This is a genomic window from uncultured Ruegeria sp. (assembly GCF_947500045.1).
Lineage (GTDB): Bacteria > Pseudomonadota > Alphaproteobacteria > Rhodobacterales > Rhodobacteraceae > Ruegeria.
In genome coordinates this window covers 1-56224 of record NZ_CANMQQ010000017.1, presented here as the reverse complement: position 1 = coordinate 56224, position 56224 = coordinate 1, and the positions used below count along the sequence as shown (strand labels likewise).

56 protein-coding genes and 3 pseudogenes (1 of these 59 cut by a window edge) are annotated in these 56224 nt (G+C 54.7%); 38 read left to right on the top strand and 21 right to left on the bottom strand.

Annotated features, from left to right (window positions below; all coding sequences use genetic code 11):
- From Q1B46_RS20660 to Q1B46_RS20650, 3 genes are all read right to left on the bottom strand, one after another.
- A protein-coding gene (locus Q1B46_RS20660) for an SDR family oxidoreductase (RefSeq protein WP_299951532.1) crosses the window boundary here: on the bottom strand, window positions 1–624 show its 5' portion. Its footprint begins 153 nt before the window's first position; only the first 624 of its 777 coding nucleotides appear in the window; it begins with the start codon at window positions 622–624; the stop codon falls past the left edge of the window.
- A gap of 70 nt (window positions 625–694) precedes the next feature.
- Entirely contained in the window at window positions 695–1273 is a 579-nt protein-coding gene (locus Q1B46_RS20655) for a VOC family protein (protein WP_299951529.1), read from the bottom strand.
- Between the two features lie 24 nt (window positions 1274–1297).
- On the bottom strand, window positions 1298–1759 hold the full coding sequence (locus Q1B46_RS20650) for an ester cyclase (protein ID WP_299951526.1): 462 nt from the start codon (window positions 1757–1759) through the stop codon (window positions 1298–1300).
- Window positions 1760–2007: 248 nt separating this feature from the next.
- On the opposite strand from Q1B46_RS20650, the gene Q1B46_RS20645 reads away from it, so the two are divergent.
- From Q1B46_RS20645 to Q1B46_RS20540, 22 genes are all read left to right on the top strand, one after another.
- The gene (locus tag Q1B46_RS20645) at window positions 2008–2691 is read left to right on the top strand and encodes an urea carboxylase-associated family protein (protein WP_299951522.1); all 684 of its coding nucleotides are present in this window, start codon (window positions 2008–2010) and stop codon (window positions 2689–2691) included.
- Window positions 2692–2701: 10 nt separating this feature from the next.
- On the top strand, window positions 2702–4258 hold the full coding sequence (locus Q1B46_RS20640) for an amidohydrolase family protein (RefSeq protein WP_299951519.1): 1557 nt from the start codon (window positions 2702–2704) through the stop codon (window positions 4256–4258).
- A gap of 11 nt (window positions 4259–4269) precedes the next feature.
- Window positions 4270–5157: a polysaccharide deacetylase gene (locus Q1B46_RS20635; protein ID WP_299951516.1), complete on the top strand. Its 888-nt coding sequence runs from the start codon at window positions 4270–4272 to the stop codon at window positions 5155–5157.
- Window positions 5157–6449, top strand: coding sequence for an amidase family protein (locus Q1B46_RS20630; RefSeq protein ID WP_299951513.1), 1293 nt, complete (start codon window positions 5157–5159; stop codon window positions 6447–6449). Before Q1B46_RS20635 ends, Q1B46_RS20630 begins: the two co-directional genes overlap by 1 nt.
- A complete protein-coding gene (locus Q1B46_RS20625) occupies window positions 6442–6909 on the top strand; it encodes a hypothetical protein (RefSeq protein ID WP_299951510.1) in 468 nt (155 codons plus the stop codon). The genes Q1B46_RS20630 and Q1B46_RS20625 overlap by 8 nt, the downstream gene beginning before the upstream one ends.
- 26 nt (window positions 6910–6935) lie before the next feature.
- Window positions 6936–7583, top strand: a complete 648-nt coding sequence (locus Q1B46_RS20620; RefSeq protein WP_299951507.1) for an NAD(P)H-dependent oxidoreductase — start codon at window positions 6936–6938, stop codon at window positions 7581–7583.
- Window positions 7584–7772: 189 nt separating this feature from the next.
- The gene (locus Q1B46_RS20615) at window positions 7773–8870 is read left to right on the top strand and encodes a PotD/PotF family extracellular solute-binding protein (RefSeq protein ID WP_299951504.1); all 1098 of its coding nucleotides are present in this window, start codon (window positions 7773–7775) and stop codon (window positions 8868–8870) included.
- 19 nt (window positions 8871–8889) lie between these two features.
- Window positions 8890–9942 carry an ABC transporter ATP-binding protein gene (locus Q1B46_RS20610; protein WP_299951501.1) on the top strand — a complete coding sequence of 351 codons (1053 nt, stop codon included), beginning with the start codon at window positions 8890–8892 and terminating at the stop codon, window positions 9940–9942.
- Window positions 9943–9946: 4 nt separating this feature from the next.
- Window positions 9947–10834: an ABC transporter permease gene (locus Q1B46_RS20605; RefSeq protein WP_299951498.1), complete on the top strand. Its 888-nt coding sequence runs from the start codon at window positions 9947–9949 to the stop codon at window positions 10832–10834.
- A 4-nt stretch (window positions 10835–10838) separates the two neighbouring features.
- Entirely contained in the window at window positions 10839–11636 is a 798-nt protein-coding gene (locus Q1B46_RS20600; protein ID WP_299951495.1) for an ABC transporter permease, read from the top strand.
- Window positions 11637–11676: 40 nt separating this feature from the next.
- A complete protein-coding gene (locus Q1B46_RS20595) occupies window positions 11677–12255 on the top strand; it encodes a peroxiredoxin (protein ID WP_299951492.1) in 579 nt (192 codons plus the stop codon).
- A 172-nt stretch (window positions 12256–12427) separates the two neighbouring features.
- On the top strand, window positions 12428–13357 hold the full coding sequence (gene gcvA, locus Q1B46_RS20590; protein ID WP_299951489.1) for a transcriptional regulator GcvA: 930 nt from the start codon (window positions 12428–12430) through the stop codon (window positions 13355–13357).
- A gap of 82 nt (window positions 13358–13439) precedes the next feature.
- Window positions 13440–14297 (top strand): glycine betaine ABC transporter substrate-binding protein, encoded by an 858-nt coding sequence (locus Q1B46_RS20585; protein ID WP_299951486.1) that lies wholly within the window; start codon window positions 13440–13442, stop codon window positions 14295–14297.
- 31 nt (window positions 14298–14328) lie between these two features.
- Window positions 14329–15426, top strand: coding sequence for an ABC transporter ATP-binding protein (locus Q1B46_RS20580; protein ID WP_299951483.1), 1098 nt, complete (start codon window positions 14329–14331; stop codon window positions 15424–15426).
- Between the two features lie 59 nt (window positions 15427–15485).
- Window positions 15486–16577, top strand: coding sequence for an ABC transporter substrate-binding protein (locus tag Q1B46_RS20575; protein ID WP_299951480.1), 1092 nt, complete (start codon window positions 15486–15488; stop codon window positions 16575–16577).
- A gap of 89 nt (window positions 16578–16666) precedes the next feature.
- A complete protein-coding gene (locus tag Q1B46_RS20570) occupies window positions 16667–17932 on the top strand; it encodes an ABC transporter permease (protein WP_299951477.1) in 1266 nt (421 codons plus the stop codon).
- A 6-nt stretch (window positions 17933–17938) separates the two neighbouring features.
- Window positions 17939–18847 carry an ABC transporter permease gene (locus Q1B46_RS20565; protein WP_299951474.1) on the top strand — a complete coding sequence of 303 codons (909 nt, stop codon included), beginning with the start codon at window positions 17939–17941 and terminating at the stop codon, window positions 18845–18847.
- A gap of 27 nt (window positions 18848–18874) precedes the next feature.
- Complete coding sequence (locus Q1B46_RS20560) at window positions 18875–19690, top strand: glycine betaine ABC transporter substrate-binding protein (protein WP_299951471.1); 816 nt, start codon at window positions 18875–18877, stop codon at window positions 19688–19690.
- A gap of 223 nt (window positions 19691–19913) precedes the next feature.
- The gene (locus Q1B46_RS20555) at window positions 19914–21434 is read left to right on the top strand and encodes an ABC transporter ATP-binding protein (RefSeq protein ID WP_299951467.1); all 1521 of its coding nucleotides are present in this window, start codon (window positions 19914–19916) and stop codon (window positions 21432–21434) included.
- A 1-nt stretch (window position 21435) separates the two neighbouring features.
- A complete protein-coding gene (locus tag Q1B46_RS20550) occupies window positions 21436–22506 on the top strand; it encodes an ABC transporter permease (RefSeq protein ID WP_299951464.1) in 1071 nt (356 codons plus the stop codon).
- A complete protein-coding gene (locus tag Q1B46_RS20545; protein WP_299951461.1) occupies window positions 22507–23445 on the top strand; it encodes an ABC transporter permease in 939 nt (312 codons plus the stop codon).
- Between the two features lie 261 nt (window positions 23446–23706).
- Complete coding sequence (locus Q1B46_RS20540) at window positions 23707–24120, top strand: heme-binding protein (RefSeq protein WP_299951458.1); 414 nt, start codon at window positions 23707–23709, stop codon at window positions 24118–24120.
- Between the two features lie 57 nt (window positions 24121–24177).
- Here the strand turns inward: Q1B46_RS20540 and Q1B46_RS20535 are convergent, their stop codons facing one another.
- The 3 genes from Q1B46_RS20535 to Q1B46_RS20525 are packed head-to-tail and all read right to left on the bottom strand — an operon-like array spanning window position 24178 to window position 25135.
- Window positions 24178–24393 (bottom strand): hypothetical protein, encoded by a 216-nt coding sequence (locus Q1B46_RS20535; protein ID WP_299951455.1) that lies wholly within the window; start codon window positions 24391–24393, stop codon window positions 24178–24180.
- A 13-nt stretch (window positions 24394–24406) separates the two neighbouring features.
- Window positions 24407–24616 (bottom strand): helix-turn-helix transcriptional regulator, encoded by a 210-nt coding sequence (locus Q1B46_RS20530; protein ID WP_299951452.1) that lies wholly within the window; start codon window positions 24614–24616, stop codon window positions 24407–24409.
- 9 nt (window positions 24617–24625) lie between these two features.
- The gene (locus Q1B46_RS20525) at window positions 24626–25135 is read right to left on the bottom strand and encodes a hypothetical protein (RefSeq protein WP_299951449.1); all 510 of its coding nucleotides are present in this window, start codon (window positions 25133–25135) and stop codon (window positions 24626–24628) included.
- A gap of 140 nt (window positions 25136–25275) precedes the next feature.
- Between Q1B46_RS20525 and Q1B46_RS20520 the strand changes: the two genes are divergently transcribed.
- The 3 genes from Q1B46_RS20520 to Q1B46_RS20510 are packed head-to-tail and all read left to right on the top strand — an operon-like array spanning window position 25276 to window position 26651.
- Window positions 25276–25638 (top strand): YMGG-like glycine zipper-containing protein, encoded by a 363-nt coding sequence (locus Q1B46_RS20520; protein WP_299951446.1) that lies wholly within the window; start codon window positions 25276–25278, stop codon window positions 25636–25638.
- A 33-nt stretch (window positions 25639–25671) separates the two neighbouring features.
- On the top strand, window positions 25672–26019 hold the full coding sequence (locus Q1B46_RS20515; protein ID WP_299951443.1) for a hypothetical protein: 348 nt from the start codon (window positions 25672–25674) through the stop codon (window positions 26017–26019).
- Window positions 26013–26651 (top strand): alpha/beta hydrolase, encoded by a 639-nt coding sequence (locus Q1B46_RS20510; RefSeq protein WP_299951440.1) that lies wholly within the window; start codon window positions 26013–26015, stop codon window positions 26649–26651. Before Q1B46_RS20515 ends, Q1B46_RS20510 begins: the two co-directional genes overlap by 7 nt.
- 213 nt (window positions 26652–26864) lie before the next feature.
- On the opposite strand, the gene Q1B46_RS20505 is transcribed toward Q1B46_RS20510, so the two are convergent.
- From Q1B46_RS20505 to Q1B46_RS20475, 7 genes are all read right to left on the bottom strand, one after another.
- Window positions 26865–27839 carry an agmatinase gene (locus Q1B46_RS20505; RefSeq protein ID WP_299951437.1) on the bottom strand — a complete coding sequence of 325 codons (975 nt, stop codon included), beginning with the start codon at window positions 27837–27839 and terminating at the stop codon, window positions 26865–26867.
- Entirely contained in the window at window positions 27836–28825 is a 990-nt protein-coding gene (locus Q1B46_RS20500; RefSeq protein WP_299951434.1) for an arginase family protein, read from the bottom strand. Before Q1B46_RS20500 ends, Q1B46_RS20505 begins: the two co-directional genes overlap by 4 nt.
- 64 nt (window positions 28826–28889) lie before the next feature.
- Entirely contained in the window at window positions 28890–30449 is a 1560-nt protein-coding gene (locus Q1B46_RS20495; protein WP_299951431.1) for a proline/glycine betaine ABC transporter permease, read from the bottom strand.
- Entirely contained in the window at window positions 30446–31495 is a 1050-nt protein-coding gene (locus Q1B46_RS20490) for a glycine betaine/L-proline ABC transporter ATP-binding protein (RefSeq protein ID WP_299951428.1), read from the bottom strand. Before Q1B46_RS20490 ends, Q1B46_RS20495 begins: the two co-directional genes overlap by 4 nt.
- Window positions 31496–31563: 68 nt before the next feature.
- Complete coding sequence (locus Q1B46_RS20485) at window positions 31564–32514, bottom strand: glycine betaine ABC transporter substrate-binding protein (RefSeq protein ID WP_299951425.1); 951 nt, start codon at window positions 32512–32514, stop codon at window positions 31564–31566.
- Window positions 32511–33818, bottom strand: a complete 1308-nt coding sequence (locus Q1B46_RS20480) for a Zn-dependent hydrolase (protein WP_299951422.1) — start codon at window positions 33816–33818, stop codon at window positions 32511–32513. Before Q1B46_RS20480 ends, Q1B46_RS20485 begins: the two co-directional genes overlap by 4 nt.
- On the bottom strand, window positions 33815–34708 hold the full coding sequence (locus tag Q1B46_RS20475; RefSeq protein ID WP_299951419.1) for an arginine deiminase family protein: 894 nt from the start codon (window positions 34706–34708) through the stop codon (window positions 33815–33817). The genes Q1B46_RS20480 and Q1B46_RS20475 overlap by 4 nt, the downstream gene beginning before the upstream one ends.
- A 146-nt stretch (window positions 34709–34854) precedes the next feature.
- On the opposite strand from Q1B46_RS20475, the gene Q1B46_RS20470 reads away from it, so the two are divergent.
- The 9 genes from Q1B46_RS20470 (at window position 34855) to Q1B46_RS20430 (ending at window position 43236) form a co-directional block, all read left to right on the top strand.
- The gene (locus Q1B46_RS20470; RefSeq protein ID WP_299951416.1) at window positions 34855–35757 is read left to right on the top strand and encodes a LysR family transcriptional regulator; all 903 of its coding nucleotides are present in this window, start codon (window positions 34855–34857) and stop codon (window positions 35755–35757) included.
- Between the two features lie 109 nt (window positions 35758–35866).
- Window positions 35867–36823, top strand: coding sequence for a BMP family protein (locus Q1B46_RS20465; RefSeq protein WP_299951413.1), 957 nt, complete (start codon window positions 35867–35869; stop codon window positions 36821–36823).
- A 202-nt stretch (window positions 36824–37025) separates the two neighbouring features.
- Window positions 37026–38039, top strand: coding sequence for a hypothetical protein (locus Q1B46_RS20460; RefSeq protein ID WP_299951410.1), 1014 nt, complete (start codon window positions 37026–37028; stop codon window positions 38037–38039).
- A gap of 122 nt (window positions 38040–38161) precedes the next feature.
- The gene (locus Q1B46_RS20455) at window positions 38162–38560 is read left to right on the top strand and encodes a hypothetical protein (RefSeq protein WP_299951407.1); all 399 of its coding nucleotides are present in this window, start codon (window positions 38162–38164) and stop codon (window positions 38558–38560) included.
- Window positions 38561–38661: 101 nt separating this feature from the next.
- Complete coding sequence (locus Q1B46_RS20450; protein WP_299951404.1) at window positions 38662–39567, top strand: ADP-ribosylglycohydrolase family protein; 906 nt, start codon at window positions 38662–38664, stop codon at window positions 39565–39567.
- A 110-nt stretch (window positions 39568–39677) separates the two neighbouring features.
- The gene (locus Q1B46_RS20445; RefSeq protein ID WP_299951401.1) at window positions 39678–39941 is read left to right on the top strand and encodes a hypothetical protein; all 264 of its coding nucleotides are present in this window, start codon (window positions 39678–39680) and stop codon (window positions 39939–39941) included.
- 181 nt (window positions 39942–40122) lie between these two features.
- Window positions 40123–40965, top strand: a complete 843-nt coding sequence (locus Q1B46_RS20440) for a helix-turn-helix domain-containing protein (RefSeq protein WP_299951398.1) — start codon at window positions 40123–40125, stop codon at window positions 40963–40965.
- Window positions 40966–41032: 67 nt separating this feature from the next.
- The gene (locus Q1B46_RS20435; RefSeq protein ID WP_299951395.1) at window positions 41033–42034 is read left to right on the top strand and encodes a nitronate monooxygenase; all 1002 of its coding nucleotides are present in this window, start codon (window positions 41033–41035) and stop codon (window positions 42032–42034) included.
- The gene (locus tag Q1B46_RS20430) at window positions 42031–43236 is read left to right on the top strand and encodes an amidase family protein (protein ID WP_299951392.1); all 1206 of its coding nucleotides are present in this window, start codon (window positions 42031–42033) and stop codon (window positions 43234–43236) included. Before Q1B46_RS20435 ends, Q1B46_RS20430 begins: the two co-directional genes overlap by 4 nt.
- A gap of 295 nt (window positions 43237–43531) precedes the next feature.
- Here Q1B46_RS20430 and Q1B46_RS20425 read toward each other — a convergent pair whose 3' ends face one another.
- Window positions 43532–44161 carry an XRE family transcriptional regulator gene (locus tag Q1B46_RS20425; RefSeq protein WP_299951591.1) on the bottom strand — a complete coding sequence of 210 codons (630 nt, stop codon included), beginning with the start codon at window positions 44159–44161 and terminating at the stop codon, window positions 43532–43534.
- 140 nt (window positions 44162–44301) lie between these two features.
- On the opposite strand from Q1B46_RS20425, the gene Q1B46_RS20420 reads away from it, so the two are divergent.
- Window positions 44302–45306, top strand: a complete 1005-nt coding sequence (locus Q1B46_RS20420; protein ID WP_299951389.1) for a helix-turn-helix domain-containing protein — start codon at window positions 44302–44304, stop codon at window positions 45304–45306.
- Between the two features lie 8 nt (window positions 45307–45314).
- Here Q1B46_RS20420 and Q1B46_RS20415 read toward each other — a convergent pair whose 3' ends face one another.
- From Q1B46_RS20415 to Q1B46_RS20400, 4 genes are read right to left on the bottom strand one after another with little or no spacing between them, the layout of a single operon-like run.
- Window positions 45315–45875, bottom strand: coding sequence for a sarcosine oxidase subunit gamma (locus tag Q1B46_RS20415; RefSeq protein ID WP_299951386.1), 561 nt, complete (start codon window positions 45873–45875; stop codon window positions 45315–45317).
- A complete protein-coding gene (locus tag Q1B46_RS20410; RefSeq protein ID WP_299951384.1) occupies window positions 45868–48813 on the bottom strand; it encodes a sarcosine oxidase subunit alpha family protein in 2946 nt (981 codons plus the stop codon). Before Q1B46_RS20410 ends, Q1B46_RS20415 begins: the two co-directional genes overlap by 8 nt.
- On the bottom strand, window positions 48810–49097 hold the full coding sequence (locus Q1B46_RS20405) for a sarcosine oxidase subunit delta (protein WP_299951381.1): 288 nt from the start codon (window positions 49095–49097) through the stop codon (window positions 48810–48812). Before Q1B46_RS20405 ends, Q1B46_RS20410 begins: the two co-directional genes overlap by 4 nt.
- A 13-nt stretch (window positions 49098–49110) precedes the next feature.
- Window positions 49111–50361: a sarcosine oxidase subunit beta family protein gene (locus Q1B46_RS20400; protein ID WP_299951378.1), complete on the bottom strand. Its 1251-nt coding sequence runs from the start codon at window positions 50359–50361 to the stop codon at window positions 49111–49113.
- Window positions 50362–50631: 270 nt separating this feature from the next.
- Here Q1B46_RS20400 and hpaR point away from each other — a divergent pair, with 270 nt between their 5' ends.
- Window positions 50632–51072, top strand: coding sequence for a homoprotocatechuate degradation operon regulator HpaR (gene hpaR, locus Q1B46_RS20395; protein ID WP_299951375.1), 441 nt, complete (start codon window positions 50632–50634; stop codon window positions 51070–51072).
- A gap of 186 nt (window positions 51073–51258) precedes the next feature.
- Here the strand turns inward: hpaR and ugpC are convergent.
- The 3 pseudogenes from ugpC to Q1B46_RS20380 all read right to left on the bottom strand — a co-directional run.
- A pseudogene (gene ugpC / locus Q1B46_RS20390) lies at window positions 51259–52295 on the bottom strand (sn-glycerol-3-phosphate ABC transporter ATP-binding protein UgpC).
- Between the two features lie 6 nt (window positions 52296–52301).
- Window positions 52302–52517, bottom strand: a pseudogene (locus tag Q1B46_RS20385) (glycerol-3-phosphate transporter permease); the annotation flags it as partial.
- Window positions 52517–52929 (bottom strand): annotated as a pseudogene (locus Q1B46_RS20380) (sn-glycerol-3-phosphate ABC transporter substrate-binding protein); the annotation flags it as partial. The pseudogenes Q1B46_RS20380 and Q1B46_RS20385, both read right to left, overlap by 1 nt.
- Window positions 52930–53003: 74 nt before the next feature.
- On the opposite strand from Q1B46_RS20380, the gene Q1B46_RS20375 reads away from it, so the two are divergent.
- Together Q1B46_RS20375 and Q1B46_RS20370 are read left to right on the top strand one after the other, a co-directional pair.
- On the top strand, window positions 53004–53879 hold the full coding sequence (locus Q1B46_RS20375) for a LysR substrate-binding domain-containing protein (protein WP_299951369.1): 876 nt from the start codon (window positions 53004–53006) through the stop codon (window positions 53877–53879).
- 261 nt (window positions 53880–54140) lie between these two features.
- Window positions 54141–56117, top strand: coding sequence for a bifunctional 2',3'-cyclic-nucleotide 2'-phosphodiesterase/3'-nucleotidase (locus Q1B46_RS20370; RefSeq protein ID WP_299951366.1), 1977 nt, complete (start codon window positions 54141–54143; stop codon window positions 56115–56117).
- The last annotated feature ends 107 nt before the right edge of the window (window positions 56118–56224 follow it).

The window sequence follows — 56224 nt, the reverse complement described above, 5'->3', positions numbered from 1 at the left end:
ATCTTCAGAGACGTCACGCTCTTGCGCCATTTGCCGGAGCGTTTCGCGGGCTGGATCTGTCAGAACCCAACCAGGGCACACGGCGTTTACGCGAATGTCACGAGGGCCCAGTTCTTTTGCCAGCACACGCATAAACCCAAGGTTTGCGTGTTTGGAGGCAATGTAGGCGCCTAACTCTGCCTCGGCCGTTGTGCCCCAAATGGAAGACGTGATGATGATATTCCCGCCGCCTTTTATTAGTGGCACTGCGGCGCGGGTGCTGAGATAGGTGCCGATGACGTTGACGTCGATGACGCGACGAAAGCGCGCTTCAGCTTCGGACGTCGTATCGGTAATCGGAGTCACAAGTTCCAATCCCGCGTTGGCGACAAACGTATCCAGCTTTGGTAGCTGGGAAAAAACACTATCAACGCTTTGGCTGTTTGTTATGTCACATACCCAACCTGTCACCTGTCGGTTTGTCTTGTCCGACAGCGTTGATGCGGCTTCCAGCGTATCCTGCCCACGGGCCATGATGTGTACGTCCGCGCCACATTCCGCAAACAACTGGGCAACACCGTAGCCAATGCCCCTGCTTGCGCCGGTGATAAGGACGGTTTGGTCTGAGAAATCGAGGGCTTGCACGTTTCTTTCCTTTGATTAAAAAAGCGCGGCACCAGATTAACTGGTGCCGCGTCAGTTCAGGAAGGTTGACTTACCAAGTCACCTCACCTGGGGGAGATGCGGGAAACCAGCTTTCTGGCTCAGGGTAGTCCCAGTCTTCCGGGAAATGGTAGGTTTCGAAAGTGGTTCCCGTGGCATCTTCGGTTTCGAAGAACGCAAAGGAGTTTTTCCCTTTCCACTTTCCAGATTGCACAACCTTGAAGCCGCGCGCCTCGAGTTCCGCAAGACGTTCTTCCCAAGGGGCGTCATTGCAGTCGTAGGCGACATGGTGGAATGCAGTCCCGTTTTTCTCAAGAAAGTCCTTGAAAATTGATGGTCCCCAAAGCGGCTCCATCAATTCCCAGATCATGTTTCCGGACTTTGCAAAACAAACCTTCAACGCGAATTCGCAGGGTTCGCCCCGATAGGTCTGATCCGTCACGTTGTCGGGTGAAAAGGTGTAAACCGCCCATGGGCCAATGCCCAGGCGACATAGACCTTCCATGGTTTTGACGTGATCGTCCGTGACGATCGCCAGTTCAACGACATTACCAAGATAAGTGTTGGACAGGGTTTCGTCGCTGGTGACTTGGGGCAGTTTGGCCAACAGATCTTCTGGTAGAGCGGTCATATCAATCTCCAATATCGGCGAGAGTTACTTTTCGGTGCCGTCGACACCGGCGATCGCCAGATGAGGAAGGGGCATAACGCCAAGCTGGAAGAACAGGCCAAGGGTATCTTCATGGTAGAGATAGTCCGTCACCATGCCGCTCTCATCAAACTTGAACCACTCGGCACCATAGATGTCGACTTTGCGCCCGGTGCCGGGGACACCGTAAAAGTCGCCCTTGTGGGTGCCGCGCAAACGAAAGCGGGACATAACGGTGTTGCCGTCTGCAACTAGGTCGATGGCGTCTTCATGAATGTCAGGGAACGCCGTGCGCCAGAAGTTTACCAACGTCTTGAAGCCTTCGCGTCCAGTCGGCCAGCCTTCTAGAAACTGTGCATGACTGACGTTTTCGGTGAAGATCTCGTCAATCTTGTTCATGTCTCCCTTGTTCCAGCAAATGCCATAAATATCGGCAACAGTCTGTTTGTTGCGTTCCTGATCGCTCATTGGTTTCCTCCTGAAAACTTTGGCAAAGCTAAGCCGAAGGGGCCGCGCCTTGTCACACGATGAATCATCAGCCCGAAGTTGAGAGAAATTCATCTACGCATGTCGTTGTTTTCACGCGTCGCCTTTGTGAGGCCGTCGATATCCTTCAGTGCAATTAAACTTCAGCATGACCTGAGATTTCCTCATTTTTCTGAAGGCGCAGTTGATGTGAGCATGCAGGGGCAAAACTTGATGCAGAGGTATTGATCATGACCGCATTTGACCCCGGTAAACCTGACGGCGCCAACCAAAGTCTTGAGATTGGGCTACCGAATGGCGGTTCACCAGAGTTGGGCCGCCGGTACGAGATTCCGGCGCGCTGCGGTCGCGCGGTCAAAGTGCAAAGGGGTCAATCACTAAAGGTCATCAATCCGGTTGGGTTTCAGGTTTGTGATTTCTGGATATTCAATACTGAGGATCTAAACGAATACAGCTCGATGGAGCATCTGCACACCAGTTTGCTTTCCGTTATGCCAAAAGTGGGTGACGGGATTGTCTCGAACCTGCGGCGACCACTGATGACGATCACCGAGGACACATCGCCCGGTGTTCATGATACAGTGATTGCAGCCTGCGATCATGCGCGTTACCGGCAGCTCGGGGTCGAGGAATACCACGACAATTGCGTGGACAACCTGCGCCAAGCCCTGCTTGCAATCGGGCACCGCGCGCCGGCCATTCCAGCCCCTTTCAATCTTTGGATGAACGTCCCGATTCAGCCTGATGGGCGTACGGCTTTTGCACCACCCGTATCCAAACCGGGCGATTACATGACCTTCAAGGCAGATATGGATGTCATCGCGGTAATGTCTGCCTGCCCACAAGACGTCACTCCAGTTAACGGAGAGGGCACAACCCCGGACCGTCTGGAGTTTCAGGTTGACGCGGCCTGAGGAGTAGATCATGGCCGATATGCTCCTGACTGGTCGATGGGTTGTCCTCTCTCCAACTGATGTACTGGAACATCATGCGGTCGTTCTTTCAAACGGGCGGGTTCTTGAGGTCGGGCCAACTGATGCGCTGCGCGCCCGTTATCACGGTGTGCCGGAATATGGCGACGACAATTGTGCGGTGCTTCCCGGTCTGATCAACGCCCATCATCATTGTTATGGGGTCGAGCTCGCCAATCAGAATTTTCAGGATGATTTTCTCGAGCCATGGATGTTCTGCGGCCCATCGATGGTCGGGTTGTCACCTTATGTGTCAAGCGCACACGCGGGTTTGCGACTGATCAGAACCGGTGTCACTTCGGTCGTTGATATGTGCTCGGCTGGGGTAAGCTTGAATGAAGGCGTGGCCAGGTTAGAGGAAAAGGCCCAGGCCTATCGGGACGTGGGGCTTCGCGCGGCTATTGCCCCCGGTGAGCGCTGGCAAAATCGAATGGTGCATGGGGCAGGGGAAGAAAAGGGCTTTTTGGAAAGCTTGCCCCAAGACTTACGTGACGCCCTGCGGACCTGTGAGACGCAACGCAAGCGTCTTCCTGAACAAGATTACCTGAGCTTGATGCAGGCGCTTGTTCCTTCGGGCGATGGGATGCAGCAGTTTTGGTTCGGTCCGACCGGTCCCCAATGGACCCCCGAACCAGTGTTGGAGCAGATTGCACGAGACGCCGAGCGTTTGGACACACGCATTCAGACACATGCACTAGAAAGCTTTTACGAGGGGCTTGAAAGCCAGCGGATTCACGGCAAGCGCCTGATGCGGCGGTTTTCAGATATGGGGCTGCTGAATGAACGGCTCTCGATGGCGCATGTGGTTTGGGCCGGGTTGGACGATATGGTCGATATCGCCGCAAGCGGCGCGCAGGTGAGCCATAATCCGGGATCAAACTTGCGGCTGCGATCAGGCGTCTCACCTGCCGCTGAAATGCATGCGCATGGTGTCAGTTTGGCGCTGGGGATGGATGGAACCACCCTGGGCGGTGACGAAGATATGTTTGCCGAAATGCGGCTGGCGCGTGCGTTGAATACCCCCCCTCATGCGACGGCGGTGCAGTTGGCCTCTCGCGATGTGTTTTCGATGGCAACGATTGGTGGAGCCCGGTTGATGGGTCGCCCGCACGAACTGGGTCAGTTGAAACCGGGATTTTGTGCAGACGCTGTCGTTGTTGATCTCAGCCGCGCGATGGCACCCTGGTGTGCACCCGAGGTTGATCCGATTGATCTGATCGTCGGGCGGGCGAAAGCCGATGATATACGGCACGTTGTTGTTCAGGGTGAGGTCGTTCTCGACAGCGGACAGGCCGTGAAGGTCGATGCACCAAACCTGATCGACCGCCTACAGCGAGAGATTGAGGCCAATCCCCCCGATCCCAGTTCACGCGAACTTGCACAGGATCTGCGCCCATATCTTTTGGCCTGGTACGCCCGCTGGGAACACCCATCCCTTAATGGTTCCCAGTCAATTTCTGGGCTGCCAGTGCCCGAACCCGTGCTGCGCTACGGCAACAGCAGTATTTGAAAGGACATCACATGATCCGTAATCCAATCAAATGGCCGAATGGTGCGCGCTGCGCCTGTGCGATCAGCTTTGATATCGACGCTGACAGCCTGATCCACATCTCGCGTCCCAAGGACGGGCATGACCGTCTTTATCCGATCTCGATGGGGCGGTATGGCCCCACCGTGGCAATCCCGCGTATTCTTGAGACCTATCGCAAATTCGGCCTGAAGCAGTCCTTTTTTGTACCGGGCTGGGTAGTCGAGCAATACCCGGACACGATGGAGATGATCCTGAAGGATGGTCATGAGATTGGCCATCACGGCTATTTGCACGAAGACCCGACCGCCCATGGCCCGGCCGAGCAACGCGAATGGTTCGAACGCACTTTGGACAGCCACAAACGGGTCATCGGCAATACACCCAAGGGTTATCGCGCGCCGGTTTATAATGTGAACCAGTCAGTGATCGACCTGATGATCGAACACGGGTTCGAATACGAAAGCTCGCTGATGGCTGACGATATTCCCTATTTGATGAAAACGGCCAAGGGCTCTTTGGTGGAACTGCCGGTTCATTGGGGCACTGATGACTGGCCGCCCTTCGCCCATTACGACGAAATCGGATACATGATGCCTGTCGCGGGCCCCAGCCAGGGTCTGGAAGGGTTCTGGGAAGAGTTTGAGGCACAATACGAAGCCGGTGGTTTCTGGCTGGCAATCTGGCATCCGTTCCTGACTGGGCGTCTGGCCCGCTGGCGTCAGGTCGAACGTTGGTTGGAGGCCATTCTGGAACGCGGCGATGTTTGGTTTGCCCCGATGCACGAAATTGCCGCCCATGTCCGCGCCGAGGCTGCCAAAGACCCGTCGGCCGTTCGCGTTGAACATCTGCCTTACTACACAAAGCCCGTCCTGTTCTGATGTCTTCTGTCGAAGCTCTGGCGCAGGCTCTTGGCCGGGCAGCGCTTCCCACTGCAAAACATGTGTTCTTGCAGCGGGATGATGTCGGGCTGCTGAATTTGGCGCGTCGTTTTGATGCGCAGGCTGCGCAGGGGCAGAAAATAGGGCTGCTCGAAGGCGCGGTAGTTGTCATCAAAGGCAATATCGACATTCTTGGCATGACGACCAGCGCCGGTTCAAAAAGCTTTGATCCAGCGCCGGCGTCCTTGTCGGCCCCACTTGTTTCCAATCTGGTTAACGCCGGTGCATTGCCGATGGGGCACGCAAATTTGTCTGAGTTCGCTTTTAGCGGATTGGGGCTCAACCCCAATTTCGGAACGCCTTTGAACGCACTAGACCACTCGGTTGTTCCCGGAGGCTCGTCCAGCGGATGTGCGACGGCAGTGGCGCTGGGAATTGCCGATCTTGCGATCGGGAGTGATACGTCGGGATCAACGCGCGTTCCGGCGGCCTATCAGGGTATTTATGGGTATCGGCCAAGCATGAGGCGGTATGACGATGCGGGCATTCTGCCCCTTGCCCCGTCCCTTGATACGCCCGGTCCGATGGCGCGAGACTTTGCCGGAATCACCCTGCTGGATGCAGTGATGCGCAAATTGGCGCCGCCCACCGATGGTGCCCGAGCGGATCGGATCATCGTACCGGATGCTGAAAGCCTTGGGCACATGTCATCTGACATGGCCCAGTTGCTGGAAATAGCGGCCAATGAACTTGCAGCACGGGGTTGGGTCGTTGACACAGTGCCTGTGCCGGTCTTGTCCAATGTGGCGGCTACGTTTGAAAAGCTCGGCACCCTTGTTGCCGCCGAAGCACCCGATCAGTTGGCGCAGTATACGATGCTGGATAATCCGGCGATTGATCCCAATGTGCGCCGCCGTCTAGCGCAAGCTTTGCCGGGCGATCCTGTCAAGGTCGAAGCACTCAGGCAAACACGCAAAGACTTGCAGGAGGAGATGCGCGGGTTTCTAGGCAATAGCTTGTTGCTGATGCCAACCGTGCCCGGACCGCCGCCAAGTATTGCATCCGTTCAGGCACCGGACCGTTTTGCCGAAGCGAATGCGCGCGCACTTAGCTTGACCATGCCAACGGCGTTTCTGGACATGCCCTCGCTGGCCATGCCCGTCAGCGGAAGGGTGCCGGGGCAATCCCTGTCCTTGTGTGGCGTACCCGGCAGCGACGACCGTCTGCTTGAAGCTGCCAAAGAGATTGCCCTGACGCTGTTGACCCTGAATGCTGAGGCCTTTCATGACTGACCAGACCCAAATCGCGCGCGATCGCGAAGAAATTGCAGCGTTGATTGCTGCACAATTCCGGGCCCTGTGCTGGGACGAAGAAACCCCACCAGACACGCAGGCGTTGGCGGCAGCCTATTTGCCCGAAGCGTTGCTCTTCGCTTCGTCACGGCCTGCCAGCGGTCAAACAGCTGAGACCTTTGGCAATCGAATGAAGGCGCTGCGCGACAGCGGACGGATTTCGGTTTTCGAAGAAAAGGGCGTGGGGCTGCACATCTGGGTAACCGGCAATGTTGCCGTGGCCATGGCGGGCTGTGAAATGCACGAAAATCAAAACGAAGTCACTGAAGACGTCAGTGCCTTTCTTCTGGTCAAGAACCCCCCGGGCTGGGTCATCGCCGCTCAGGCCTGGGACATCCTTCCATCCATCGCAGATGCATTTGCCGCAAGTGGCCTTGATGCTGAGCGTTTCGAAGTCTGAACGTAAAGTAGAACTGGAGAATACCAATGCCAAAATCCCTTTTGATCGTACATTCAAGTGCGCGCCAAAACAGATCTCATACCCGAGAGCTGGCGAAACTTTTCGAAGATAGCTGGACTGCGTCCGGGGGTGGAGAGATCACGCACCGGGACGTGGGCCTGACACCACCGAAAATCATCGACGAAGATTGGATCGCAGCCGCGTTTACTGAGCCGAGTGAACTGACCGACGGGCAGAAACAAACACTTGCCGAATCCGATGCCCTGATCGAAGAAATCAAAGCTGCCGATGTGATCGCCCTGTGTGCTCCGATGTACAATTATTCGATGCCTGCGGCGTTGAAGGCCTGGTTTGACTTGATCGCGCGGGTCGGCGTCACCTTTAGTTTCGATCTGGCACGGGGTGATGTTCCAATTGAACCAATTCTGGCTGGCAAGGAACTTGTTGTGCTTTCGTCGCGTGGCGAGTTCGATTTTGCGCCAGGTGGCAGTCGCGCGCATATGAACGGCCTCGATCCGGCGTTGGCGGCGAGCGCACATTATCTTGGTGCAAACTCCAACGAGATGCAGACCATCGCGATCGAATATGAAGAATTCCGCGATGCGCGTTGGGAATCGTCAGTGGCAAATGCCCAAGCCCAGACACGGGACGTGGCCAGTCAGTTGGCTGGCTAACTATCAATAAACAAAAACTATTTTTCTTGGGGGCGTGCCGATTGGCATGCCTCTTTCCGTTCGGCTGCCGGATAAGAAATACCTGTGTATTCGAAGCAAGCTTAGCTCATCCCCGGACTGAGTTCTTATCAATTGTGTCAACGCACATGCCCGTTTCATTCTCTTTCAAAATGTTAGGGAGGAAAAAACATGCGTAATCGCAAACTTGGTTTCAACCGACGCCAGTTCTTAAAAACTTCGGCGGCCACAGGTGTACTGGCCGGTACGTCTGGACTTTATGCGCCTGCAGTTCATGCGGCGACTGAACCGCTCAAGATCGGGTCCTGGGGCGGGTTCTTTGAGGAAGTGCTGTCTGAGAAGCTTTACCCGGAATTCACGGCAGCCACGGGCATCGAGGTCGATTCCATCGGAACGCCTAACGGGGATGCGCAAGTCGTACAATTGGCGCAGGCCATTCGCGCGGGAAACATCCCGCTGGATGTGTCGGCGCTGATTCCCATTCCGATGGTGCGAGCCACAAACGCGGGGATCATCGAAGAACTGGACATGTCCCGAATTCCGAACGCGAAATACCTGCCAGAGGTTCAGGGGCTTAGCCAAAGCACGGACGGAAACCCCAACGGTGTGGCGTGGTTCTTCTATTTCAATATTCTCGTCACCTTGCGCGACGACTTCCCGCAGGCCCCCAACAGTTGGACAGAGCTTTGGAACCCGTCCAACAGCGGTTTGGCCGGGGTCATGGCGCAGCCTGAGATATCGAACATCATCGACATCACTGCGGCCACCTATTTTGGTGGGCCAGATATTCTGAAGACCAAGGAAGGGACACTGGAAGTTCTTCAGAAAGTTGGCGAGCTCAAAGAAACGGTTTCGTTGTGGTATCGCGATGAAGCACAATTCCAGAACGGTCTTGAAACCGGCGAATTGCCAATCGGCATCTACTATAACGATGTCGCAACCGTGGCGCAGGCCGAAGGGATCGAGATCGACCGGGTGTTCCCAAAAGAGGGCGCTGTGAAGAACCCAGCCTATTGGGGTATTTCCAAAGGTACGGCGTTGCGGGATCAGGCGCATGAGTTCTTGAACTTTACGCTTGATCCGTCGGTTCAGGCGCTGCTGGCTCGGAACCTTGGCGGTGGCCCAGTTGTGCCGCGCGAAACAACTGACCTGACGGATGAGGAGTGGGGCCAAGTGTCGACCGATGCCAGCACGATCGCGCCAGCATATCATCTGTACACAGATTGGGGTGATTGGACCGCGACTGAGTTCTCGCGCGTAATCTCTTAACCTGTGAAGGCCCAAGACTATGACCAACCTGACCCTTGAAAACGTCTGGAAGCGGTTTGGCAGCTTTGATGCTCTGAAACACGTGAATCTGGATCTGCCATCAGGCAAAATGATAACTTTTCTTGGGCCTTCGGGCAGTGGAAAAAGTACACTGTTCAGGTTGGTGGCCGGATTGGACAGCGCCTCTGAAGGCGTTGTCCGTTTCGACGATACAGATGTGACGCGAATGCCCGCTCATCAGCGAAATGTTGGTATGGTTTTTCAGAACTACGCCCTTTTTCCTCATCTCAATGTTTGGGAAAACATCTCCTACGGGTTGATGCTGCAAAGGCGCCCCAAAGCAGAGCGGCGGGCCCGAGCCGAAGAGCTGCTTGAACTGATCAAACTTCCACATATTGCTGATCGCACATTGAACCAGCTTTCCGGGGGACAAAGGCAACGCGTTGCAATCGCTCGCGCACTTGCGATGGAACCACGCCTGTTTCTCTTGGATGAGCCGTTGTCTGCATTGGACGCAAAGTTGAGAGAGCACATGCAGAACGAATTGTGCGATCTTCAGCAAACGCTTGGAATAACCACCATCGTCGTAACCCATGATCAACGCGAAGCAATGACAATGTCGGATGTTGTCGTTGTGATTGATCACGGAGAAATCCAGCAGGTCGGAACGCCGCTGGAAATCTATCGCAAGCCTTCTACGCCCTTTGTTGCAGATTTTGTTGGAACTTCGACCCTGCTGGAAGGGATCGCGCGGCAAGACGGTACGTTCGAATTTGAAGGTCGTAGATTAAATGTTGGGTGCATCGGAGAAGCTGAACGGGATCACACGCCAAGCCTGCTGTGTCTGCGGCCCGAGCAGCTTGCGCTGCGAACCCAAAGCGATGACCCATCTCACGCCATTCCGGTTGAAGTGCGCCTGATCCGGGATTTGGGGTCAGAGATCGAAGTGACCGCGTCCTTCGGAAAGTACGAGTTCCTTGTCAAAGAACCATCCGGGCATTCCCTTGGTTATAGCGAGGGGGACAGGCTGGATCTTCTGCTGCCTGACCACGCGCACGTGATGAGAGCCTGAGTTAATGACTGTGCAGTCAACATCCGTTCCCACCGCAGCCAAATCATCATCATTTGGAAGGTTGGATAGTAAAAACCTGATCCTGATCCCCCCGGGCATCATGCTGTTGGTATTTTTCCTGTGCCCCTTCCTGATCATGGGGGCCGTCAGCTTTTATTATCGCGTGCCGGACGGGTTCTATGAGCCTGATTTTGTTCTGTCGAACTATGCCGCATTCTTTGATCCGGTGTTTCTGACCGCTTTGGTAAGATCACTCACGCTTTGCGCGGTTATTTCAGTTGTGTGTGTCAGTCTGGCGATGCCCTTCACCTACCTGGTATCAAGAATGCGGCGGGTCGTGCAGATACCCATCGTGATCCTTCTGCTGTGCATCCTTACGCTGTCCGAAGTCATCCTGGGCTTTAGCTGGACCATTCTTCTTTCACGGACGGCGGGGGTATCAAACATCCTGGTTTGGCTTGGTGTTCTGGACAGACCTGTTTCTCTCTACCCAAGCAGCTTTGCCATCATGATCGCGATGCTGCATTTCTGTTTCCCTTTCGCGGTTCTGACAATCTACCCGCCAATCTCGCGCTTTGATCGCAGTTTGCCTGAAGCCGCCGCGACCATGGGTGCAGGCCCTGTCCGCGCGTTTTTTACGGTTGTTGTGCCCGCCTTGCGAGGCACGATAATCTCGGCGCTGGTTTTAGTGTTCGTTTTTGCACTGGGCGCTTATTTGTTCCCGCAAATGCTGGGAAGACCCGCCGACTGGACGTTGTCCGTGTTGATCACAGATCAGGCGATCTACAAATCAAACATTCCCTTTGCAGCTGCCATGTCCGTGTTTCTGTGCCTGATCTGCTTTTCGCTGATCCTTGGCGTTGGGAAACTGAGCAAGAAAAGCGAGGGCTGATCACATGAGTGCACGTTTAGGAAGACTCTATGTCTGTTTTGTCGCACTGTTTCTGGCGATGCCCTTCATCGTTGTGGCCGGTGTGTCCTTCAATGAAAAGAAGCGCCTGTATTTCCCACCCCGCGGGTTCAGCTTGGACTGGTATCGCGATGTTGTTTCAACACCGGAATGGCTTGATCCTATCCTGACCAGCCTCACCGTCGCCGCCATAGCAACCGTGATCGCAATCGCAATCGCCTTGCCCATCTGTTTCATGATGTGGCGGCACGGCATTCTGTTCGCCAAGGCACTCTTTGGATTGGGACTGGTCCCCTTCATGTTGCCTCCGGTTACTTCGGCGCTTGGTTTTTTGATATTCTGGTCAGAAATTGGCGGCTACGGCTCATTCTGGGCAACGACGATTTCGCATTCTGTCTTTTTGGTAACGATACCCTTGATGATGATATCGCTGGGTCTGGAAACGGTTGACGAAGACCTTTTGGATGCGGCTGCCTCACTTGGTGCGACAGAAACCGAAATATTCAAAACCGTCATTTTTCCACTTATTCTGCCGTTCGTTTTCGGTGCTTCGGCCTTTTGCTTTGTGCTCAGCATGAACGAATACATCATTGCGTTCATGGTCGCGGGTTTCACCGTCGAAACGCTTCCGATCAAAGTGGTGAATTCGCTGCGTTATGGCTATTCCCCGGCAATGGCTGCGGTATCAGTATTCTCGGTACTCGCGGCGGCCGGGTTGTTCCTGCTGGTTGCCCGTTTTGGGGATCTGCTGAAAATGGTTGGTGCGCTTGATAAAACCGATTGAGCCGCTCCGCTTCGACAAGATTTTGACAAGGTGCCTACCGATGCAATCAACTGTTCCACATGCCACACTTCAAACCCGGGTGCGGGTAAGCAACCCGGAGATGGAAAACCCGTTCGAGTGGCGCGCCGTTTCAACCGAAGATGTTTGCGCTGGTCGGCGGATCGCTATTTTTGCAGTGCCCGCCGCATTTTCGCCGACCTGTTCAGACGAGCATTTGCCAGGGTTTGAGAAACTCTATTCCGAGATACGAGCCCACGGCATTGACGAGGTGTACTGCCTTTCAGTGAACGATGCGTTTGTCATGTTTCAATGGGCTAAGGCGCTGAATGTTAAGAATGTGAAAATGCTGCCCGATGGAAACGGTGAATTTACCCGCAAAATGGGCATGTTGGTCGAATACACAGAAGACGGCATGGGATTGCGAAGCTGGCGTTACGCAATGGTCGTGAACGATGGTCAGATCGAGTGCATGTTGTCCGAGCCGGGCTTTGGTGACAACGCGCCGGACGCGCCAATGACTGCGTCTGATGCTGTGTCGCTGCTCTCGTGGCTGAAGACAAATCAGGAAGACTCTGATACTTCGGCTGAAAGTTGGAAAGTGTCATACTCCGTCGAATAGCGAGGCTTTACGCCGTCTCGAAATCAGTGGATGAACAGCGCGCGGGATATCGTTTGCCGCCGCAAAATGTTTAAAAAAGCAGGTATTGGTTTGCCCGCGTGCCATCGAAGATTGGAATTGCTTCGTCATCAACTAACTATCTTAGAAGGAAACTAGTACTGGGCGCCTGACATTGACCCGATTGCCACCACTTAACAGTCTTCGCGCATTTGATGCCGCATCCCGACACCTCAGCTTTAAGCTTGCGGCGGAAGAGTTGTGCGTTACGCCAACGGCGATAAGCCATCAAGTGAAGACCCTGGAGAGCCAACTCGGCGTAAAGCTGTTCCACCGTCTGACGCGATCACTCAGGCTGACCACCGAAGGGGCCATCTATGCGCCGTTTGTTCAGCAGGCCTTTGGCAAACTTGTAGAAGGATCCATTGCCCTTGGTCTGGACGATCTGGAAGGTGAGTTGGTGGTTTCGACCACAAGATCGTTTGCAAATACCTGGCTGAGCCCGCGTTTGCCCAAGTTCAAGAAAGCAAACCCCGATCTCTCGGTTCGTCTCTACAGCTCTGATGATCCGGTCGATTTCCAGCGATTACAGATTGACGTCGCCATCCGCTATGGGTTTGGTGACTACCCCGACCTTCATTCTGCCTGGGTATTGGACGACTGTGTTGCTGCAGTGTGTGCCCCTGATTTCCCGCTACCATCCAAGGGACCCGAGGCGTTGGTTGATCAGCCTCTGATCAGTTACGAGTGGGGGGGATTTACTGACGTCGATCCCGACTGGAACGGTTGGCTTTCCACATTTGGCATCACGTCCAAGCCGTCCAATATTGTTGCAACCTATAGCGACGAACAAATGTGCCTGCAGGCCGCACTTGATGGGCATGGGGTTGCATTGGTCAGTTTGATTGCCGCGGCGCGCAATATCGAGGACGGTTCGCTTGTGGTGCCGTTCGGGGGGCCAATGAAGAACAAAAGCTATTATTTGGTGTGCCCGAAACTAAACGCGGAGCGAAAGAAAGTACGCGTGTTTCAGGACTGGCTTTTGGACGAAGTTGATATATTTCGGGATAGTCCCATTGGGCGGCGATACTTCGGTGACGGCTGAGATGCCTTTGCCCAATACTTATGTGTCGACTGAGATAACCTAATTTGTGGCGCCGGCAGGCGTCTCGCTAAGATTTCCGAACATGGCCCAGAAAAACGCGGGCATGTTCGGAGGAAATAGTTTGACTACCACTAATGTTGTGATCGGTTCGCCCCCTCTCTCGTTTTATGCGGTGCAGGGTGCAGTGGTCGGGAATGTACTAAGCCGGGCAGGCGCGAGCGTTTCGTTTGTTCGTGAGTTTCACGAGACAATCTATCCCAAAATCGGATCGGGCGAGATTGATGTATTCGTTGCAAGCTGGCTGCCGAGCGGACATTCCGAGTTCTGGAAATCGGTAAAGAACAACGCCCGACAGATGGGTGAGATCTTCGATGGAGGCGCATTCTTTCTAGCGGTTCCTGACTATGTCCATGAGAATGAAGTGTCCTCTATTTCTGACCTCCGAGACGCGTCTTTCGAGAAGCAGATCGTTTCGGTTGGTCCGGGTGGCGCTGTATTAACCAATAGGGCGAACGAGGCGCTGGACGATTACGGCCTTCGCGAAGCCGGTTACGAGATTGACGCACGCGAGGAAGCGGATTGGGTTTCGCATACCCTTCAGGCATATGGAGAAGGCCGTAAGTTTGCCATTGCGATTTGGCAGCCGTGCTTTCTGAATGACCAGGTTTCGTTGCGGAGGCTTACAGATCCGGACTTGAGCATGGGCCCGGATGATACCGGTTGGATCATTGCCAATACTGGTTTTCTGGCAGGTGCCCCCGCCTGGATTCATGCGCTGTTGGCCAACATCAACCTGGGAATTCCAACTATCACAAAGCTGGACAAACGCATCGTGATCGATGGGCTCTCGCCCGACGATGCCGCCGAAGAATGGGTGCAGAACAATGCCGCGCGCGTGGACGCGTGGATCGCAGCAGCCCTCGAAAAGAAGAGTGCCTGATATGGAGAGATCGCTCGCAGAGGTTCGATCAATGGCAGTTCCAGCGCCTGAGCAGGCTTATGTGCGGTTCGAAGGCGTCCAAAAGACATATGATGGCGAAACCCTGGTCGTAAAAAACCTGAATCTGGATATCGCCCGGGGCGAATTCCTAACCATGCTTGGGCCATCAGGGTCTGGCAAAACCACAAGCCTCATGATGCTTGCCGGGTTCGAGGCAACGACCGCAGGCAACATCCTTATCGCGGATCGCTCGATCAATCTGATCCCGCCGCACAAGCGTGGAATCGGTATGGTTTTCCAGAATTATGCCCTGTTCCCGCACATGACGATTTTTGAGAATCTTGCCTTTCCACTTAGCGTCAGAAAGTTTGGCAAATCCGATATCTCTGAAAAGGTGCGCAGGGCACTCGATCTTGTTGAACTGTCCGCATTCGGAGAAAGAAGGCCCGCGCAGTTGTCTGGCGGACAACAGCAACGCGTTGCCCTTGCCCGGGCACTCGTGTTCGAGCCGGAGCTGGTTTTGATGGATGAACCTCTCGGCGCGCTCGACAAGCAGCTGCGTGAGCAAATGCAATACGAAATCAAACACATTCATGAGCGGCTTGGCGTGACCATCGTTTATGTGACCCACGATCAGTCTGAAGCGCTGACAATGTCTGACCGTATTGCGGTTTTCAACAATGGTATCGTACAGCAATTGTCCGCGCCAAACGAGCTGTACGAACGTCCCCAGACCAGCTTTGTGGCGCAGTTCATCGGCGAAAACAACAAGCTTACCGGTATCCTGCAAACCGTTCAGAACAACCAATGTGTCGTCACACTCGCGGATGGGACGACCCTGAGGGCGTTGCCGGTTAATGTCGGTGAAACAGGTGCCGCGACCCTGTTGTCGGTCCGCCCGGAACGGGTCGTTGTGAATCCGCCGAAAGACCCGGGGTTCAACGCAGTCACCGCACGCGTCGAAGAGCTTATCTATCTGGGCGATCATCTTCGCTTGCGGCTCAGCACCTGTGGCACAGATCAGTTTGTTCTGAAAATCCCGAATGCAGAGCAACATCCAACTTTCCAAACCGGAACCACGATCGAGATTGGCTGGCGTGTCGGTGACTGCCACGCGCTCGATGCCTGAGGCGTCGCTTCGGCCCATCTTCCGTTCCATGAAATTCATCAACCAAGGGAGTGAACAAAATGAAATCAAGATTGAGAGGGTCGCTGCTTGCGACCGCGATTGGCACCTTGCTGTCAACAGGCGCTTTGGCAGAAGGTGAACTGACTGTGGTTTCCTGGGGAGGAGCTTATACGAAAAGTCAGGTTGAAGCCCATCACAAGTCATTTTCGGCCGAGACCGGCGTTACGATCCGGTCCGAGGATTATGACGGAAATATTGGTGTCATCAGATCGCAGGTAGAGTCCGGAAAGGTAACCTGGGACCTCGTCGATACTGAACTTGCCGAGGCGTTGCTACTTTGTGATGAGGGTCTGACCGAAGTCATTGATCACGCGCAACTTCCGGCGGCTCCTGATGGGACACCGGCAACCGAGGATTTCCTGCCCGGCACACTGCATGAATGTGCTGTCGCATCGGTCATCTGGACCAATATCTATGCTTATGATCGAACCAGATTCCCGAATGACCAGCCCACCACGGCTGAGGACTTTTTCGATCTTGAAAAGTTCCCCGGAAAGCGCGGTTTGCGTAAGATCGCCAAGGCGACGCTGGAATTCGCACTCATCGCGGATGGCGTCGAACCCGATCAGGTCTACGAAGTTCTTGCCACAAAAGACGGCCAGGATCGTGCCTTTGCAAAGCTTGATACCATCAAGGATGACATAATCTGGTGGGAAACCGGTGCTCAGCCGCCGCAACTTCTGGCAGACGGCGAAGTTGTCATGTCGACGGCTTGGAACGGACGGATATTCAATGCCCAAGTGGTCGAGAACAAGCCGTTTGAAATCGTCTGGGACGGCCAGATTTGGGATCTCGACCTCTGGGTCATTCCAAAAGGCGCGCCGAACAAAGACCTTGCGCTTGAGTTTCTGAAATACGCGACCAGCACCGAGCAACTGGCCGAGCAGGCACGGTGGATTTCCTATGGTCCCGCCCGCAAGTCATCGAACCCGTTGATCACCACCCATGCTGAATCTGGCATCCAGATGGCATCTCATATGCCAACTGCGCCCGAAAATCTCACGCGTGCTCGCCAGACTGACGCAGCATTCTGGGCCGATCATGTCGTGGAGTTGACCGAGCGTTTCAACACTTGGCTCGCTGCCCAGTAAGCAGCTTTAAACAAAGAAAATTCATCAGACCGGAAGCGACCCCAAAGCGGGTTCCGGTCTGATGCCCCCTCAAAACATGACGTTGTGCAATGACGACTATCGCCCTGAAACACGAAAACACCGCCTCATTGGCCGAAGACCCTCGGACACTGAAAATTAGATTGGCAAAAGCGATACGTCGCAAGCGGATCAATGCGTTTCTCTACGTCTTGCCTCTGTTCTTGTTTGTATTTGTCGCCTTTGCTCTGCCCATGATGCAGATGGCACGCCTGAGTGTCCAGAATGGCGCCGGAGGGGACATCTTGCATCGGTCCCAGGTGGCCATGAAAGACTGGACGGGATCAGACCTCCCCTCCGAAGAAATCGCCGCCGCGCTTGTCGCGGACATGGTCGAGGCCCGTGAAAATCGGACAATCGGCAAGGTTGCTACACGCGTCAATTATTCACTGCCCGGATCGCGCAGCGTCATCACCGGCACCGCGCGGAAAGCAAAGTCACTCCAAGCCCCATACCTGGAAGCCTTGGCCACTGCTAACCCCGCTTGGCAGGACCCGCAGATATGGGTTTCTATCCGACGGGCCATCGCACCCGTGACGCCAGATTTCTATCTTGCCGCACTTGATCTTGAGCGGGACATGGACGGCAATGTGGTCTTCGTCGAACCCGAACGGCAAATTTATATCACGCTCTTTGTGCGAACGCTGATCCTTAGTGTGTTGATAACATCGCTATGTCTGCTGCTTGGTTTCCCAGTTGCATACCTGCTTGCGTCTCTTCCGGCCAAATATGCCAATCTTCTGATGATCCTCGTCCTGTTGCCATTCTGGACAGCGCTGCTTGTTCGAACAACAGCATGGCTGGCGCTTCTTCAAAGTCAGGGTGTCATCAACGATATTTTCGTGTTCCTTGGCCTGATTGGCAATGAGCAGCGTTTGCAGTTGATCTATAATGCAACCGGTACGGTCATCGCGATGACCCACATCCTTTTGCCATTCACGATCTTGCCGCTCTACAGTGTCATGAAGACAATTTCGCCGACCTATGTTCGCGCGGCCGAGTCTTTGGGCGCGGCCCCAAGTGTTGCCTTCTTCAGGGTGTATCTGCCTCAGACGAAACCCGGTATTGCGGCAGGCTGTCTTTTGGTCTTCATCCTGTCTATCGGTTTTTACATCACACCAGCCCTTGTCGGCGGTTCAGATGGGCAACTCATCTCAAACTTCATCGCACTTCACGTGCAACGCAGCCTCAACTGGGGGCTTGCCGCAGCATTGTCGACAATTCTGCTGGCCGCCATCCTCATCCTCTATTGGCTGTTCAACAAGCTCGTCGGTATCGACAAGCTCAAACTGGGGTGATCGACGATGGCACTTCCTCCGTACAAAACTGCGTTGCAGCGGGCATGGCACTATTCTTTCCGAGGGATCTGCGGGCTTATCTTTGTCTTTTTGATCGCGCCGCTGCTGATCGTTGCCCCGCTGTCGTTCAACGTCGAACCCTACTTCTCGTTCACACCAGGTATGTTGGCATTTGAGCCTGAAGCGTACTCGACACGTTGGTACGAGAACATTGTCAATCTCGGGATGGTCAATCCGGATGCGTCTTATGCCGAGGGTTGGTGGAAGGATATGTGGGAAAATGCCCAGTGGATCCGTGCCATCAAGAACAGCTTCTTTATTGGCATATTCTCTGCACTGATCGCGACGGCCCTCGGGACACTGGCGGCACTTGGTCTGAGCAAGCCCGAGATGCCTTTTCGCGCAGCAATTACCGGGTTCCTGATCTCGCCCATGATCGTGCCGATCATTGTAACTGCAACCGGGATGTACTTTTTCTACGCAACCATCGGAATTGCAAAGACTTATGTAGGGGTGATCGTGGCCCATGCCACTTTGGGTGTGCCCTTTGTGGTCATCACCGTAACGGCAACACTATCGGGCTTTGATCATAATCTGACCCGCGCGGCGCTAAGCCTTGGCGCCACACCCTGGACAGCCTTTCACAAGGTTATCATGCCGCTCATCCTGCCGGGCATGATTTCAGGGGGGCTTTTCGCCTTTGTAACTTCGTTCGATGACGTCGTGGTGATGCTGTTTCTTGGTGATCTCGAACAACGCACCGTTCCTCGGCAAATGTGGTCAGGTATCCGAGAGCAAATCAGCCCTACGATTCTGGCTGTTGCGACGATCCTCGTTCTTTTCTCAATCGCACTTTTGACAGTGGCAGAGTTGCTGAGGCGGCGGTCGGAACGGTTGCAGGGCATCGCGAAATAACGACTTAGAAAGACACCGGAGTAGTCAATGAATACAGAGAAACAAAAGATCACGCTCGGCCAACTCAACCTGAGTTTCTATGCAGTGCAGGCCGCGCTTGTGAAAGAGGTCCTTGTCCAGAAAGGGCACGAGATCGAGCTACGTCAAGGGCCCCATCAGGACGTTTATCCAGAATTGGGTGACGGGAAAATTGACGTGTTCGTGGCGACTTGGATTCCCTACTCGCACAGTGTTTTCTGGGAAAAATACAAAGACGTCATAACACCACTTGGAACCGGCTTCGAGGGCGGTGAATCCTTCTGGGCGGTTCCCGACTACATCCCCGAAGATCTGGTGTCATCTGTTGAGGACCTAAAAAAACCCGAAGTAAAAGAGAAGATGAGGCTGCTTGTTCGGGGGATCGGAGAAGCGACCGGTGTGACACAGCGATCCAAGAACGTGATTGCAGAGTATGGGCTGGACAAACATGGCTATCATGTCGAGCCCGGAACAGATGCGGAATGGATCGCCAGTATCTCGGATGCCTATGACGCTGGCGATTGGTTCGTTTGTCCTTTGTGGCAGCCTCAGTTCTTGAACAAGAAGTACAAACTTCGCAAGATTGACGAACCCAGCCTGTGCATGGGCGGCATTGATACGGGCCGGATCACCGCACACAATGATTTTGTTGCAACTGCGCCTAACGAGACAATTGAAACCATCAAACGCATTTCCATCGGGGTCGATGCGATTACCGAGATGGACTATTTTGTGAATGTTGATGGCATGACCGCCGAAGGCGCCGCCCAACATTGGCTCAGCAAAAATCCGGAAAAATTGCGGCATTGGCTGAATGGAGTGTAGCCCGAAAGTTAATGGGTCTACCTGAAGTTTGACAAGATGATGAATGCACGTTTTCCGTAAGCGTTCACATTCGGTATCACCTGACGCGCTTGATGGCGCGTCAGGTTTTTAGGGTTGGCGCGTGCGCGCGAAACACCTCAATTCATCTTAACCCTGAGGTTATCTCATTTGATCGTAATATGGACTCGCAGCATGTTGCAGCCAAGTTGCAGGGGAGGGCGTATTGGCTGCTGTATTGAGTGTCGCAGAGGTTTCAAAATCGTTCGGGGCGGTTCAGGCTCTGAACAAAGTTACCTTCGAAGCCAATCGCGGTGAATGCATCGCGATCCTTGGGGAAAACGGTGCCGGCAAGACCAGTCTGGCAAGTGTCCTGATGGGTCTGTATCAGCCGGATCAGGGCCAGGTTGCGTTGGACGGGACGCCATGCGAGCTGACCAACCCATCTGTTGCGCTGGACAATGGCATTGGCATGATCCACCAGCATTTCAGCCTGGTCGAAAACATGACTGCGTTGGAAAATATCCAGATTGGGTTGCCGGCGGCGAAACGTACACAGCGTGCCCTGCGGGACGTACACGGCATTTGCTCTGATTTTGGGTTTGATGTCGATTTTTCCGCGAAAGTAGAGGACATGCCGGTGGGCATGAAGCAGCGGGTTGAAATCATCAAGGCGCTGTATCGCAATGTTTCCATTCTTATTCTTGATGAGCCCACAAGCGTTTTGGCCCCAACCGAGGTTCAGCCTTTTCTGGATGAAATCCGGGTTATGGTGGCAAAGGGCCTTACTGTTCTTCTGATCACACACAAGCTGGAAGAGATCGTTCAAGCCGCCGACAGGGTGCTCATTATGCGCCATGGCCGGATTGAAGGGGATCTGGTGGTGTCCGAAACGGAAACTCACCAAATGTCGTCACTGATGATGGGCAGCGGCGACACCGGGGCGGACCTGTCACAGAAAGTTCTGAAAGAGCCTGGCAGATCCATAAGCAACGAAACGGCGCTTGCACTATCGAGTGTTTCGGTCGTTACGGAAAACGGCGTGCGCCTCCTTGATGACATTAACCTTGAAATCTCGAAGGGCGAAATCCTGGGTGTGGCCGGGATTGATGGCAACGGACAACGTGAACTGTCCGAGGCGATCTGCGGTATTCTGGAGATAACGGAAGGTGTGATCGTTCTTGATGGCACGGACATTACCAGCCAAACGATTTCTGAACGCATCGAGACGGGCATAGGGTTTGTTCCGGAAGATCGCCATGCCGAGGGCTTGGTTCTGTCGCTCAGCGTGGCAGAGAACACTGCAATTCGCACCATTCAGGACCCAAAGTTCAAAAACGGCGGCTTTGTGAACCGACGGGCAATCACGTCTTATGCCGATGATCTTGTCGCCGAATACGATATACGCCCGGGCGATCCGTCTCTTCCTGCGTCAGCCCTGTCAGGCGGTAACCAGCAAAAGGTTGTTCTGGGGCGGGAAATCGAAACGGCGTCGCGGCTGTTGGTCGTTGTGCAGCCCACCAAGGGTCTGGACGTCGGAGCCACCCGTTTTGTCCAGCAAAAGATACTTGAAGCATCCCGGCGCGGTGTCGCGGTTCTCTATATTTCTACGGAACTGGAACATGTTCTGGAGGTGTCGGATCGCGTGGCAGTTATCGCGTTTGGCAGAATTTCCGGGGTCGTTGATCCCACGACAACATCCTCGCAAGAGATTGGCATGTTAATGACAGCGAGCAAGGGAGAGTGACATGAGCGCAAGTCAAATTCAGGTTCGCGTTTTGCTATCCATCGTGATCGCACTGTGCCTTGGGGGCGTGCTGATCGTAATCGACGGGCATAATCCCCTTGCCGCCTATGCTGCCTTGCTCAATGAATCCTTTCTCGACTATTGGGGGCTTTCCAACACCCTTGTAAAAGCATCCCCGATGTTGCTGGCCGGGCTGGCCGTGATCCTGCCGCTGCGCGCAGGTGTCTTCAATATTGGTGGGGAGGGCCAGATTTACATGGGTGGGTTGTTCGGAGCCGTGGTCGCTTTGAACATTCCGGATACGCCCGGTGTTCTTGGCCTGATCGCGATTTTCGGCGCTGCTGCCGTTGGTGGCGGTCTGTGGGCGGCATTCCCGGCTTACCTGCGGGCCTATAAGGGTACGAACGAAGTGATCGTCACTTTGCTGATGAACTTCGTCGCAATCCACATCGTCAGCTATGCGGTGTCAGGGCCTTTGATGGCTGAAGGTGCCCCATATCCATATTCCGAAGAGATTGCGGATCAGTTCAAGCTTCCGATCTTGATGCCGCGCTCTGACGCACATCTTGGTATTTTGATCGGGGTGCTGGCGGCAGTCTTGCTATACTTCTGGATCCGGTCGACACCGTCAGGTTTTCGCTTGGACCTTGTCGGGCGCAATGCGCGGGCAGCGACCTATGCGGGCGTCAACGCAAAGCGTAACATTATGATGTCGATGATTGTTGGCGGCGCGCTTGCCGGTTTGGCTGGCGCAATCGAGGTTGCCGGGCTGAAGTATCGGCTGTTCCACTTGTTCAGTGACGGTTACGGATACGACGGCATTGTGGTTGCGTTCCTGGCTGCGCTCAATCCGATTGTTGCCCCTGTCGCTGCTTTCTTTCTTGCTGGGCTTTCTGCTGGCGCGGGGACAATGCAACGCTCTATCGGGGTTGAGGGGTCCGTCGTTGAGGCGATCGAAGGGATCATCGTCATCTGTGTCGCGGCCGCCTTGGTTGTGCGCAAACCCACAGCAGATTCAGGTTGGTTGAAACGTCTGTTGCCGCAGAGAAATAAAAACGCAGGAGGCGTGTAAATGTTCGGTTTTGATGCAGCCTTGATCTCGGATGTTCTGGCCTCAAGCGTCAGACTGGGCACGCCGATTGCATTTGCCGCCCTCGGTGGGGTTTTTGCAGAACGCAGCGGCACCTACAACGTCGCCTTGGAAGGTGGGATGCTGTCCGGTGCCCTTGGTGCAGCTTCGGGTGTGTTTATCACTGGAAGCGTCTTCGCCGGTCTGATCTGTGGACTGATCTGCGGTATGCTGACGGGGCTATTGCTGGGCGGTTTGGTCATCAAATTGCGCGTCAATCAGCTGGTTGCTGGTCTTGCCGTCAACATTCTTGTGGCCGGATTGACGGCCTTTGGGGCGCGACTTGTCTTCGGAGACATGGCAGGTGGGGCCCGGGTCGAAGGGTTTTCGACCATGGAAATCCCGGGCTTAAGCAGCTTGCCGGTGATCGGCAGTGCGTTCTTCATGCAAGATCCCTTGTTCTATCTGCTGGTTGTAGTGGGTGGCCTAAGCTGGTGGTGGCTGTTCCGGTCGAATGCGGGCCTTGATTTCCGCGCCGTAGGGGAAAACCCACGTGCAGCGGATGTCGCTGGCGTGCGGGTGTTCCGGATGAAATATGTCGCGCTGGCCATCAGCGGTGCTTTGGCGGCGTTGGGTGGGATGCATTTGGTTCTGTCACAAGTATATGTCTTCACCGAAGGGATGAGTGCAGGGAAGGGCTTTATCGCGCTTGCAGCGATCATCCTCGGGCGGTGGTCTCCGGCAGGTGCAATCGCAGCTGCGTTGTTGTTTGGGTTTTTCGATGCGGTTCAGTTCAAGCTTCAGTTCAGCAATCCTGATGTGCCTTATCAGCTGTTCCTGATCCTGCCCTATGTTGCATCCTTGGCGGCTTTGATCTTCCTTGTTGGCAAAACGCGCGCACCTGCGTCGGTTGGCACGGCCTATATTCGCGAGCAACGCTAAGAAGACCTGTATGTCTGGTTTTTCTCTCTACGCGCTCTGATCCGGCAGAGCGCGTGTCGTTAGGACAGAAATGTATGAAAAACAACATATAAGCGGTTCTCAGCCATAGTTTCAAAGCCAATCATTTTCCACTTTACGCAAAGGTCACGTAGGGCGATAGCCTTGCTTCCGTCTGCCAAGTGCTGACGGAAGACTCTTGAACAAAGGTGAACAATGAAAAAAATTGCTTTGAGCTCTCTCGCAATGGGATTTTGCGCCGTGATGGCGAATGCAGAAACGCGGGATATTTTGACCTACGAACAAGCTGCGGCGGGCGTGGACGCCTGCATTTCGATGGCAACCGAAAACGGATGGAATGTATCGATTGTTGTGGTGGACCGCGGCGATAACGCGATCGCGTCTGCCCGGATGACGGAAGCTTTGAGTGCGTCCTATGCCGGTGCAAACCTAAAGGCCTCTTCCGCGTTGGCCTGGGGTATGCCTACGCAGAACATTGAGGGCTTTGTCGCCGACAAACCCGAGTTCCGTGCATTCCCGGGGTTGCTGACCATAGCCGGAGGGGCTCCTGCAACAAGCGAGGCGGGCACGATTATTGGCGGGATCGGGGTGGCTGGCAACAGCCCCGACAATGACGCTGCCTGTGCGATGGCGGCGGCAAACGCTGTCGGAAGCTAACTTTTGAGAACTTGAGAAAGCCACCGTCGGCGGCTTTCTCTTACTTTGCGATTGCGCTTACGAATTCTGTTCAAGCCTTGCGAGCTTTTCGTACAGATCATTCAGCCCGGTTTCGCCGTCGAGAGACTTGTATGCGGACTTAAGTGACGCGCTTTCACCATCCAGCGCTTCCGACTGTTGTGCCAGATTTTCATAGTCATCAGAATAGCGGACCAGAATTTGATCGATCTGAGCTTTGAGTCTCTGTTTTTGCTGATATTTATTCTGTTCCATTTCACGCATGTCCTTAATCGTCAGGCTCATAACTAAGGATGTCACCCGGCTGACAGTCCAGATATTTGCAAATCGCTTCAAGCGTTCCGAAACGGATACCTTTCACCTTGCCTGACTTGATAAGACTCAGATTTGTCTCTGACAGTCCGATGGCTTGCGCCAGTTCTCTGGACGTCATCTTCCGTTTCACCAGTTCGAGGTCGAGATTTACCAAAATCGTCATGATACTCGCCTATAAAATGTGATTGATTTCATCTTCAATGACTTCGGCGCGCTCTAGCGTTCGACCGACTGTCACGAAGATTAGTGAAATGATGAGAAAGACGGTTTCGAACCCAATCGGAACAAGAACGGTATCATCAATGACCGTGGCATCCCATCCCCAGATCACAATCAAGGGTATGACCGTAAACAAAATCGTGCTGCCCAGCCAGAACCCAAGGCAGCCGTAGGCGCTGCGTTTCAATCTTGAACCCACGAACTGAAAGCTGAGTTCTTTCTTTGACCAAATGAGTTGGTGAAGGGGCCAGAAGGCCAGAATGATACACAGCCAGGTTGCCAGTCCAACCAACGCTGTGGGCCAGGCAATGTAACCGGGTTTATGTTCCGGGCTGACCTCTATGGATAGGAACCACCAAAGCTCCTCGTAGTTTCCAATCATTGTATCAAAGGCCAGAATTAATGCTTCGAAACCGGATGCAAGGATGACGGTTAGCATGGCTATGGCGACAAGAATTTTCATTGTTTTTCGCTCTGTTGGGTACTTTTCCAAACAATAAACTATCATTATTAAAGTTGCAAACTTTTAACTAAAACATAAAAACTTATTTACATTATGAAAACTTTATCCTAGATGAGTCGCATCGTAAGGAGTAACAAAAGATGAAAACAAGAAACCTCGCCCTGTGCGCCCCGCTGCTTCTGGTTGTTGCATGTGCTGAAAGTCCGGTTGAACGGAGTCTGGTTGTGGATGGGCCGAAAACCGCGGCCTTTGCGGCGGATCGTCGTCACTGCACCAATCTTGCGCTGAATTATGACGATGGGTCTGCTGGTAACGAAGCCCTGATTGGGGCTGCGATCGGCGCCACCTTTGGTGCGCTCGAAGATGATCTGGAAGGCGCGATTGTTGGTGCCGCTATTGGTGGCGCGCTTGGTGGCCTTGAGGGCAGCGTGGACCTGGAAGAAGAACAGCGCGATGTGCTGATCCGTTGCATGCAGAATCGTGGGCACCAAGTGATTGGCTGATGCCTGAACTGACCTGTACGAAAGGACCAGTTCATGAACCGATTTGAACAATACGGGCAAAGAAAAGCCAAAGCCGCAAACAAGATGCACTACGGACGTGCGGCGGTATGCTTTTCCATATTCTACAGCTTGTTTGCCGCAAGTGCAGTGTTGTTGCAGCTGTTGGGAATGGGTGGCGGCATTGTAATCGGTGTTCTGGCGGACCACCCCTATCTTGAACAATTCATCGACAACAGCACCGGTTTCCTGCTGATTTTGCTGTTTGAACTGATGATCAACTTGCCGTTTGGGGCCGTGATCGGCCTGCTGTTCGCCTTCGTCCACAACCAGTTGTTGTCCAAGGTTTTTGGATTGAATTTGATCGGAGAAATAAAATGCTAAAATTCAAGATTCCACTGCTCGCAGCGCTGGTCACTCTGGCAGCCTGCATTCCGTACCCGGAGACCGAGTTCACGGCGAGTGCAGATGGAATAAGCGTGGTGGGTCTGATTGATGACACAACCACTGAAAACCTGCAAAACGCAGTTAGCAGGAATCCACAGCTGGATACCATTATTCTTCAACATATCCCGGGGTCGGTCGATGACGAGGCGTCGCTGGTAGAGCTCAGCCGCTTTATTCGATCGAACCATCTAACAACTCGGGTGCCGTCCGACGGCTTGGTGGCGTCAGGCGGAACGGATATGGTGGTCATGGGTGCCCGGCGCATTATCGAACCTGGGGCGTGTATCGGTGTACACACTTGGTCTGCAGGTTTCATTATCAGCGACATCATAGTCGGTTCGGAACTGTCCAGAGATGATCCAGAGCATGAGCTGTATCTGGCCTTCTATAGAGAGATGGGCATAGACGAGGATTTCTATTGGTTCACGCTTAATGCAGCCGGCCCAGATGAGGCCCACTGGATGTCACCTGAAGAGATCAACCGCTTCAATCTGTCGACAGTACCAGTGCGCGACACTCTGAGAGAAACCCCGCAGCAACGTCAACGCCGCTGTGATCTGAGGCTATAATACCGTATTAGCGGAACGACTTCTTTACCTCTCTTGAGTGTGGCACCGAACTATTCGATGCCACACTCAATGAATCGCTGCCGAAAAGTTCCATCTCGGTCCGTTTATCGCGGAGCATATTACGCGATGTGCGATCTGGCAGCACTGTCATGGACGCTGTGCGAGACAACAATAGTTGGAAATCAAAAGCAGATCGCTGCGGGAGTGCGCCTGTTACCGTTCCGCAATGGCCTTTGACAGGACACACATCAGTTCGAAGACCAATGAAATTCCCAGCCATGCCGTTCCGCCAGACGTGTCAAAGGGCGGGGCCACTTCGACAAGGTCAGCTCCGATCAGGTTCACGCCGCTTAGTTCGCGGATCACCTGTTGCGCCTGAAAACTATTTGGTCCGCCGATTTCCGGGGTACCGGTGCCGGGGGCAAAAGTGGGGTCAACAAAGTCGATATCGAAGGTGCAGTAGGTTGCCTTGTGCCCTACAATTTCGCGCACTTCAGCCATCACGTGGGGAATGCCGCGTTCGAACATTTCTTCGATACGGATGATCCGCACACCCTGATCAATGCCCCAGTCGATATCTTCGGTGTTGTAAGCGGTCCCACGGATTCCGACCTGAACGAACCGATGTGGATCAACCAACCCCTCTTCGATGGCTCGGCGGAAAGGGGTTCCGTGGGTAAATTTGTGACCGCCGAAATAGGTGTCAAACAAGTCGGTATGGCTGTCGAACTGGATCAGACCCACGGTGCCGTCCGAGGCCAAGGCACGCAAGATCGGCAAAGTGATCAGATGGTCGCCACCTGCGGTCATGGGAGTGATGCCCTGCGCCTTCATGTCCGAATAGAACCGCGCGACTCGATCCAGGCTGTCGTGGATATCCACCGGGTTCGGAGGGACATCGCCCAGATCCGCGCAATTGACTGTTGTGAATGGATTGATGCCCGATGCGGGGTTCATTGCCCGGATCATGGTTGAATAATCACGCAGCTGGCGCGGGCCATGGCGCGCACCGGGCCGGTTGGTGGTGCCTCCATCCCACGGAACCCCCACCAGCCCCATCTGCACATCGCCATAACGTGGATGATCTGGGGTCAGGCTCGGCAATCGCATAAATGTTGGCACACCGGCGAAGCGGGCAAGTTCCATTGCTGAAACGGGTTGAAAAAAATCCTTGTCCGCGCTGTTCATTGCGTACTCCCCGCTTTTACGTTCTCCGCCACCATCGAGATCATCTCAAACATGATAGCCGAAGCCGTCAGAGCCGTGATCTGATTGGGGCTGTCCTTGGTCGGCATCATGCAGACGATATCACCACCTATGATATTCATCCCGCGCGCCGCACGCAGCAGCGCCACGGCTTCGTCGATATCGAAACCCTTCTCGCCAGGTTCCAAGTTCGAAACTGCTGGTGCAATGGTTGGATCCAGGCAGTCCAAATCGAAAGTGATATAGACCGGGCGTCCAGACAAGACCTCTTTGATCTGGGCCACCACATCTTCGATCCCGCGCTTCCTGAAATCTTTCATTGTGACTACGTTGTAGCCGTAGTCATAGGAGGGTTGCAGCCAGTCCAGCGTGCGGGCGTGGCCGCGCAGCCCGATCTGCATGGAATGAGATGGATCGACTTTACCCTGATCAGCCAGATATGCCCCCCAATGGGCCGCAGATTTCTTCGCCCCCAGAAAGTGATCGACCTTTGTGAATACATCCGTGTGCGCGTCTAGATGCAGAAAGCAGACCGGCTCGCCTTTGGTAATTCGCCCGCATCCGAGCGCCTGTACAATGCCTCCGGTGATCGAATGATCTCCGCCGACTGAAATGGGCCGTGCGCCTGCCGCGTCGATATCTGTGTAAAATCGGGTGATCTGTTCGATGCATGCTTCGTTGTCGTTGGCACGGGGGAAGGGGACGTCGCCGACATCGGCAATCTTGGCGGCCGCCCACGGGTCCAGTTGGAACTCTCCATGTACCCGTCTCGACACCGATGAAACATTGCGCAGCGCGCGTGGGCCCAGGTGCTGATCCCTTTCGGTGGTGCCGTTCCCGGCAGAGTGCGGTACGCCGACAAGGGCGATATCCTGACCTTCCGGTCCTTCATTGGGGCACCGGAACAAGGTCGGGATGCCCCACCAATACAGATTATCCATCATGGATTTTTGATATTCGTTGGTCATATGTCGCACCAGAATAAAAAGCGCCCCAATGAAAGATCATCGCTGGGGCAGATTAGGTGTGTTGTTACTTTGCGCCCACTCTCCGGCGATAGACACCTTGCGCGATCCGGTCGATGACCATAGCGCAGAACAGGATGGCAAGTCCGCCCAACAGGCCCTGTCCTTTGGCTGCGTATTGCAGTGCTTCAAGGATCAGCGCGCCCAGCCCCTCGGCGCCAATCAGCGAGGCGATCACGACCATCGACAAAGACATCAGGATGGTCTGATTGATACCTGTCATGATCGACGGCAGTGCCAGCGGCAGCTCAACATTGAACAGCAATTGCCGTTTTGAGCAGCCAAAAGCGATAGCGGCCTCTTTGGTGCTTTCAGGTACGCCACGCATGCCAAGCGCGGTCAGGCGGATAACCGGCGGCATGGCAAATACAAGAGTGGCCAGCACACCCGGCGGCTTGCCTGTGCCAAAGAAGGCAATGATCGGGATCAGATATACAAAGGCTGGCATGGTCTGCATGAAATCTAGTACCGGTTCGGCGAAGGCGTACGCACGCTTGGATTTTCCGAACCAGATACCCAGCGGGATGCCGATCAGAACGCACAGAAACGCCCCCGCACCGATCAGCGCTACGGTGATCATCGACAGCTCCCACAATCCCATGAAGGCCAGATAAGCCAGCGAAGCGGCGGTGAAAATCGCCACGCGCGGGCCGGCAAGCCGCAAGGCAAGCACAACTGTTACAAACATGACCACAGGCCAAGGTGTCTCGATCAGCAGAATCTCAAGCCCGTCCAGCACCCAACGGATGACGGCGGTTACCCCGTCAAACACATCGCCGAAATTGTTGGCCAGCCAGTCAAATCCCGCATCTCCTTTTTTTGAAAGATAGGCAAAATACTCCCGCCCAACTGGGAACTCGGTGATCGAGATTTTTCCACCCAGCAGCCCACCGGTGAGTCCGGCGACAAATTCGTTCGGGTTGGCGACCGTAAAGCGGATCAGGGTCAGCGGCCAGATCGCAAATAGCCCAATTAGGCCGAATACAATGCCGGACCGTTTTATCCCCGTCTGTTCGTTCTGCGTTGCGCGCCAGCGCAGATATTGGGCTTCGTAGGCGTAGTTCGCATAAAGCCCCTCGGCCAACTTGAACAGCACCATCAGCACCAGCCCGGTCACCAAGATGCCGGTGGCCTCAGTCGAGGCCTCGTTGGCAGCTTGTAACGCCTTTTCGGCTGCGGCGCGCAGATTGTCTGCAATCTTAAGCTTGGCAGCTGCACCCGTCGCGTCACCTGCGGCAGTCAACTCGGCAGCTTGTACTTCGCGTTTGGAGATGTTCGTGGTCAGCCGTTCATAGCGTTCCAATTGGTCCGCACCCAATTGCCCCCAAAGGCCGCGTCCGATCTGCACCAATGCGAACAGTTCGAGGACCAGAAAGATCCAGAAAAAACCCCACACTCCACGGGCCGCGCCCCAGATCGGACCGAACAAGGCCGCCATCGTATTCCAGGACCACGTAAAACCGGTCTTGCCTTGGATGCGGGCAAATTCGCGTTCGTAATAAGCGCTGTTTTCAACAGCGAAATGGGTGACGCCGTGGGTATCAGATTCCATCGTTGAATCCTTCATGCCTTGCCCCCCTGAATACCCTTAAGCAGGGTCGCGCGATCGACAACGCCAATATCAGAACCGTCGTCATCAGTGATGATGATCACGTTGTCAGTTGTGATGGCGATGTCGATCAAGTGATCCAGATCCGTACCGTGATGGGTGCGCGGGCTTTCGTCAAAGTTGATAGGGCGTGAGGGTTTGTATTCGTCGATCGGCACCATGATCGAGTGCGCGAAGACGAGCTTCAGTTTGGAAATACCATCCACGAAATCGCGCACATAGCCGTCGGCGGGCTGGGTCACGATCTCTTCCGGTGTGCCAATCTGCACGATCCGACCGTCCTTCATGATGGCGATGCGGTTGCCGATACGGATCGCTTCGTCCAGATCGTGGGTAATGAAGACCGTGGTTTTGTGCAGTTCGGCCGACAGCGCCATGAACTGATCCTGTAACTGCCGTCGGATCAGTGGATCAAGCGCCGAGAACGGCTCATCCATCAGCAACACGTCCGGGTCCGAAGCCAGCGCCCGTGCCAATCCGACCCGTTGCTGCATGCCACCAGATAGCTCGCTTGGAAATCGATCTTCATAGCCGGTCAGGTTGACCCGTTCCAAACAGCGTTGCGACACCTCCCAGCGCCGCGATTTCGGCTCGCCACGTACTTGCAGTGGGAACCCTACATTGTCCCGCACAGTTCGGTGGGGCAGTAACGCCATATGCTGAAACACCATGCCGATATTGCGGGCGCGCATCTCGCGCAACTCGCTGTCAGACAGGTTTAACATGTCGTTGCCCATCACGTTGATCTTGCCCGCTGTGGGTTCAATCAGCCGATTCAGATGGCGCACCATGGTCGATTTACCAGACCCCGAAAGGCCCATGACGCAAAAAATTTCACCCCGTTTGACCGAGAACGAGACATCCGCGATCCCGACCATGCAATTGAATTCCTTCAAAACCTCGGGTTTGGTCAGACCCCGATCGCGCACTGCGGTCATGGCCGCATCCGCGTTGGCGCCGAATATTTTCCAGACACCTTCCAGAGTGATTACGTCTTCTGTCATTTCACGCTCCGAGCCTGACCCGCAATTTTGGTAAAGGGCGGAGCTTGCACCGCTCCGCCCACAGGTCTTTAGTTGAACCAGGAATCAACCAGGTCAGAGTTTGCATCAACCCATTCGCGCGCATATTCGGCAGGATCTTTGCCATCCACCGACAACGCATAGACGATGGCGTTAACCTGTTCGGTCGACAGCTCGACCTGCGACAGCATCGCAGCGGCCTCGGGTTGCGATTCCGCAAGCGCAGTAGCGTAGAACACATGCAATTTGGCGGCGTCCCAAGCGGTTGGAGCTGTCGAGTTTTCCAGCCAGTTCGGATCGTCCGTTGGTTGCGAGATCTTCCACTGCGCCGCATCATAAGCAGGCTCGGTCAGCGGGACCAGATCATAGAGCGAGAACATATGGTGGGGCGTGTAGCAATAGAACACGATGTTTTCGCCTTGAGCGACCGCGTTGTCGACCTGAGCCAGCGCCAGTGCCTCATCCATTTCCATCAGGTTCATTGTCTCGTCATACCCATAGGATTTGGCGCGGATTTTCTCGACATTGGTGGACGCCCAACCGGCGCCACCGATCCAGACTTCGCCGCGACCGTCGCCATCGGTATCGAAGTTCGCGGCCATATCGGGATCGGTCAGATCACTCAGCGCGCTGATGCCGGTGCGTTCTTGCGTATCCTTGGTAACGCAAATCTGCTGATCTGAAAGCACGGCATTGGGGTTGAACGTCACGCTGGCCTTTTCAGAGACAAAGGTGTCATGCAGGTTCTGCTGATTAGGCAGCCAGACCTCGGGGTGGACATGCATGGCGCCGGAGTCCATCGCCTCGAAGATGATCGGGTTGGTGCCGTTCTGTAGCTCCACTGTGAGGCCGAGGTTGTCTTCAATCGCAACTTTGAGAATATGCGCTGTGCCGCGGACCGAAGTCCAATTTGGCACTCCGATAATAACGTCCTGTGCCAAAGCGGCGGTTCCAAGTGACGCCGCCAGCGCTGCAGCTGAGAGTGATTTCAGTACTTTCATTGTTGGATCTCCTGAACTGTTGGTTGAATTTTTTTCTTGTTATTGCCATCTTCGGCATCCGGTCCGGGTGCGAATGTGGAATATTGTGACAACGCCAACGCGGCCCTGAACAGGACGTTGCAGCCAGCGGCCAGATGTGCAGGTTCGGCCCATTCAGCCTCGTTATGGCTCAGACCGTCCCGGCAAGGAACAAAGACCATTGCTGTTGGTACTTTTCGGGCGACCAGGCAGGCGTCATGGCCCGCGCCTGAGACCATACGACGAAAGGGATAGTCGAGGCCTTTTGTGGCGGTTTCGATGGCGTCAACGCAGCGCCTGTCAAAGCGCACTGGCGGATTGTGCCAGATCATCTCAAGATCCACCCGGGCATCCGCCTCTGCCTTTGCCGTTTCGGTTATGGCTGTGTCCATGACGCTTAGAACCGCATCGTCAGGGTGGCGGAAGTCGATGGTGAACCGCACATCGCCGGGGATCGTGTTGCGGGAGTTGGGGCTGACATGCAATTCACCAACAGTCCCCACGCCGTCAGGGCCATGCGCCAATGCAATTTCCTGTACGGCTGTGATCATCCGGGCTGCCGCGATCAAAGCGTCACTGCGCCCTTGCATCGGAGTCGACCCTGAATGCGCATCGCGCCCTGTCACCGTCACGTCGTACCAGCGTTGCCCTTGCCCGCCTGTCACGACGCCGATGATTTCGTCATTGCGCTCCAGCACCGGACCTTGTTCGATATGGGCTTCAAGAAAGGCACCCATCTCATGAGCGCCGCAGGGATTGGTGCCGACATATCCAATCCGGGTCAACTCATCCTCCAGACGTGTCCCATCGGCATCCGTTCGGCTGAGTGCAAATTCCAGATCGAACAGACCGGCATAAACACCCGAACACAGCATTGCGGGCGCAAAGCGCGCACCTTCTTCATTCGTCCAGTTGACGATCTCGATCGGGGCGTCGGTGTCGATGCCGAGGTCATTCAGGCTGCGTACGATTTCCAAGCCTGCCATGACCCCATAAACACCATCGAAACGCCCGCCATGAGGTTGCGTGTCCAAATGGCTGCCAATGGCGATAGGCGGTAAATCCGGGTTCCGGCCTTCTCGGCGCGCGAACATGTTTCCCAAACGGTCGAAAGTGACGGTACATCCAGCCTCTTCGCACCAGCGGGCGAACAGATCGCGGGCGATCTGGTCATCATCTGTCAGGGCCAACCGCCCGCAGCCGCCGCCCGGCAGCGCGCCGATGCGTGCCATTTCCATCAGGCTTTGCCACAGGCGGTCGCCGTTGATCTGATTGTCGTCCGTCATGCGTCTTCGCGATGCAGGGCCTGGCACAGGCAATGAACGCCGCCGCCGCCTAAGGTAAACATGGACATATCCGGGTCGTAGACATCGAACCCAAGCGCGCGCATCTTGGCATTCAGATCGGTGGCTCCGGCCATCGACAACACCTTTCCGTCACCCAGGGCAACAAGGTTCACGCCCAGGTTTTTCGCTTCGCGATATTCAACATCGACGATTTCAACGCCCCAGCCTTTGACAACGTCCACAAGCCACGGCTCCATCGCGTCAATGCATGCAACGACCAGTTTCTCGGCCAAAGGAACGACCAAACCATCCATATGCACGAATTCCCGGCTGATCGGGGCCACCACGGCCTCCCATCCTTCGGCCCGGACAAAGTCGGCGACCTGCTCGGATCCTTCCTGCTCGGACCGTTCGCCACAATAGCCGATCAGCACGCGGCCGGGTTCGATAATGTTGAAATCGCCACCCTCGAAATGCCCCGCAGTTGCGAATTTCCAAATCGGGATATTGTTCTCCTGATAGAATTTGATCGCGGTTGCGTAATCCGCCCGGCGGCATTTCAGCTGCATGTGGCAGATCAAAGCACCCCACGGGGTCATCGCTGAACTGTCTCGGGCAAAGAAATTGCGATGCAGCACTTCATCGCTGTCCAGATAATGGCAGGTGACGCCATTTTCCTCGTAGATCGAGACCATCTCGGCGTGCTGGGCCATCGCCAGTTGCAAGTCGAACTTCACGCCCGTCTTGTGCGCATTGGCCAGCGTGCGCCCGATCAGCGGCCCGGCATCAACCCATTTGAAATACTCTGGACGTCCCAGCAGGACATCGGTCAATTTGGAATAGTCGTTGTTGATGCCCCAGTTTTGCGAGATCGCGCCATCTAAACCCATTTCTCGTATCCTCCCACGGGAATGCTGTTTGGGCGCAAGCTATGCACGTAGGAAATTTTGAATAAACTACAATTTAAGGGACTTAACTTGCATAGTTATACATGTATATTGCGTGGATGCTTCCGCCCTCTTTTTCCAAAGCAGATATGCATTTGCTCTATGTCTTTTCGGCAGTGGTCGAGGCCCGCGGGTTTTCAGCAGCACAAATCTCGCTGAATGTCTCGGCATCGACCATATCCAGGCAGATTTCTGATCTGGAAACCCGGTTGGGCATGCGATTGTGTCAGCGCGGTCGGAAAGGCTTTCGCCTGACCGACAAGGGCGAAATCGTTTACTCCGCCTCTCAGAAACTGTTCGCGTCGCTTGAACATTTTGGCGAAGTTGTGGACGGGACCCGCGGTAAGCTGGTCGGCCGCCTGTCGGTTGCCGCTATCGACAACTGGGCCTTTAACGACGACGCGCCTATTGTGGGCGCACTGGGGGAACTGACCCGAATTGCGCCCGATGTTTCGGTCGAAGTGCATTCCCTTGCGCCCGACGACATCGAGATCGCGGTTCAGGACGGGCAGGTTTCCGTGGGCGTTGGTGTGTTTCACAAGCACAAGCCCGGATTGATCTATGAGCTTTTGGGGACTGAGAAAATTGGGCTGTACTGTGCCCAGGGTCATCCCCTGTACGAAGCTGCCACTCGTGCAGAAGTCGAGCGTTTGTTGCCAGAAGCAAACTATTGCAAACGCGCCTATCTGAATGAGGACCAGGTTGCCCCGATATCGATCGGGTTGCGGTCGAATGCAAGCGCACATCAGATCGAGGGGATCGCAATACTGGTTCTGACCGGCGGCTATATCGGTTACTTGCCCGAAAGTTTCGCGAATATCTGGGTCCGCGAAGGAAGAATGCGATCAGTCGGGGACGGATTGTACGACCTGAAATCAGAAATCAAGTTGGTTCGAAAACGCGGCGAAGATCCTAATCTTTTGGGTAAAACCTTTATCCAGTTGCTAAAAGACGCGTCCTCGCGTGTGTCGGGGGTCAAATTAATAGGGTAGAATGACCTATGGCACTAATTTGCTCATCTTTACCCTGAGGAAACATCATTTTTCGCAACGCCTCCTTCCGCGCAAAGTCGAGCGCGTAAACGCTAGGGAGGATTAGTCGATGAAATTCCACAATACCGTTGCGGCAGGTTTTGCAGCTCTGTGTCTGTCGATCACTGGGGCGCATGCCGAAGGTATCAAGAGCGCGGCAATCGTGATGCCGGGGTCCGTTTCAGACAATGGGTGGAACCAGGCGGGCTTTGAAGGTTTGACAAAAGCGGGCGAAGATCTTGGCTTTGATACGGCGTATAGTGAAAGCGTCCATCAGCCAGAACAGATCGAAGTTCTGAGCGATTATGCCCGGCGCGGCTATAGCCTTGTCATTGGGCACGGCGGTGAGTTTCAGGACGCTGTCGAGCGGGTTGCAGATCGATTCCCTGACACGATGTTCATGATCAACAATGGCTTGGGCACGTCAGAGAATATTGCGAATGCGGATTTCTACTTCAGCCAGATTGCTTATCTGATGGGGTATGTGGCGGGTTCGATGACAGAAACCGATACAATCGGGATCATCGCTGCACAGAAGTTCAAATTCACTAATGACACCGTTGCCGGCTATGAAAGTGGCGCCAAGGCTGCCAATCCGGATGTCAATGTGCTGGTTACCTGGACCGGCGATTGGGATGATGTCGCCAAAGGCAAAGAGGCCGCTTTGAACCAGATTTCACAGGGTGCTGATGTCGTCTGGCCAACCATGGACAGCGCCACCTTGGGCTCGATGCAGGCGGTGCAAGAGAAAGGTGTCTACGGCATCGGCATCTATCGTGACGCGATCAACGAGTGGCCGGAAATTCTGCAGTCGGCCATCCTGGACGTCCGTGGCAACATGAAAAGCTATCTTGAGCTTGCCTCAGCTGGAAAGCTTGAAGGCAACCTGTACCGTGGTGACATGTCAAACAGCCAGGCAATGCGCATCGGAACTTTCCACCCCGACATTCCTGAAAGCGTAGTTGAGGAGGTAAACGCTCTGATCGCGCAGATGAATGCGGGCGAATTGGTGATTGAACCAAGATAACCAAGCCTACCCCCTCAACCATGTGATGCCCCGGGATATTCCCGGGGCATTTTCGTGTTGCTGATCCGTAGGCAGGTGCCTTGGGTTCACCATCTCGTGAAAGCCTGAGCTTGGTTTGGTCGTCGGATGAAGAAAGATCATGCTTCGCCACGTGCAAAGGCCTCTATTTTTCAGAGACAAAGAAACAAACACGGGTAGCACGATGAAAACTTCCATATACAAATCGCTTCTCACTTCGTCTCTGATCACTCTTGCCGGTATGGCGCATGCCGAGGAGGATGTGGCGTTTTGGGATGACGCCTCCAAATCAGTCAGTGTCCCTGCCGAGGCGCTGTACCCCGAGGGGATCGAGCTGCATCCCAAGACAGGTGAGTTTCTGTTGGGGTCGATCCGCAAGGGAAAAGTCATCGCCTTGTCCGAGGATGGCAGCGTTCGAACCATCGTTGAGGATGAGCGACTGCGCTCGGTCGTGGGTATTCGCGTCGACGAGGCGCGCAACCGTCTTCTGGTGAACAGTTCAGACTATGGCGTGGCCGAACGCAGCGAGCCGTCAGACAAGTTCGCAACCATGGCTTTAGGGGTATATGATCTGGATACGGGTGAGCCGGTTCTGTTCGTAAACCTTGCCGGGTTGCGCCCAGATGAGGCGCATTTTGCAAATGATCTGGCGGTAGATGACGCAGGCAATGCGTATATTACCGACAGCCTAGCGGCTGCAATATACAAGGTTACCCCTGCAGGTCAGGCAAGCGTGTTTCTGACACATGAAGATTTCCGGGGATCAGGGTTCAACTTGAATGGTATTCAGGTTCATCCCGACGGATACCTGCTGGTAGCCAAGAAAAGCGACGGATCGCTGTTCAAAGTGCCACTGGACCGGCCCGCGGAATTCAGCCGGGTCGCAACCCCCAAGCCACTGGTCGGAACCGACGGGCTGCTATTGGTTGATGCGGACACATTGGTTGTGATCACCAATCTTGCCTCTGGCGTTGAATCAAACACGGTGTTTTCGCTCTCAACTTCGGATGATTGGGGCAGCGCGAATATCGAAGGCCAATTCGAAACCGGCGATGTCTACCCCACAACAGGCACCATCAAGGACGGTAAGGTCTTTGTGAATTACGGGCGATTGAACACCCTAGGCGCGACCTTGGAAAACAACGGAGCCCTTCTGGAAGGCTTTACAATCCAAGAAGTCGGGCAGTTGAAACAGTAACTTCGGGTCCAGCCGCACCGGCCAGCATTGGCTGGTGCGGCGACCAACATTGATCGCGCAATCGTGAAGGTGATTGCCAATGGGTTTTAGGGTAGAAACTTGGAAATGAGGAGATTGAACAGATGAACAGACGGATGTTCTGCACCGCGTCGCTTGCTGCGCTCGCTCTTGGGTCCGCAGGTAAAGTCAAAGCCGGTCAAGATGTGAAGTTCCACTTTTACGGTGCGGAAGATTGCCCACCTTGCATGGCGTTCAAGCGCAACCACCTGTCAGATGTGAAGGCAGAAGGGCAGGCGCTTGGCTTTGCCGTCGAAGACAATATCATCGCAAAAACCCGTGATGTTCCCAATCCGGGCGTCTATGGTGCCCGTGACCCAATTCTTCGCTTGGCAGCGCCGCAGCTCGAGCTGGTGTACCCGCCTATTTTCTTCGTGTCCCAAGGTGGGGAAATCGTGTCGGTTCATGCGCATGATTGGCGTGCGGCACTTGAATCCGCTCGGCAATTGGTGGATTCAGCCTAACGACAGGCGCGCCCTGGCCGCGCAGGTAAGAGGTCGGCGACGGGTTTGAATCAAGGGTTTGGCAGCGACAGGTCAACTAAACCTATGAAAGATAGTTGAATATGACGAAGAGACGTTCAATCGTGACCGGTGCGTTGGTCGCAGATGCAGCCTCGCTGGGGCTGCATTGGCTTTATGACCAAGCGCGTATTCAAAAACTGGTCGGACAGACCCCTGAATTCTGTGCTACCACTGCAGCAGATTTCGAAGGTGTGCCGTCCTATTTTGCACACCCGCTGAAGCAGCCCGGCGACCTTAGCCAATATGGTGAACAATGCCTTGTCCTGTTACGTGCTTTGGCGTCCCAGCGGGGCGCATACGATCAAGAGGCTTACAATAATGCCTTCGTTTCGCATTTCGGATATGGCGGCACCTATTGTGGCTATATCGATGGGGCCACGCGTGGCACGCTGGACAACCTTGCCAATGGAAAATCGGATCAGGTGCTTGGCGCACAGGACACTCAATTGCCTGCGATTGCGAAACTTCCGCCCCTGATCGCCGCGGGGCAGGAGGCACATGGAGAAGAAGCAATTCGCACAACCAATCAGACTGATCTTGCTGTGTCCTACGGCCATGTTGCCTGTGCGATGCTGATCGCCGCACGAGACAACGGGACTGTCGGCGATGTGGTCGAGGCTGCGTTTGAAGCGGCGGATAACAACACACGGCCAACGCTGGAATTGGCGCGCGCCTCTACTGATCGGGACACTTGCAAATTCACTGAAGAAGTCGGGATGTCGTGTGAGTTGGAATATGGCTTGCCCAGTGTTCTTCATAACCTGTTGACAGCCAAGACGTATCAGGAGGCCATTCGAACGAATATCCTTGCGGGTGGTGATAATTGCGGTCGTGCTATTCTTCTGGGTGGGGTACTTGGTGCAACCCATGGCATTCCGGAAAGCTGGGTGTCGAAGGTCCATGCCATGGACGAGGTTGAGGACCTGTTTGAAAAACTGGGCCTCTGAGACTGGATCGGGTAAAATTTGATGCGGCGGGTTCCTGTTTGGCAAATTGTTAGCCCATCATGGGGGTCCGCGGCGTTAAGTGTGCCCGGAGAAGCGAGATCACTACGCTTATGAACACTGCCAAAAAGCTGTTGCTGCCGATCGCAATTCTGCTGATGTTTTTGCTGTCGGTCAGCGCAGTTCCACCCTTCTACCTAGTAGAAGGGTTGGCAAACACGTTTGGCTACGAATTTTCATCAAAAGAACAATATGTTCAGAGTGTTATGATTGCGCGCGGCCTTTATACAGCCATCGGGCTTATGATCGTCGTTTGGATAGGATGGTCGGTTGTTCGGATCGGGCATAAAAACTCCCGAAATTCCTCGGATATCTGACAACGCCAGAGATCTGGGCTGAATCAGAGGATTCCGGGCGGCGAATCCTTGCAGCTATGTTGGCGGGACCAAAATCAATGAACACAGGTCTTTTCATTCTTCTGACAAGCCCCATAATGCCGAAATGCGAACGTGGCGGATAAATAGTACGGCTTCGGGGCTGCGGAAATGGCAGGATGGCTTGGCTTCTGCGTTCGTGCGTCTTGATGCCCAAGCTGTCGGAAACCACGATTTTGTCGGCAGGATCGAGCAAGCCCATCTTCCGACCGGGCAAGTAAGCCGGGTTCGTGCCGCTCCTCATCGGGTGCTGCGGCGTTCGGAACACGTCGCGCGCAGGCGAGGGGATCTGGTCTTTGCCAATCTCCAACTGTCAGGACGTGGTTTGGTCGAGATGCCCCAAGGCCGCTACGAAACCGCACCGATGGATTTGTGCTTGGTTTCGACGTCTGAACCGTATTCGATCACCCATACTGCACCATTTGAATTGATCTCGATCGCAATTCCGCAAGATGCTCTTCCAGCAACACTTGATCCTGGTATTCTGCGCCTGTCTCAAAGCGCGGCTGGCCGCGAATTGGCAAATGTTCTTGCCGGGCTTGGCGCGTTGGCCTTGCAGCTACCTGCGGCCAACGATGCGTTGAATGCACAGATTCTCAGCACTTTGTCGCTTGTCACACAGGTTTCTGCGGAAGAAACCGACGGCACTGCGCTGCTGGAGGCGATTCAAGCGCATATTGCACGATGTCATATGCAACCAGAGTTGTCAGCGGCACCGCTGGCCGCGTCTTTTGGGATAACCGAGCGTAAAATACACGCATTGTTTGAAGAAACAGGTCAGACGGTAGGTTCCCGTATCGAGGCTGCGCGCCTTGCAACGGCGCAGTCGCTGCTGGAAACTACCGACCTGCAAATCTCAGCCATTGCCGCGCGAGCAGGTTTTCGCGATCCCAGCTATTTCGCACGCGTCTTTCGTCGAAAGCATGGGGTAAGCCCGGGTGCATGGCGCGCTGCACAATTGTCCTGATCGCTCGCATCATTGTCCGCATCGTGTGTGCCAAACTTCTACGCGTTAGCAGTTGTAGGAGGCACCAATGCTGAAAACCCGTTTGACCGAACGCTACGGCGTTAAACATCCCTTCGCCCAAGCTGGCATGGCGTTTGCAGGTGAAAAGCCTGAGCTTGCTCAGGCTGTGGGGCAGGGCGGTGGAATAGGTGCGATCGGCGTCGGCTTCCTTCCACCTGATGAACTGCGCGAACATATCGCCAAGCTGCGCGACGCGGGGAAGCCGTTTAACATCAATTTCATCACCTGTTTCGGCAATGATGAGCAGGTCAAGACAACTGCCGGTGAAAAGGTCCCGGTGGCCTCGTTCCACTGGGGGTTGCCACCGGATGATCAGGTCAAGATGCTGAAGGATTCCGGCGCGGATATCTGGGTGCAGGTCGGCACAGTCGAAGACGGTGAAAAAGCTGTCGAGCTTGGCGCGGATCTTGTCGTGGCGCAAGGCTGGGAAGCAGGCGGCCACAATTACGGTGGAATGGGATCGATGGCGTTGGTGCCCGCAATGGTCGACGCGATCGGTGATAAGGCTATGGTATTGGCTTCGGGCGGGATAACAGACGGGCGCGGCGTAGCAGCGTCGCTGGCACTGGGGGCGGACGGCGTGTGGGTCGGCACGCGTCTGGTCGCGACCAACGAGGCTTGGGTCCATCCCGAACATCATACCCGCCTTGTCGCCGCATGTGGTGCTGATACAACCCGATCGGGTGTGTTCGGCCCGGAAATGCCGGATTTTAACCCCATGCGTCTGATGCGTGTCCGACCAACTGAAGAATTCGAAGGCCGCCTGGAAGACGTGCCTAAGGACCGCGCGAATGAACCGGTGATCGGCCAGACGCAGTTCCTGGGCCAACCGCATGAAAAGCGCCGTTTCGACGTGATCCTACCCACGCCGGATACCACAGGAGATTATGAGGAAATGGCCTGGCTGATGGGTCAAGGTGTGGGTTTGATCAAGGATATCCAGCCAGCCGCCGAGATTGTCGAGGAAATGATGGCCGACGCCGCACGCATACTTGGGGCAGCACAGTGACGGCACTTATCCGCGAAACGAATATCAAAGGCGCCGATTCTGGCGCCTTGCTTGGCGAAACGCTGGCCGTCAAAGCCAATGTTGCAATCGCCGGTTTACCGTGGGACGGCGCATCTCCGGCGTTGTCGAAGGTTGTCAGCAATGGTCACGCATCAACTGTTGACCGCGCACTGGCTGCTGGTGCGACGATTATAGGGCAGGCCAATATGCACGAACTTGCGTTTGGCATCACATCTGACAATGCACATTTTGGAGCTGTCGCAGGCCCGCATGGTGCCATGTCAGGTGGTTCGTCTGGTGGAACCGCTGCGGCAGTGGCGGCCGGCTTGGCGACCATGGGCTTGGCTTCTGACACCGGCGGATCAGGTCGCCTTCCAGCCGCGTTCTGCGGATGTATTGGCTTTCGCCCGTCTGCCGGGCGCTATCCGGGTGATGGCGTACTGAACCTGTCGATTTCGTTGGATACGATCAGCGCGATGGCACCGGATATGGACAGGTTGACCCGGCTTGATTCAGCACTGGCCGATGACAAGCCCTCAGAGGCCAGGCCACTCGAAGGTCTTCGACTGGGCCGTGTTCAATCCGTGTTCTGGGACAATGTCGACAGCCGCGTTGCAGGGCCGGTTGAAGCGGCAATCGAGAGATTGTGTGCCGCAGGAGCGGTGATCGAAACACGCGATGCCCCCGATTTGCACCAGGCGATGGAGGCCATCTCACTTCGGATTGTCATCGCCGAAGCCAAGCGTTGGTGGACATCTTTTCTAGAGCGCGAACTTCAACTGGACATCAGTGATTTCGCTGACCAAATCGCCAGCCCCGACGTTGCCGGAATCTTCCGCGAGATTGCCGCGGATGAGACCACCGATTCAGAACTGCAGTCCATGCGTACGCAGGGTCGCGATAAGGTATGCGAAATTCTGGAAACCGCGATGGATGGGTTGGATGTGCTTGTCTACCCAACCGTTCCGATAGCTGCCCCCAAGCTGCATACCGAGGAAGTCCAGCTGAACGGCAAGAGCCACGCCCTGTTCCCACTTCTAACTGATCGCGCCCTTGCAGCATCACTGTCCGGAAGCCCTGCAATCAGCTTGCCGATATCGGGGTTTGATGATCGTCCCTTGGGGCTGGAGCTAATGGCCCGCCGAGACGATGACCGCAGATTGCTTGGTTGGGCCACTACCATCGAACAGCTACTCTCCTGATCTTCGTTTCAGCAGCCGGGTGGTCGTTACAATATCCCATTTTCCGACACGATTACCCACTGCTGGCGCATTATGTTTAGATCGTCTTGAGTACAGCATTGCGATCCACGATCCGAGTGATGGATGCAACCTTTACGCGCCCATCCGGATGGTTGGTGCACATTGGGTGCGGATTGGTTGATTGGTCTGGAATTGCCGTACAAGTCGGTTCTGGTGCCGGGCATGAAAGCCACAACTTCGCTCAACCCGCGAAGAAGGCGATGGCGATAGGGCTATTCATATACAGCCTGGGCCGTCAGTTCGTCTGAGGGTAGCTGATGACCGAGATATAGCGTGCTGGCAACTTGACCAATCGTTCTGGTCCATGTGGGGCATCTGCGTCAAAAAACAGAGTATCGCCCGGTTTCAGCGGGTAAATTTGATCCCCATGTCGATAGTCAACCTCGCCTTCCAACATGTAAATCGTCTCGATTCCGCCATGCTGGAAGGTTGGAAATACATCCGATTCTGCTGTTAGAGTGATCAAATAGGGCTCGACTATCACGCCCGATCCATTGGCTCCAATATGTCCCAGCAGGTTGTATTGGTGGTTGGCGCGGGTTCCTTCACGTTCCAGCTCTATGCCTTCACCAGCTTTTGTGTGCACGGCTTCCCGGCGTTCCTCGAACTGCCTAAAGAAGCTTGTCAATGGAACTGATAGGGCATCGGCTAGAGATTGCAGTGTTGTCAATGAAGGCGATGTATTGCCGTTTTCGATTTTCGACAGCATTCCGATCGACAGACCAGTTAACTGGGCAAGTTCAGCAACCGTGATGTTTTGCTGTTTGCGAAAGGCCCGAACTTCGCGCCCGATCGCAACTTCAAGCACTTTCTCACGTTCGCCTGCTCGAACGGAATGCGGATCCTGTGTCAGATTGGCCGCCATATCGGTGTCGCGTTTTTTCAATTCTGCACTTTCAGCGTATCGCACTACATGGCGTGTTTAGTCCCGCAATCGTGCGCTGTGCATTACATATATCAATCCGGGCTACCATAGCGCCAATGTTTCCTGATAGTAAAATAGTCATGCTGATAGACAAAAGAACTGAGATCGGATTTCTGCTGTTCGACGGTTTTCCAATAGCCTGTCTGACCTCGATTGTAGAACCTTTGCGGGCAGCGAATGAGATCGCAGGGCAAGAGGCCTTTTGCTGGTCTCTGGTTTCCGAGCTCGGGCAGAAGGTCAAGTCCAGCGCCAATATCGGGTTCGAGGCTGATCGCGATCTATCTGATTGCCAATCAATCGATATTCTATTTCTCCTCAGTAGTCCCGTGGCCGGGTTTGGCGATCCGAAACAGGGAAATGGCACATTGCGAATGTTGGCCCGGCATGGAACCATTCTTGGCGGCATCAGTGGCGGTGTTTTTCCGTTGGTCCGGTCCGGGGTTATGACCGGGCGTCCGGTTTCTGTTCACTGGTGTTATGAAGCTGCATTTGAAGCTGAGTTTCCGGACATGGATGCCCGCCGCGAGGTGATCGTATCCGATACCAGCCGTTATACCGCTGCTGGAGCTGCGGCAGCGTTTGATCTGGCGCTTCATTTGATCGAAGACCGTTTGGGCAGTGATATCGCGCATGAGGTTGCCTGCTGGTTTCAACACCCGATGATGCGGGGGGAAGGCGTGCGCCAACAGGTTCCTAATGTCCGTCATTCAGGTTCCGGTGATAAACTACCACCGCTTGTAGCCAAGTCGGTCGAGCTGTTTGCAGGAAATGTCGGTCAGCCCATAACAATCGCTGAGGTTGCGCATCAGACTGGTGTCACCCCACGTCAGATCGAACGCGCGTTTAAGCAGGCCACCGGGTTAAGCCCTAGCCATTATTACCGCGCGATGCGGATGAAGGCGGCCCGGCAGATGGTCGTCTATACAAAAGATCCGATCCCCGAGATTGCTGCGGCAATTGGATATAGTTCGGTCGCGCCATTAGTGACGCATTATCGCGCAGCCTTTGGGCTGAGCCCCAGCGAGGATCGCCGTCGGATCAACCGTTTTCGGGTCGAAGACAACGCTCCACTACCCTCTGTTTGATCCGCGTGCTAGAGCGCAGAGTTCATCGCGGCGATAATTGCGTGCTGCAGGGTGCGTGCTGAAGATCGAGGACCGTAGATGCTGAACACATCGGCTGACCGGCACAGGACAAAACACCCGAGATGATGGATCGAGGTGCGCGCAGCATCCCCTTCTGCCATTTTTCTGCAATCCAGGTTGCACAACAGTTCCAGCACCGCCCGTACATCGGGGCCCTCCAGGTCAAACCGGGTCCACGCATCTGTTTGCTCGGACACGGAAGCGGCGTCTTTGACGTGGCCTTTCACCATCGACGCAAGGTCTTCATGTGTCTCGAAGGGTGCCTCAAGCATCCATTGCTCGGGTCCGGTCCAGAAAGCTTTGACCGTATGACCGGATGTCTGTCCGATGTCGGGCGCAGTATGCCCGGTCAAGGTAGCCAACGCGGTCCGTGTTTCGGCCTCATGCCCCAAACGCGCAGCGACCGAAGCCAGCGCGATATCGGGGTATTCGCGACAGGACACGCTACCAACCGTACAAGATTCCGGGCCGGTTCCACCAAGTGCGGTTAATGCGACAAGATCATGCACGAAGCCGTTCTCCCTGTGGATCGACAAAATGGGCCGAGACGATTTCAACTTCGACGGTCAGTTCAGTCAATGGCGAAACAAGCCGCATCTTTTCACCCTGGCGCTCGCCACCGTTCTTTAAAAAACCAAGACCGATATGACTGTCCAGAGACGGTGAGAAAGCCGCCGATGTGATATAGCCCTGATCATTAGCGGCATCCACAGGACCCGAGGCATTCATCAGATGGCCCCCGGCGGTTACCTTATCGCCTGAGTTAACTGGTTTGACGCCGACCATCATCAATGCGTCTGGTTGGTTCAGTCCCTCGCGCTCGGACAAGGTCGCGCCGATGCTGTCTTTCTTTTTTGACACCATCCGAGCCATTCCAAGGTTTAGGGCTGAGGTGGTTCCGTTCAACTCGTTGCCCGCCGCGTGACCCTTTTCGATCCGCATGACACTCAAGGCTTCGGTGCCGTATGGTACAACGTTGAACTCTTCACCCTCCCGCATCAGGCGCCGCATCAAGGCATCGCCATAACGGGACGGAACCGCGATTTCAAACGCCAGCTCGCCCGAGAACGAAATACGGAACAGACGCGCCCGCAATCCGCCACATACAGTGACGTTTCCACAACCCATGAAGGGGAAGCCTTCGTTTGAGATATCGAATTCGGGATCCACGATCTTTTGCAGAAGTTTGCGCGAATTTGGCCCTGCGACAGCGTATTGCGCCCAGGCTTCGGTGGTTGAGATCAGTTGTACGTCCATGTCCGGTAATAGGCATTGACGGACGAATTCCATGTGTTGATAGACTTTGACGGCGTTGGCCGTTGTAGTTGTGACAATGAAATGATCCTCGGCTAGCCGCGCAGCGGTGCCATCATCCATCGCAATGCCATCTTCTCGTAACATCAGGCCATAGCGGGTTTTACCCACCGCGAATTTGGCAAAGCCGTTGCAGTAAATCCGGTTCAGGAAATCCGCCGCATCGGTGCCTTGTACGTCAATCTTGCCGAGCGTGGTGCAATCGCACACCCCGACCGAGGCGCGGGTCTGGCGCACTTCGCGGTCGACGGATTGACGCCAATGCGTTTCACCCGGCAAAGGGAACCATTGTGCGCGTAGCCAATTGCCGACCTCGACAAACACTGCGCCCCGCTCTTTGGCCCAATAGTGCGAGGGTGGCAGGCGGGTAGGGTGAAACTCCTGCCCTTTTAGACGACCGGCAAAGGTTGCAATTGGGACAGGGGTGTAGGGAGGGCGGAAAATTGTGGTGCCGGTTTCAGGAATGGATTTTCCAGCAAGTTCGGCCATGATCGCCAAACCACCCATGTTCGACGTCTTGCCCTGATCGGTTGCCATGCCCAGTGTGGTGTAGCGTTTGAGGTGTTCGACCGATCGGAACCCTTCCTGATGGCTAAGCTTCACGTCTTTGACGGTTACGTCATTCTGCTGGTCCAGCCATGCCCGCGAACAGCCCTGCACATACCAGAATGGGGTTTGACGGACTGGCATATCCTCAGCTTCGGGCAATGTGGGTAGGTCGCCTTTCAGTTCAAGTGCCTGCGCCGCACCTTGGGCGCCAGATTGTAGGGCGCCATAAGTGGTCATGATACCGTTTGCAGCCCCGGCGACTGCCAGACCCGGAGGCAGCGTTTCTCCGGGGACGAAAGCGGACAGGCCCTCATCCCATGTTGGTCGGCCACGCTGATGGCAGGTCAGGTGTACATTCGGATTCCATCCACCCGAGACACCAAGCGCGCCCACATCCAGCGTACGGTTCGAGCCGTCGGCTAAACCGACTTCGACAAAAGCCAAGCCAAGGCGGCCTTTGGTATCGATCACCTGTGCGCCGCGCAGAACTTCGTAATCACCGCTTGTTGGTGCATCTACCCGCACATCGACAACGGCGGCGATTTTCACTCCTTTGGCATGCAGATCGGCTGCAGTTCGGTGACCATCATCGTTATTGGTAAATATGGCCACGCGCCGGGCCGGGGTGGCGGCGAACCGGTTGGCGTAGCTGCGCAAAGCACCTGCCAGCATGATGCCGGGCCGGTCGTTGTTTTCAAAGGCGATCGGACGTTCGGTCGCCCCTGTACATAAGAGCGCGCGCTTGGAATAGATGCGCCACAGGATCTGTCGGGGTTTGCCTGTGGGCAGGTTGGCCAGATGGTCGCCCGTCTGTTCTACTGCCCCGTAAATACCGTGATCGAAGGCACCGATGGTTGTGGTCCGCGGCATCAGGCGAACATTGGGCATCGCCGACAGCTCAGCCACTGTTTGCGCCACCCAGATTTCAGCCTGATCGTCGTTCAGCAAGAAACTCTCGCTGTTCAAACGGCCGCCGAGGGCGAAATCTTCATCCGCCAAAATCACCTCTGATCCAGCCCGTCCGGCAGTCAGCGCCGCCATCAATCCAGCCGGACCCGCACCGATGATCAACAGGTCGCAATGTCTGAACCCCTTGTCGTACTCATCAGGGTCGTCCTGCATCGACAATGTGCCCAATCCAGCAGCTCGGCGGATCAGTGGTTCATAAAACTTTTCCCAGAACACCGCCGGCCACATGAAGGTTTTGTAGTAGAAACCCGCAGTCAGAAAGCGCGACAACTGGTCATTGATCGCCAGCGCATCAAATTTCAGGCTGGGCCAGCGATTCTGGGAATTGGCTTCGAGCCCGTCAAACATTTCTATGGTCGTGGCGCGGGTATTGGGTTCTTTCCGACTGCCCTTGCGCAATTCAACCAGTGCGTTGGGCTCCTCCGACCCCGCACTCAGAACCCCGCGCGGACGGTGATACTTGAAAGACCGCCCCATCAGGCGCACGCCATTGGCCAAAAGGGCCGATGCCAGAGTATCGCCTGGATGTGCCGTGTAATTGCGGTTGTCGAATTTGAAATTCAGGGTTTTGGTACGATCAATCTGGCCGCCGCCCAACCGGTTAACTTGTGTCATTTGGAACGCCCTCGTGTCCGGGCAACGTCGCGGGCCAGCTCCACCCTGGATATCTCGTGCGTAACCGTGTTGCGTGTTACGACCAGCCAGGATCGATCTCCGCCTTCGTGAAACCACAGCTCGCGATGTTCACCGGCGGGGTTGTCGCGCAGATAAGCATAATCATGGAAGGCTTCGGCTGCGTTTTCGGCCTGCCAGTCGGGCCGATCAATCAGAGACGCGTCGCCCAGATAGACGAACTCGGAACTGTCGCGGGGACCCAGCAAAGGATGTTGGATGATCATCTTGCGGCTTTCCTCAGTGCAGATTGGGCTGGTTGCCCATACCTTTTTCGTCAATCATCCGTCCGGCACGAAACCGGTCAAGGCGATAGGCGGTTGCGGTTGGGTGGGGTTCGTCCTTTGCCAGCAGATGAGCGAAACAATGGCCCGACGCCGGAGTGGCCTTGAAGCCGCCATAGCACCAGCCGCCGTTGAAATAGAGCCCGTCAATATGGGTCCGGTCGATGATGGGCGAGCCGTCCATGGACATATCCATGATCCCGCCCCACATGCGCAGCAGACGTGCGCGTCCGATCATTGGCATGAGCGCCATACCGCCTTCGCAGACATCTTCGACCACGGGCAGATTTCCGCGTTGCGCGTACGAATTGTACCCGTCCAGATCACCCCCGAACACCAGGCCGCCTTTGTCAGATTGGCTGACATAGAAATGTCCGGCGCCAAAGGTGATCACACCTGGCAGCAGAGGCTTCAGCCCCTCCGAGACAAAGGCCTGTAGAACGTGGCTTTCTATTGGTAGTCGCATGCCTGCCATACCCATCAGTCGCCCCGAATTCCCTGCAACAGCACAGCCTACTTTGCCCGCTCCGATAAACCCTTTTGAGGTTTCGACGCCCAGACATCTACCATTTTCGATGCGGAAGCCGGTGACTTCGCAATTCTGAATGATATCGACGCCATTCTTGTCTGCCGAACGAGCATATCCCCATGCCACAGCATCATGGCGAACAGTGCCGCCGCGCCGTTGTGCCAGTCCGCCTTTGATCGGGAACCTTGCATTGTTGAAGTTGAGAAAAGGGTATTCTCTGCGCACCTGATCGGCATCCAGCAACTCGGCATCCGCGCCGTTCAGGATCATGGCATTGCCGCGTCGCGTGAAGGCATCCCGTTGGGCATCAGAGTGGATCAGATTGATAATCCCACGCTGACTGACCATCGCGTTATAGTTCAGATCCTGCTCCAGACCTTCCCACAGTTTCAGAGAGAACTCGTAGAATGGTTCATTTCCGTCCAACAAATAGTTCGAGCGGATGATGGTGGTGTTGCGCCCGACATTGCCTCCGCCGATCCAGCCCTTCTCGATGACGGCGACGTTGCGATGGCCATACACCTTGGCAAGGTAATGCGCCGTCGCTAGCCCGTGGCCACCACCCCCGATGATTAAGATGTCATACTGTGGCTTGGGCTCAGGGTCGCGCCACGCCGGTTTCCAGCCTTTGTGACCAGTGAGCGCCTCTTTGATAACTTGAAAGCCAGAGTATCGCATGAATCGGACCTTTTTTATCAGAATCCACTTAAATGCCTAGTTTGAACAGGCTTGAATCCGACATCCACTAACTTGAATCAGACCTCCAGCGACGATTGCGTCGTCCTTTGCCGATGGCTTAGTTCCCAAATCGGACTGCTTGTCAGATTTCGAAACCCGCATGGCGGTTTGCGCCAGAACCAATCAGACCAGTACGGCATTTTAAACGCATCCGCAGGAGCTTGTCTTGTTAATCTTTGCAAACGGTGATTTGGCAACTAAGAAGGTCGCATGAACAGTCAATCCCATATCAAAAGTACCGCACGATCCCTTCCGATCGCGCTGTTGCGTGCCCGTGAAACTGTGATGGCGCCAATCCGCGACATGCTGCAGGATATTCGCCTGACCGAACAGAAGTGGAGAATTCTGCGCGTACTGGATGAGTTGGGTGAAGTAGAGCAAAGCGCAATCGCGCATGAAGCCTGCCTGCTGTTGCCCAGCGTCACCCGTATTTTGCGTGCGATGGAGGCCGACGGCCAGATCGTCCGCCGCAAAGACAAAGAAGACAAACGCCGCACCATGGTACGGATCACCGACGCGGGCCGGACGATATTAGAAAATAACCTTGCCACATCCCATGCGATTTCAAGCAATATCGAAGCGCAAATGGGGCGTGAAAAATTGGATCAGTTACTGGACCTGCTTGAGGAATTGCAGAACGTAAAGGTCTGAGCTCATCTTCGAAAGACCAGTCCAGCGCTATGTGCGCATTATATTTGCAGGCATCTTTGCAATCCTGAAAACAGTTCACTTCTATTTCCTGCGGAATGTTGTCAGGCGTGTAAGTGGTCGATCTCGGGCCGGGCAGTCAATGCGGCGGTCGCTCCAACTAGAGGCTTCGGATAGGAATACGTCCGATCAACTTGGCAACCTTCTACCTGTGTCTGGGTCAAACAAGTGCATCTGCTCTGACGCGATCGAGAACCGAACGGTCGGACGTCTATCTTCAATTGGATGAACGCCAGGAAGACTGACGGTCATCACCTCCTGAGTACCTGTCAGCCGTCCGTGCAGCAGTGTGTTTGCTCCCAAAGGTTCGGCCATTTGAACCGCAACTTCCAGCGGGCCATTTTCATCCAGCGACAAGTGTTCGGGCCGAATTCCAAGCTTCACTGAGATATCTGGCCCTTGCGATGGACCAATTTCCAGACCTTCGAATTTGATCATCCCGCCTTCACGCCGCGCGTCAAAGACATTCATGGCTGGGCTGCCGATGAATTGAGCTGCAAACAGAGTTTGCGGGGTCTCATAGACATCCAGGGGTGTTCCGATTTGCTCGGCAATGCCGCCGTTCATCACGATCATTCTATCCGCCATCGTCATGGCCTCGACTTGATCATGTGTGACATACAGAGATGTAATTCCAAGCTTTTCCTGAAGTTCACGAATTTCCAGACGCATCTGAACGCGCAGTTTCGCATCAAGGTTTGAAAGCGGCTCATCAAATAGAAACACAGCGGGTTCGCGAACAATGGCGCGGCCCATAGCAACCCGCTGCCGTTGCCGCCAGACAACTGGCGGGGTTTACGATCCAGTAAAGCTTCAAGTTGCAACAGCTTCGCCGCTTGGTTCACCTTTTGATCGATCTCGGACTTGGGCAATCCGGCGATTTTTAATCCATATCCCATGTTCTGTCGCACGGACATATGCGGGTAAAGTGCATAGTTCTGGAACACCATAGCGATGTCCCGATCCATCGGTTCTTTGTCATTTGCCCGCTCATCACCGATCCGGATTTCGCCTGCTGTCACAGTTTCAAGACCCGCCACCATGCGCAGAAGCGTAGATTTACCGCAGCCCGAAGGCCCGACAATCACTATGAATTCACCATCGGCGATATCAATGTCGATGCCATGAATGACGTCCGTCGGGCCTTTGATCAGCACGTCTGCAATAACCTAAAGAAACAGGACCGGGATCATTGAGCATAGTGTCACAAGCGTCGAGAAGATCGCTGTTGTCGCGATTGACGCGCGATAGAACTTGTCGCTGAGAAGGAACTCGAAGTTGCCAAGCCCGACGAACTGAGACAACAGGCCGAACGGGTCAGGAATGAACAGCGACCGCCATATTGGCTGCGCTGCTGGAAAAAAGAAAAACACAGCAGAGGCGATCACCTGCGGCCCGTGCAGATGGCTTACCATCCTTTGCCCAGTCGCCCATCGCATTCAGTTGTGCCGCCTGCACTAGACCGTTCAATATCAACTCGGTATCTAGACCAGTAAAGCCATTATCCTTCGACGCAGATGGCACATCGTGATTAACCGACATGTTTTCCAGATGAATCCAGCTCTGCCATGCTGAGACCAGCGGGCATTCTTCACCGCCTTCTTTCAACTGATCAAGCACATCACCAACTTTCTCCGATGTTGAAAGGTCGTTGTCTGTATCAGCTCCTGCCGCCTCCATGGCATCGCGGTTGACCCATAGAACCGGCGTGGATGAGTTGAACTCTTCAACCTGTGCTTTCACCAGATCACCAAGACGGCCCGTAAAGGCATGCCAGAATTGGACTTCGGTTTGCGCCATTGCCGCCACAAAGGACAAGACAGTTGCTACGGCGAGAGCGCCAAACCCTAAGAATTCGACAGCTTGAAGCGCTGATGGCGGTGACGACCAATGGGTCGATCACATCGGCGGCCGCTGATCTGGGGGTGAGTCAGCCAGCCGTGAGCAGGCTCATCTCCGATCTTGAAAAGTCACTGGGGTTTCAACTTTTTGACCGCCGCGAGGGTCGGTTGGTACCCACGCAGGAAGTGCGGTATCTGCAACCCAGCGTCGAGCGTGTTCTGGAACTGATGAAGCAGATTGCTGACGTCAGTCAGGACATAACGCAACGAAAGGCCGGGCATATCCGGGTGGCCTGCCTGCCTGGGTTTGCCACCAGCCACCTACCGAAAGTAATTGCCGATTTTCTAAAAGACCGCCCCGGTGTCACCATGACGATTGAGCCGGATCGGCCCGAGCGCATTCTGGAATGGATGATTGGTGAGCAATATGACTTTGGAATCACCGACAGCTTTAATGGCCATCCGGCCGTTCAAAGTACAGATGTTGACGTGCGTACGGTCTGCGTGTTTCCAAGCGGTCATGATTTGGAAGGTGTTTCTGAGGTGACACCCAGAGAGCTTGCAAATGAGAAAATCATTCACACCCGTCGCGATAGCGACTTTTTTGCGCGCCTTTCAAAGACCTTTCAAAGCGCAAATGTCGAGTTGAATTCCCATATCGAAGTCAGGCAATTTACGGCGGCATGTGATCTGGCATTAAAAGGCGTCGGCGTTTCGGTCGTGAGCGAACTGGATGCCGTGCAATATGCCAATCAAGGTCTGAGCTACAGGTCGTTCAAACCGTTTTTACCTCATACGCTTTCATTGGTGCGACCCATATTGAAACAACCCTCTTTGGTGACGCTGGAGTTCATCGAGCAGTTCAGTGAAAGCCTGAACCCGTTTCGGGTAGATTCTGGCAAGCACTGATTGCCAACCCTTCGGAAATTCGCGCTATTCTCGAGTTTGATTGCGAAATCATCAACGATTGCTCAGATTGGGTCGACCAGTTTCAGCAAAATAAATATCCACTTGAGACTTCGACCCGCTTTACGATGTATCACTTTGGCGGCACAGTATCGGTAATCTCAACCACAGTTCGACGCTTGATCGGCTTAGGTGATCTTTAATCATCATTGTTACATTCACCATCTAAGTGGCGTGTCGAACATATTTCAAGAAAGGTGTCACATGCCCTTTTCCAGCCGTAATGTTTCTCGCCGTCAGTTTCTTGCGACGACAACGGCCAGTGCAGCCGCAATCACACTGCATCCGTTTTCCGCATCAGCCGCCAACAATCAGGCGCACCTGAGGATCATGGAGACGACCGACATCCACGTGCATGTCTTCCCGTATGACTACTATGCCGACAAACCTCGGGACACCGTGGGCCTGTCGCGTACTGCATCGATTATCAATGACATTCGTTCCGAGGCGACAAACTCGATTCTCGTCGACAACGGTGACTTTTTGCAGGGTAATCCGATGGGCGACTACATTGCCTACGAGCGTGGGATGAAGGCGGGTGACAGCCATCCGATCATCGCTGCCTTTAATACTGTCGGCTACGATGCGGCCACCTTGGGCAACCACGAATTCAACTACGGCTTGGAGTTTCTTGACAAGGCGCTTGCGGGCGCCGAGTTCCCCGTGGTTCTCGCCAATATCGCTAAGAAGAAAGGGGCCAATCCACGCGACGACGAAACTTTGGTAAAGCCCTACGCAATTTTGGATCGGGAAATCGAATTGGGTGACGGTTCGATACATCCGATCAAGATCGGTGTCATCGGGTTTACCCCGCCACAAGTCATGAATTGGGATCGCAAACATCTCGAAGGCAATGTTGAGGCCCGCGATATCGTCGAGACGGCCAAGGCATACGTACCTGAGATGAAAGAGCAAGGATGTGATCTGATCATCGCGCTGTCGCATTCAGGTATTGGTGAGGCAGATCATTCGGAGGGGATGGAGAATGCCTCGGTCGTTCTTGCAGGGGTAGACGGGGTTGACGCGTTGGTCACCGGTCACAATCATCTGGTCTTCCCTTCGCCAACATTTGCAGACCGGCCCGGTATTGACGTGGAAACTGGCACGCTGATGGGTAAGCCTGCGGTCATGGGGGGATTTTGGGGGTCACACCTTGGTCTGCTTGACCTGCTGTTGGAAAGGGATGGTAATGAATGGCGCGTGGTTACAACTACGTCAGAAGCGCGGCCTATCTCAAAACGGAACGAGGATCGATCAATTACCGCGCTGGTTGGTGATGATCAGAAGGTTCTCGACTCGGTCGCAAAAGATCACGACGAAACACTGGCCTATGTCCGTCGCGCTGTAGGCAAGACCTCGGCCCCGCTTCACAGCTATTTCGCGTTGGTCGCGGATGATCCGTCTGTGCAGATCGTTTCGATCGCGCAGAAATGGTATGTCGAACAGATGTTGAAAGGGACCGAGCATGAGGGATTGCCAATCCTTTCCGCGGCGGCCCCTTTCAAGGCCGGAGGGCGTGGCGGTCCCGAATACTACACCGATGTGCCGGTCGGGGATGTTGCGATCAAGAATGTCGCCGATCTTTATCTGTATCCAAATACTGTACGAGCGGTTCGCGTGAACGGCGCGCAGGTCCGAGGTTGGTTGGAGCGATCGGCTGGTATGTTCAACCAGATAGATACCGGCTCAACAGATGCAGTGCTTTTGAACCCAGAGTTCCCGTCTTACAATTTCGATGTAATGGACGGTGTGACCTATCAGATCGATCTGTCCCAGCCTTCACGATTTGGCCCCAAGGGCGAAGAAACAAACCCAGATGCAGCCCGGATTGTGAACCTTGCCCTCAACGGTGTGCCGGTTACGGATGATATGGAATTTATCATTGCGACCAACAATTACCGTGCATCCGGCGGGGGCTCTTTCCCCGGTGCGTTGGGTGACACGGTTGTATTTGAAGCCCCGGATACCAACCGTGACGTTATTGTTCGCTATATTGTCGAGCAGGGTACAATCAATCCCAAGGCAGATGCGAACTGGTCATTTGCGCCGCTCGCGGACACGACGGTCCTATTTGAAACCGGACCAAAGGCACGCGATTATATGAATGATGTTAAAGGCATCGTCATCGAAGATGCAGGGGAAGGTGCAGATGGATTTGCGGCGTTCCGTATAAGGCTCTGACCCATGTAAGATCAGAAAAACCCCGCCAATTTTTTGGCGGGGTTTTTTGTGTTTTGTGGTTTTTGTTTTGTGATTATTCTGCGGCGTCTTCGTATTCTGACATTGGG

Coding starts and splice junctions, on each gene's coding strand:
- Q1B46_RS20655 (WP_299951529.1), bottom strand. CDS start 1,273: ATGACCGCTCTACCAGAAGATCTGTTGGCCAAACTGCCCCAAGTCACC.
- Q1B46_RS20650 (WP_299951526.1), bottom strand. CDS start 1,759: ATGAGCGATCAGGAACGCAACAAACAGACTGTTGCCGATATTTATGGC.
- Q1B46_RS20645 (WP_299951522.1), top strand. CDS start 2,008: ATGACCGCATTTGACCCCGGTAAACCTGACGGCGCCAACCAAAGTCTT.
- Q1B46_RS20640 (WP_299951519.1), top strand. CDS start 2,702: ATGGCCGATATGCTCCTGACTGGTCGATGGGTTGTCCTCTCTCCAACT.
- Q1B46_RS20635 (WP_299951516.1), top strand. CDS start 4,270: ATGATCCGTAATCCAATCAAATGGCCGAATGGTGCGCGCTGCGCCTGT.
- Q1B46_RS20630 (WP_299951513.1), top strand. CDS start 5,157: ATGTCTTCTGTCGAAGCTCTGGCGCAGGCTCTTGGCCGGGCAGCGCTT.
- Q1B46_RS20625 (WP_299951510.1), top strand. CDS start 6,442: ATGACTGACCAGACCCAAATCGCGCGCGATCGCGAAGAAATTGCAGCG.
- Q1B46_RS20620 (WP_299951507.1), top strand. CDS start 6,936: ATGCCAAAATCCCTTTTGATCGTACATTCAAGTGCGCGCCAAAACAGA.
- Q1B46_RS20615 (WP_299951504.1), top strand. CDS start 7,773: ATGCGTAATCGCAAACTTGGTTTCAACCGACGCCAGTTCTTAAAAACT.
- Q1B46_RS20610 (WP_299951501.1), top strand. CDS start 8,890: ATGACCAACCTGACCCTTGAAAACGTCTGGAAGCGGTTTGGCAGCTTT.
- Q1B46_RS20605 (WP_299951498.1), top strand. CDS start 9,947: ATGACTGTGCAGTCAACATCCGTTCCCACCGCAGCCAAATCATCATCA.
- Q1B46_RS20600 (WP_299951495.1), top strand. CDS start 10,839: ATGAGTGCACGTTTAGGAAGACTCTATGTCTGTTTTGTCGCACTGTTT.
- Q1B46_RS20595 (WP_299951492.1), top strand. CDS start 11,677: ATGCAATCAACTGTTCCACATGCCACACTTCAAACCCGGGTGCGGGTA.
- Q1B46_RS20585 (WP_299951486.1), top strand. CDS start 13,440: ATGGCCCAGAAAAACGCGGGCATGTTCGGAGGAAATAGTTTGACTACC.
- Q1B46_RS20580 (WP_299951483.1), top strand. CDS start 14,329: ATGGCAGTTCCAGCGCCTGAGCAGGCTTATGTGCGGTTCGAAGGCGTC.
- Q1B46_RS20575 (WP_299951480.1), top strand. CDS start 15,486: ATGAAATCAAGATTGAGAGGGTCGCTGCTTGCGACCGCGATTGGCACC.
- Q1B46_RS20570 (WP_299951477.1), top strand. CDS start 16,667: ATGACGACTATCGCCCTGAAACACGAAAACACCGCCTCATTGGCCGAA.
- Q1B46_RS20565 (WP_299951474.1), top strand. CDS start 17,939: ATGGCACTTCCTCCGTACAAAACTGCGTTGCAGCGGGCATGGCACTAT.
- Q1B46_RS20560 (WP_299951471.1), top strand. CDS start 18,875: ATGAATACAGAGAAACAAAAGATCACGCTCGGCCAACTCAACCTGAGT.
- Q1B46_RS20550 (WP_299951464.1), top strand. CDS start 21,436: ATGAGCGCAAGTCAAATTCAGGTTCGCGTTTTGCTATCCATCGTGATC.
- Q1B46_RS20545 (WP_299951461.1), top strand. CDS start 22,507: ATGTTCGGTTTTGATGCAGCCTTGATCTCGGATGTTCTGGCCTCAAGC.
- Q1B46_RS20540 (WP_299951458.1), top strand. CDS start 23,707: ATGGCGAATGCAGAAACGCGGGATATTTTGACCTACGAACAAGCTGCG.
- Q1B46_RS20535 (WP_299951455.1), bottom strand. CDS start 24,393: ATGGAACAGAATAAATATCAGCAAAAACAGAGACTCAAAGCTCAGATC.
- Q1B46_RS20530 (WP_299951452.1), bottom strand. CDS start 24,616: ATGACGATTTTGGTAAATCTCGACCTCGAACTGGTGAAACGGAAGATG.
- Q1B46_RS20525 (WP_299951449.1), bottom strand. CDS start 25,135: ATGAAAATTCTTGTCGCCATAGCCATGCTAACCGTCATCCTTGCATCC.
- Q1B46_RS20520 (WP_299951446.1), top strand. CDS start 25,276: ATGAAAACAAGAAACCTCGCCCTGTGCGCCCCGCTGCTTCTGGTTGTT.
- Q1B46_RS20515 (WP_299951443.1), top strand. CDS start 25,672: ATGAACCGATTTGAACAATACGGGCAAAGAAAAGCCAAAGCCGCAAAC.
- Q1B46_RS20510 (WP_299951440.1), top strand. CDS start 26,013: ATGCTAAAATTCAAGATTCCACTGCTCGCAGCGCTGGTCACTCTGGCA.
- Q1B46_RS20505 (WP_299951437.1), bottom strand. CDS start 27,839: ATGAACAGCGCGGACAAGGATTTTTTTCAACCCGTTTCAGCAATGGAA.
- Q1B46_RS20500 (WP_299951434.1), bottom strand. CDS start 28,825: ATGACCAACGAATATCAAAAATCCATGATGGATAATCTGTATTGGTGG.
- Q1B46_RS20495 (WP_299951431.1), bottom strand. CDS start 30,449: ATGAAGGATTCAACGATGGAATCTGATACCCACGGCGTCACCCATTTC.
- Q1B46_RS20490 (WP_299951428.1), bottom strand. CDS start 31,495: ATGACAGAAGACGTAATCACTCTGGAAGGTGTCTGGAAAATATTCGGC.
- Q1B46_RS20485 (WP_299951425.1), bottom strand. CDS start 32,514: ATGAAAGTACTGAAATCACTCTCAGCTGCAGCGCTGGCGGCGTCACTT.
- Q1B46_RS20480 (WP_299951422.1), bottom strand. CDS start 33,818: ATGACGGACGACAATCAGATCAACGGCGACCGCCTGTGGCAAAGCCTG.
- Q1B46_RS20475 (WP_299951419.1), bottom strand. CDS start 34,708: ATGGGTTTAGATGGCGCGATCTCGCAAAACTGGGGCATCAACAACGAC.
- Q1B46_RS20470 (WP_299951416.1), top strand. CDS start 34,855: ATGCATTTGCTCTATGTCTTTTCGGCAGTGGTCGAGGCCCGCGGGTTT.
- Q1B46_RS20465 (WP_299951413.1), top strand. CDS start 35,867: ATGAAATTCCACAATACCGTTGCGGCAGGTTTTGCAGCTCTGTGTCTG.
- Q1B46_RS20460 (WP_299951410.1), top strand. CDS start 37,026: ATGAAAACTTCCATATACAAATCGCTTCTCACTTCGTCTCTGATCACT.
- Q1B46_RS20455 (WP_299951407.1), top strand. CDS start 38,162: ATGAACAGACGGATGTTCTGCACCGCGTCGCTTGCTGCGCTCGCTCTT.
- Q1B46_RS20450 (WP_299951404.1), top strand. CDS start 38,662: ATGACGAAGAGACGTTCAATCGTGACCGGTGCGTTGGTCGCAGATGCA.
- Q1B46_RS20445 (WP_299951401.1), top strand. CDS start 39,678: ATGAACACTGCCAAAAAGCTGTTGCTGCCGATCGCAATTCTGCTGATG.
- Q1B46_RS20435 (WP_299951395.1), top strand. CDS start 41,033: ATGCTGAAAACCCGTTTGACCGAACGCTACGGCGTTAAACATCCCTTC.
- Q1B46_RS20425 (WP_299951591.1), bottom strand. CDS start 44,161: ATGGCGGCCAATCTGACACAGGATCCGCATTCCGTTCGAGCAGGCGAA.
- Q1B46_RS20420 (WP_299951389.1), top strand. CDS start 44,302: ATGCTGATAGACAAAAGAACTGAGATCGGATTTCTGCTGTTCGACGGT.
- Q1B46_RS20410 (WP_299951384.1), bottom strand. CDS start 48,813: ATGACACAAGTTAACCGGTTGGGCGGCGGCCAGATTGATCGTACCAAA.
- Q1B46_RS20405 (WP_299951381.1), bottom strand. CDS start 49,097: ATGATCATCCAACATCCTTTGCTGGGTCCCCGCGACAGTTCCGAGTTC.
- Q1B46_RS20400 (WP_299951378.1), bottom strand. CDS start 50,361: ATGCGATACTCTGGCTTTCAAGTTATCAAAGAGGCGCTCACTGGTCAC.
- hpaR (WP_299951375.1), top strand. CDS start 50,632: ATGAACAGTCAATCCCATATCAAAAGTACCGCACGATCCCTTCCGATC.
- Q1B46_RS20375 (WP_299951369.1), top strand. CDS start 53,004: ATGGCGGTGACGACCAATGGGTCGATCACATCGGCGGCCGCTGATCTG.
- Q1B46_RS20370 (WP_299951366.1), top strand. CDS start 54,141: ATGCCCTTTTCCAGCCGTAATGTTTCTCGCCGTCAGTTTCTTGCGACG.